This is a genomic window from uncultured Campylobacter sp., from assembly GCF_937997535.1.
Lineage (GTDB): Bacteria > Campylobacterota > Campylobacteria > Campylobacterales > Campylobacteraceae > Campylobacter_B.
In genome coordinates this window covers 1-57,671 of record NZ_CALKTT010000093.1, presented here as the reverse complement: position 1 = coordinate 57,671, position 57,671 = coordinate 1, and the positions used below count along the sequence as shown (strand labels likewise).

Sequence of the window (57,671 nt, the reverse complement as noted above, 5' to 3'; positions counted from 1 at the left end):
ATTCCGTGCTTTAGCGCATCCGCTTGAGCCGAATATCCGCCGCCCAAAGTCTGCGCGGTGATATCCATCGAGGTCTCTTGTTTAGTCGCCAAAAGCGGCTGAACGACCCTTAGCTTGATCGCTTCGTGACCGCCTAGCCAGGTGTTTAGATCCATGCCGTTTACTACGATCTTGCCGCTTCCCGGTTTTACCCAAACCTTAGCTACGGCAGTTTTTCTCTTTCCGGTTGCATAAATTGTCGCCATGATTATTTTCCTTTTTTAGTTGTTTGCGCAGTATGAGGGTGCTCGCCGCCTTCATATACAAATAGCTTTTTGATCATCGCCTTGCCGAGCTTCGTCTTAGGAAGCATGCCGCGAACCGCAAGTCTGTAGAGCTTTGCGGGATTGTTTTTGAGTAGGTCTTGGAATTTCACGCTCTTTACGCTTCCGAAATAGCCCGAGTAGCTGTGATAAAGTTTGTCGTCGCCCTTGTTGTTACCGGTAAATACAGCCTTTGAAGCGTTGATGATAACGACGTAGTCTCCGCAATCCACGTTTGGAGTGTAGCTTGGTTTGTGTTTGCCGCGTAGCAATACCGCAACTTCGGTAAGCATTCTACCGAATCTTTTGTCGGTCGCGTCGATAACGACCCAGTCGCGCTTAACTTCGCTAGGCTTTGTAATTTCTGTCATGGTTTCCGCCTTATTAAAATTTGAGCTGTGATTATATAGAAATATCCTTACGTATAGCTTAATTTAAGCTATCTTTAATCTATCTGCGCTCAAATTTTATTTAAATTTTAAAATTTTATCCCTCCTCATTTACTTCAATCAACCTAGCGCCCGCAGCTTCGAGAACCAGCACGAAGGCACGCACTCGCACATGCGGATAAAACTCGCGGATTACGCTTTTATACCGCGCCACTTGAGCCTTATTTTGCGCGAGGTATTTTTCGGAGCTTTTGTAATCAAAAAGCAAAATTTCATCCTGCCCAAAGCACGCCAGATCCACGCGCAAAAGATCACCCTCCGCGCTTTTAATCGGCATCTCTTTATAAGCTTGAGCGCCTCTTATCAGAGCTAAAAATTCCTCGTTTTTGCTTAGTCCTAGCGCCCGCGCCGCGATATTTTCAAAATCCGCATCGTTTAAAAATTTATCGTATTGAGCTCTAGCAAGGCTTACTCCTCGCAAAATTTCATCCGCCGCAAATCCTTCGCTCATCTCCAGAGCATAGTGCAGCGCCTCTCCGAAATATATCGCGCTTAGTGCCTCCGTTTCGCCGCTGGCTGCTTTTTCTTGCACGCTTTGAGGCTCGCCCGCTACGAGCGCGATCTTTTTGCGCGGCGGCTGCTCTTCTGATTTTACGGAGCTTGGGATTACGTAGCCGTATTGAAAATCCGGGATATCCAGCCACTCCACGACGCCCGCGCCCTTGGTCTTTTTGGCGTAAGGCGAAAAAAAGCTATAATTGTATTGATCTATTTTTGTCTCGGAGCGTTTTACGATGATGAGCGAGCGTTCGGCACGTGTAAATGCCACATAGAGCTTATTTATATCCTCTTCATGCGCAGAGCGATCGTTTTCATCCATTAGCGCCGCAAATTCCGCATCCAGGCTCTTTCTGCTCGCAAATTTATAAAAAATTCTCCACTTATGCGTGGCGAAATCATAGTCCGTCGCGAGCTTTGAGCTCTCGCCCCGGTCTTTTCCTCCGATGCGGTCGCAGACGATTACGTGCGGGAACTGAAGCCCCTTAGACTTATGCACGGTCATAATTTTAATGCCGCTTTGTTCCTTGGCAAATACCTCCGTTTCGTCGTTTGCAAACAGATACTCGCTAAAACTATTAAATTTTGCCAGCGTCTCAAAAAACAGCAACAGATCCGGATCGACAAAATTTAGCTTCAGCGAGCTAGCGATAAATTCCGCCGTTTTTTGCGCGTTTTTATGCAGATCGACCGCTATCTTTTTAAGCCGCCTCCCTAAAATCGCTTCGGCGTTTCGCAGATAAATTTCATCGCCACCTACGCAGAATTTCGCGTATTGAATTACGGCATTTACCTGCTCACTGCAACGCAAAGCCTTATTTGAGCCGCTACACACCTCGCAAAATTCCGATAGCATCTCTTTTAGCGCGCTTACATGCTCGTTTTTCCAGCATAAAATCGCTATATCATCAGCTCTCACGCCGCACTCCTCAATAAGCCTGCGCGCTTGCTCCGCAGCCCCCTTTAGCACATCGTCGTATGAAAACGCCGCTACGTAGCCGTAATCGTCGCTTTGCACCTCAAATAGCGGCATTTGCGGATGGGAAAGCGGATAGTCCTTGATTTTTTGTAGCACCGAAGCGGGCAGATCGCTATCTAGCTTATTTGCTGCGATTTGATCTTCATAAGACGCAAATTTATCGCGCAAGATCTCATTTACAAATTTTACTATGAGTTTTAAGCTGCGATAATTGCACGGCAGGCTCTGCGTTTTGATTTGACTAAACTGCTCGCGCAAAATATCAAAAATTTTTCTCTCTGCGCCGCGAAATTTATAGATGCTCTGTTTTTTATCGCCTACGTAAAAAAAGCTGCCGTAGCGCTCTTCCGCCCCTTTGCCAGCAAGCGCCTCAGAGATTAGCGGCAGCATAATTTCATACTGGCAAATGTCGGTATCTTGGAATTCGTCAATTAAAATATGCGTGATTTTAGAATCGAGCCTGAAATACAAAAGCTCGCGGTTGCCCTGTAACGCCTCTGCGCTTGGATTTAGCAGCGAGTGCACGGCTGCAGTGACATCACCGAACGTGAGCTTGCCGCTTTTGCGCTGCACCGATTTAAGCGCTTCGGCATAAATTTTAATTAGTCCTGCCAGCTTAGCCGCATATGTCGCATCCATCCACGCTATTTCGCGAGCTATGGCGTCTTTTAGCCTTGCTAGCTCGCCGTCAAGATGCGAAATTTTTTTAAGCTGTGAGCGCGGATAATCGAAACTACCGTTGGCAAGAGCCGAAAGAATGAAACCAGAGGATAATTTTGACAAATCGCTAACAGGGCTTAGCCCATTTACGGCTCCAGCGCTTACGCCCGCATCTCTCGCCGCTTTTTGCAAGTGGGATAAAATTTCATTTATCTCTGCTAGCGCGGAGCTTGCAGGAAGCGTGGGCGGATTTATGCTTATATCGCCTCTCCAAATGCTTTGCAAGCTATTTAGAAACTCACCCTTTGTCATTCCTGAGTCGCTTACGTAGTCCACGACCTCTCTTAATAGCGCTTCGTTTTTACAAATAGCGCCTAAAAACGCTGCCTGCTGCACACCCAAAATCCCTTCATCGTTTTCAAAGCTTGGATCAATGCCGCTATTTAGCGCAAAGGAGCGCAGAGCCTTTGCAAAAAACGCATCGAAAGTAAAGACATTTAGGCTCTCGCTTAAAAATTTTGGGCTCAGCCGCTCTTGCGCTGCCAAAACCTCATCAGCGCTTAGCCCTAAATCAGCGCAAATCTGCTCCAGCTCGGCGCTAGGCTTTAACGAACCATCCTGCAAAAGCAGCAAATTTTGAAATTTCTCCACGATGCGCGTTTTCATCTCAGCAGCCGCTTTTTTAGTAAAGGTAAGCGCTAAAATTTCGTTGATCGGCTCGCCTTTTAGCACCAGCTCGATGAACCTGACCGCGAGATTGAAGGTCTTGCCGCTGCCTGCGCTTGCTTCAAGCGCCAGATAATTTTCAAATTTTGCCATCAATCTGCCCCTTGCAAATGATTTTATAATCGCAGTATTCGCAGCTTTGCACCGCTTCCGTGCGCGTAAAAGCGACCTCGCTTGCAAATTCCTTGCCGATAGAGCTTAGCGTCTCGCGTAGGTTTTCTAAGCTAGGCGTTTTGTCGCCAGGAGCCGCAAACGCGCAATCTTTTAGCGATAGATAGGCGCATTCGCACTCCTGAGCCAAAAGCGCGCGATAAAACGTAAGCTGGAATTTTTCCATATGTTTTTTAGCTGAACCACGTTTATAATCGATGATAAACTTCCGCCCTGCCTTATCTTCGTCGATGCGGTCGATACGCCCGCTCAGCCGCACTCCGTCAAGCTCGCCTTTTAGCGATACTTCACTACCGCTAAAGCTCCAAATTTGCTCATGCTCTTTCAAAAGCCCAGCTAGCTTTTCTACAGCTTTTAGCTCAAGCTCTGCATCAAAGCGCGTGATACCCGCTTCTCGCGCAAGCTGCGAATAAATAGGGCGAAATTTTTCCATGCTAAATTTCATCCCTGCTCGCTCATATAAACGCTGAAAACTCGTATGTAAAATTTTACCTAAAAGCGCATTGTCCTCACCGAATTTTAGCCCCTCCCTCAGTCCGAAAACGTAGCGGTAATAATACTTCCTCTTGCATTCTAAAAACGTATCCAGCCGCGAAAACGACAGCTCCTCGGCAAAAAAATCATGGCGAGTCACGGGATCTTCTTGTCCGCATAATACAGGCTTAAATTCCTCTCGCCCAAAAAGCCGCAAATAATCCTCCTGCGAAAATTCCGCGTCTTGTTGCACTTCAAAGCTTTTCAAAAACCGCGAAGGCAATTTCTCGACGCTTTGCAAATAGCAAATCGCGCTTTTTTTAGCGCCTCTTAGCAAGCCGTCGTAGTAAAATCTTTGTAAATTTTCGCGGTCTGCGTGGCTGATGAGCCCTGCTCTAGCGCGCAAAGCAGAGTTTAAAAACATCTCTCCGCTACTGCGCTTTGGCACCAGATCATCGTTAAAATCTGGGATTATCACGCCATCAAATTGTAGCCCACGGCTCTCCAAAAGCCCCATTACCGTGACCTTTCCGCCACGAACATCATCGAGCTTAATGCGCGAAATTTCCAGCAAAAAAAGATCGATTAGATTGCCCAAGCTTAGGTTTTCGTCCTTAAATTTTCGAAGCAAAATTTTAATTAGATATAGCGGCTCTTTTAGCTTTTCTTGCAGCAGCGCGTCGCTAATTTTAGGTAAACAGGCGAGCTTGACAATTAGCGCTTCGAAATGCTCAAAGCTTACTTGCTTTGTAAAATCGCGCGCAAACTCGCCAAAAAGCGCCTCATCCACGTCCACACTCGCAAAAAACAGATCAAGCTCCTGTGGGTTTGGACGCTGCGGATACTCATCTGCGTCCTCGCGCATTTTAGAGTGCCTAAAACGATCGCGCTGCTCAGGGCTTTTTGAATACCCATCTTCTTCCTCAAGCTCTATATGCTTCCGCTGCATAGAGTCTCGTAGGCTCCCTTGCTGCTTCCTTGAAGGCTCCTGCCGTTTTGCACTAACCGAATAATCGCGCTGCTGCGCACACTCCAAGGGCTCTTGAAACTCTACAAACTCTACCGAAAAGCTTTCCTCCTCCGCACTATCCGCGCGTTCCGCCGAAATTTCGTGCAGAATTTCAAAATTTTCCGTATTTTCAAGCTCTCGCGCAGACATAAAATTTAAATCCGCTTTAGAATTTGAAAAAATTTCGCAATCAAACGGGGAATTTTGCTGTGCGAAATTTTGCGAAATAGAATTCTCCGAAGCGAAATTCCCTAGCGCTAAATTTTGCTGTGCCGCGGAATCCTCCGTATCCAAAAATTCTCCATCCGGACTTTTGAATGCGCGGTAATCTACGCCAAATTTCGGCGTGCGCGCTTCTTTTAAGCATTGCGAAATTTTCTCTAGCGTTACGTAAAATAGGCTATCTTTAAGCTTCTCACCCATCGCGAAATTTAGCATGCGGTGCGAGCCACGAGCCCTTGCGATGCGCTCGTCGTAAATTCGCAGCGTGCCGGCAAAGCTCTCGTCGGGCAAAATCACCGCGATACGCTCCGGCGCAATGCCCGCGCGCACAAAGGATGAAATTTTTTCAAAAACGTAGCTAGCCTGCAAGCTTCGCAGCTCAAAGCCTCTACATACAACCGCTCCGCCCACGCTTAGCGGCTCTCGGCTTAGAATTTCACCCGTACTAAGATTTAGGCGGTAGGCAAAACCTAGCTCTAGACTTATGCCGCAAAGCTCCTCCACCGCGCGCACGGGCTTGGAATTTAAAGTCGTGGCTCTAAAGCTCAACGCAACCTCGCTAAGCTCCGCAGCGCGCTTAAAAACCTCGAACTCAAATGCGCTAGGATTGCCGTCGATGTTGATTTCTATCCGCTCAAATCCGCGCAGATAGGATTCGTTTAGCTCATAAAGCGCGGGCAGCGTGATCTCGTCGTAAAATCCATGCTCGCGCAGAATCCTTGCATACGCCCCCGCTAGCTCTCGCAGAATTTCAAAATGCTCGGCGTACCACGCATAGGTGTCGCTAAGATCGAGCGCATCGATACTTACGCGCTCCGTCGCAAGCTCCTTGAAAAAGCCGAAAAGATACTCGCGGTTGCGCATAAACTCGTAAAGCTCGCTAGGGAATTTAAGCCTCTCGCCTGCGCGCTTGCTCTCGTTTACCGCTTGTTTCATAAAAAGCGCGCGGTCTATCTCACCGCAAGCGACAAGATCCGGCACAAAAAGCGCCTTTTCGTAGAATTCCGCCAACGTAATCCTAGGCGCCAGCACGCCGCCGCTCTCGCTTTGCAGCGCCGCGCGTAGCGCACGCGAGCTAGTGTAGACAAAGAGATTTTTAGAGGGAAAATTTTTCAAAACAAATCCTTTAGAGTGATTCGCAGAACGCGGAATTTTGCGATATTTTAGCAAGAAATTTTTAGTTTGGGCTTTTAAGCAAAGAAGTTTTTGAAAAGCTTGAGAGGCTAAATTTTATCAAGTCAAATTTAGTAAGTTGGATGAGCGTAAAATTTAATCTGTGGCGCTTTGAGCGCAAAATTCTACCTCGCTCCGCATTAATCGCGGCATATTTCGACGCAAAATTTTACGAGTGGATTCCGTAAATTACAAAGCGGCAAAAACGCGATCAAATTTAAGCGGGCTCAAGCTCGATCTTGTATCCCAGGCTCGGGACGTTTTTTATGATTTCACCACCCACTTTATCGCGGATGCGCTTGACGAAGGTGCGAAGCGCCGTATCACTCACGGCTCCTTCGGTCCAAACATAACGCTTGATCTCCTCGTAAAGTACCAGCTCGCCCACGCGACTGGCTAGCAGCGAAACAAAAGAAAGCTCCTTTTTAGTAAGCACGATCTGCTCGCCATCCTTCAGTAAAATACGACGAAGCCCGTCAAATACGTAGCCTGCGCCCATATTTACGACTCGTACCGAGTCCAGCTTAGACTTCATCAGTGCACTTATCTCTAGCACAAATGCGGCGATATCTACCGGCTTAAAGTAATACCGCTCGACGCCAATCTCCATAACGCCTTTTAGCTGCTCCTCCCTACTGAAGCCACTAAGCACCACGATTGGGGCATGCGGAAAGATCTGCTTAATCTGACGTATCATCGCTAGCCCATCCTCGATCGGCATTAGAATGTCGGTAATGACGAGATTGGGACTAAATTTTTTGAATTTTTTCACACCTTCAAGCCCGTTTTGGGCATTGTAAACGTTGTTAAAAATACCCTCAAACGCCTTATGCAGCGAGGCTAGTAATTTAGTATCATCCTCGACTAGCAAGACGTCCAGCTCTTTTAAAGCGCAGCTCATAGCAGACCCCTCAAGGCGAAATTTCAAACGAAATTCTTTCAAATTTTCTCTTTTATTGAGCTTAAAATAATGTTAAGTTAAAAATTTAATTTCATAAAGTAACACAACTCTTATTTTAGGTGCAAATATGGGCGGAATTAAAAAAGAAGCATGGATAAAAATCGCGGCCTAGGAATGGGGCAAAAATTTAAAGTAACGCGAGCTAAATCTTATCAGTGCGAAAAAGATTTAAGAGCGGCTGAAAGTAAAATTCCAAAGCTGGCGCAGGTAAAATTTCACTACGCGGCGGAGCGGAATTTTATTTTAGGCAAATATTTTAGAGGGAAATGAAACAGCGCTGATAAGGTTTTAGTAGGTAAACGGCGTTAGATAAAATTTTACGGACGGCAAGGCAGCTTGCTAGCGTAACTTTTAACGGCAACAAAATGGTTCGTCAAATTTAAAGGGCTTGAAGTCATGCTAAATATACCGCAGGATCTGTTTTGAAAGGGCAAAGCGCTCTAAGCCTGATCTTTAAAGTGCATGGAATTTAGCCGCGCACACTTAGAAGCTTACGTGAACGCATAATCGAACGAATAAAAAGCATGCGGCGCGCAGCCAGTTTAAATTTAAAATTGCGACTAGCACAGATCGCTTCATCCAAAAACCGCTTAATTCAAAATCGCCGCGACAATCCTAAGTCCGTAAAAGCGTGCTTTGTGTACCGCTCCAGCCTGCAATTATCCAGGCTGCGACGAGCTTTAAATTTACGACGCAAAGACCACATTAAAATTTAAAGCTTGCCGTAAATTTAAAATTTTACCGCAGGGCCGCGGTAAAATTTCATGCGGGCAAAATTTCAAAAATCATAAAATTTCAAGAAATTCTTTGAAGATATACTTGCTCTCTGTTGGCCCCGCGCTGGCTTCGGGGTGGTGCTGCACCGAAAATACGGGATAGTCTTTGTAGCGCACGCCCTCGATCGTGCCGTCGAAAAGATTGCGGTGCGTGATCTCGCAGATCTGCGCTATCGTTTCTGGGACGTTGTAGTTGTGGTTTTGCGCGGTGATCTCGATCGATTTGGTGCGCAGGTTTTGCACGGGGTGGTTTGCGCCGTGCTGGCCGAATTTCAGCTTGTAGGTCTCATATCCCATCGCGTTGCTTAACAGCTGATGACCTAGACAAATTCCAAAAATCGGCACGCGCGCTTCGACCATCTTTTTGATCTGCGCGATCTCCTCTTTAAGCATGCGAGGCTCGCCCGGGCCGTTTGATAAAAACACGCCATCGATCTGCCCCTCTTTAAATTTAGCGATCAAGCTCTCCGCTTTAACGTCATGCGGAAAAACCTCGACGCCGAGCCCCAGATCGCAAAGCTCGTTTAGGATATTTCGCTTGACGCCGTAATCGATCACGGCTATCTTTTTGCCGCAGCTTGCGGGCTGAGCGTAGCTTCCGCGCGCGGCGTCCCAGCGACCGGAGGTGTGCTTATATGGCGCCTTCGTGCTTACGATGCTTACGTAGTTGATCTCCTCTATGCGCGCAGACTCGCTAAGCGCCTTTTTAAGAGCCGCCTTATCGCTGATCTCGGTAGAGACGAAGGCGCGCAGACTGCCCTCGTCGCGCAGCATTTTGGTTAAAAATCTAGTGTCGATGTCGTAAACGCCGAATTTTCCGTTTTGCAGAAAATAATCCTCCAAGCTCATCTGCGAGCGGAAATTTGAAGGCTCGTTGTTAAAATTTCTTACGAAAATTCCGCTGGCATGGATTTTGGAGCTTTCCTTGTCGTTTTCGTTGATGCCTACGATGCCGATTTCGGGCATCGTAAAGATGATGAACTGCCCCGCGTAGCTAGGATCTGAGATGATCTCTTCGTAGCCGGTGGCGGAGGTGTTAAACACGAGCTCGCCGAATGCGCTGCCGCCCTTGCCGAACGCCTTGGCTTGCAGATAGATGCCGTTTTCTATGTAGATATACGCATTCATTACAGCATGCCCCGTTTTCTTAGTTCCTCTTCGTAGAGCTTTTCAAACACAAGCTCGTATTCTTCGGTCCCAGGGATCAGTTTTTGTTTGTAGCCCTCGATCTTTTCATAGACCTCGTCCTCGATCTTTTGGTAGCTTTTCAAATACTCCTCGATCGCGTTATAAATTATCGTCTTTAGCCTGTTTTCCGAGACTTTGTAATCGATCAAATTTTTCTTCCAAACGGTTTCTAAAATTTTATGCGATATGGTGCCGTAGCGATCCTCAAAATTTAGCTCGAAATTCTCGTCGTTTGCGATGTGGCGCTTGATGAGCCAAAACATATCTTTTTTATTCACGCTCATCTCATCTAGCTCGCTTATGCGCTCATCTATCAGCTCATTCGCGCGCTCGTCTATCGCTCTTTCTTTTTGCAGATCGGCCCTTATGATCTCGTCCGCTTCCTTTGCGACGGGCTCTATGCCCGCGCTCAGCGTAACGCAGCCCGAGTTTAGCAGATCCAGCGCTATTTTATGCGCGATATATGGCACGTGTGGTAGTCGTATTCGCATGATCGTTCCTTTAAATTCAGTTCTATGAGCGGTCTCGCCGCCCGCAACGGGTGAAATTTTAAAATTTCACCGGGTTTATAAAATTATCGTGTCGCTTCTTTCGGGACTGGTAGAGATAAAGCCCACCTTCGCGCCGCTTAGCTCCTCTATTTTGCGGATATAATTTTGCGCGTTTTGCGGCAGATCCTCAAATTTTGAAATTCCCTTGACGCTGTCCCAGCCCGGCATCTGCTCATAAACCGGCTCGGCAGCTTCCAAATCGATCGGAAAATAATCGATCTCCTCGCCCTTGTAGCGATACGCGCGGCAAATTTTAATGCTCTCAAAGCCGTCTAGGACGTCAAGCTTCATAAGCGCGAGCTTGTCGATGCCGCTAAGGCGCACGGCGTATTTCGTAGCTACTCCGTCGAACCAGCCGCAGCGGCGCGCCCGTCCCGTCGTGGTGCCGTACTCTTTGCCGATCTCGCGCATCGCCTCGCCTTGCGGGCCCTTATCCTCGGTAGGAAACGCGCCGTTGCCCACGCGAGTGGTGTAGGCTTTTAAAATTCCCATTACCGTGCCGATATCTTTCGGAGCGAGCCCGAGCCCGCTGCAAGCTCCGCCCGCGATAGTCGTCGAGCTAGTGACATAAGGATAAGTGCCGTGATCGATATCAAGCAGGCTTCCTTGCGCACCCTCTACGAGCACGCGCTTGTCGTAATCAAGCGCCTTCCACAACATGTGCGTGGTATCGGCGATGTATGGCTCGAGCGCGCTTTTATAGCGCTTTAGCTCATCGTAAATTTCAAGCTTGCTAGGAATTTTAACCCCAGCTTTTTCAAAAACGCTCTCATGCGAAGCAAAATCGCGCGATAGCGCCTCGGCAAGCCTTTCAGGCTCTAAAAGCTCCACTACGCGGTGTCCCGTGCGCGCGATCTTATCAGCATACGCAGGTCCTATGCCCTTGCCGGTGGTGCCGATCGCAAGCTCGCCCTTGCTCTTTTCGCGAGCCTGATCGATCAGCGAGTGGTACTGTAAATTTAAAAACGCCTTCTCGCTTATGAAAAATCTGCCCTTTAAATTTTCAAACTGCGCCATCTCGGTAATCAGCACGTCGGGGTTGATCACGACGCCGTTTCCGATGATGTTGATGATATTTTTATGAAGCACGCCGCTAGGCACCAGATGCAGCGCAAATTTCTCGCCGTTTATGACGATGGTGTGGCCTGCGTTATGCCCGCCGCTGCTGCGACATACGAAATCGTAATTCGCGCTTATCATATCTACGATCTTGCCCTTGCCCTCATCGCCCCACTGGGCGCCAATGACTACGTCAACTTTACTCATTTCTCATCCTTTTGCATAATTTTTTCTATCAAAGCATCCACTAGCAGCGCAAAGCCGCTGGATTTTAGCCCGTCTATTTCGTAATTTCCGCCGTTACAATACACCGCGCCCGCGTCTAAAAATCTAAAAAATAGCGCATCGTAATAGCGCATTTTAGAGTAATACAGCAGCGAAACACGTATATTGTCGTAATCTACGCCTAAATTTAAAATTTCATCCAAACACGGCTTTAGCTCTTCAGGCACCTGCGCGCGCAGATCCTGCACGTCCTTTAGCGACGTGGCGCGAGCCGTAGCGTCCAGCCAAGGCAAATTTTGCTCAAGCAGCGTCTCAATCTTGCCCTTTTCAAAAATTTCAAGCGGCAGGTTTAAAATTTCGCAAATTTTTTTGGGAATCTCGATATTGCTTAGCTGAAGCGCGGGCATAAGATCAAATTCTTTAAAAAATTCCTGCGCGATTTTGATCGCAAGCGGCAGGTTTTTCTCCCCGATTAGCTCCGCGCCGATCTGATAAAACTCGTCGCTTGGGTATTTGAAGGTCGGCTGGACGTAAAATAACCTCCTTAGCTTATCGTCTTTCAGCCGCTTGCGCACGATACGCACGACGTCCACGGTGCTGTCTGCGCGAAGCGCGAGCTCGTGGTTCGTGGGATCGGAGAGCTTGAGAAGCTTCTGCGGCGCGACGCTTAGGTGCTGATGATATGAAAAATATGGCGTTAAAATTTCGCTAAAACCGTTTTTTACGAGGATTTCGCTCGCTTTATTTTCCAGCTCGCGCTTAAGCTGCGCGCTCTTTCCGAAATAAAGCCTCGAGCCGTTGGGTATCTCGTGATCAAAATCGGCGCTAACGCTATCTATCATGCTGCCTCCAAATCGCTTATGAACTGATTCAGCCGCGTTTTAAAGCTCTGAATGAAGCTTGCCAAAACGCGGTAATCAAGCGAAAGAATATCTAAAATTTGCTTACGTATTTCTGTATTTAGCGCAAATTTTTCGCCGCCCGCGCTTTGAGTTTTGTTTAAAATTTCGCCGAATTTTGCTCTAAAGCCTTCAAACTCTCCGGGGCTCAGATCGCCTGCATCAGCGCGCAAAACGAAGCTTAAAGCAAGCTCTTTGTAATCAAGCGCGTTTAAAAAACTGATAAACTCATCTTTGTCGATAGCTGCGAGTTTGGGCGTATCTTTAAAGCGCGCGATGAAAGCGTCTATCTCTCTACGATCAAGCGCTTTTGCGATAAAATTTCCCTGCAGATAGTTAAATTTCAAATTGTTTAAAAGCCGCAGCGATAGCGCATTTTCGACGCCTTGAGCACCTACTGCGAATCCAAACTCCCGCTTTAGTTTGCCCGTAATCTCCACCATCGTTCGGATAGCATTTTTTTTCTTGCCTATGTCAAGGCAGAGCTCGCGGTCGATTTTAACGACATCGAAAGGCTGGGCATTCAGGAATGGGATATTGCTTTTATTTGCACTATTAAGGGCAAATTTAACCCCAAGATCTGCATAACGCCCACGCGCAGGGGCGAATTCCTTAAAATTTTGCTCGCTAAAATCGGTTATCTCAAACATCAACTCGCCTTTTGCATTAGCTCTGTCTCGCAAGCTGTGAGCTACAAAATCGTAAAATTCGTCGTTTGTAAGCACGGCTAAACTTACGTTTATAGAGCAGTTTGCGCCCGTTTGAGCGTTAAATTCCACCATCTTTGAAAACGCAAATTTTGAGATCGGCAACTCAAATCGCGGCTCGCTTAATATCTGCGCAAAATCCTGTGGGGCAAGAATTCCGCGCTTTCCGCGATCCCAGCGTAAAAGCAGCTCATATCCGTAAATCTGCGCTCCGCTAATGATCGGCTGATAGAGCACAAAAAACTCCCCCTCTTTGATCGCCGCAGCAATCCCTTCCTCGCTAGATTCATCTGCTTCGGCGCGCTCAAAGATGCAGTAGCGGTTTTTGCCGCTCGTTTTAGCGCGATACATCGCCCTGTCTGCGCGCGATAAAAGTCCTGGAAAATCGATCTTTTCGCTGCCGTCGTAAAACGCTGCGCCAACGCTGATGCTTGCGCTAATTTCGTTGCCTTTGAGGTTAAATTTTATCTTTGAAATTCCAAGCAGACGATCTAATAGCACATGCGCGGCATCCTTACTTTGCAGATCGCCAATGATAGCGCCAAACTCATCGCCGCCTAGGCGCGCTAAGATATCGCCTTTGCGCAGTAGCCCGCTCATCGCCTTTGAGATCGCTTGTAAAAACATATCGCCGACCTCGTGCCCGTAGGTGTCGTTGATCGCCTTAAAGCCGTCAAAATCGATGAAAAGCACCGCCATAAGCTTGGAATTTTCGCCCGAGTTTGCCGTAAATCTCTGCGCAGCCTTCATAAAATACACTCTGTTCGGAAGCCCGGTAAGCGCGTCGTGATGGGCGATCTTGGCTAGCTCGCTCTCTTTTTGCTTGATCTGCGAAATTTCGGTAAACATCAAAATGAAATTTGAGGTAAGCGAAAAATCATCCTTTATCGCGATCGCCGTAAATAACGCAGGAAAGGTGCCACCGTCCTTTTTCAGCCCGTAAATTTCATCTTTATAGGAGGTCTGTTTGCCAACGAGATTTTTTCTAATCCTCTCCATCACGTCTGCCCCGCCCTCTGTAGGAGCGAAGAAATTTGGAATTTTGCCGATAGTTTGGCTTTCGCTATAGCCGGTAATTTCGTAAAAAGCGTTATTAGCGCGCAGCACGCGACCGCTCTCATCTGTGATTAAGATCGCCTCTAGCGAGCGCGAAAATACGTTGGCGTTTAAATTTAACTCCAGCTCCGTCTGCTTGCGCGAGCTAATATCTTCGAGCGTAGTTTTTACAAGGCGAGAGCGAGAGCCGTGCTTTTCGGTGACGTAGCCTTGCATACTGATCCAAGTATAGGCATTAGCGGCATTTCGCAGGCGGAATTCGCAGCTAAAATCGCTCCTAAGCCCGGCGGTGCATTCGCGGATCATTTTATTGAAATTCTCTAAATCCGCGAAGTAAATTTCATAACTAAACTCCCCAAAGCTCATCGCAGTATTTAGCCTTTTGCCGCGATATTTTAAAATTTTAAAGTAATTTTTATCAAACGACAGCGTCTGCGCATCAAGATCGATTAAGCAGGTGCAAAAATTCCTAGTCTCGATTACCGTGCGATAAAAGTCCAAATCCTCCTGCAAGCCGCGGATCGCCTTAACATCGTCATCGATATTTTGAAAATAAAACGCAGCCCTGGCGGCGGACTTTTTGACATAGATGCTCACTTCGTAGCTATAGCGGATATTGTCATTATGGCGAATTTTATAGCTTTGAGAAAAGCTTAGCTCTTCTGAAGGCATATCGGCTAAGCGGTTTAAAATTTCATTTTTAGCCTCATTCGCATCCTTTTCATCCAGCAAATCCCATAGCCTTATCTCGCCGCTTAAAAACTGCGCCGCTTCGTAACCCCAAAGCTCTTTTATATTTTTACTAGCATCTACGATCTTGCCTGAAGTGTAGTCAAACACGAGCGTAACGATAGGCGCGTGATTTAAATACTCATATTTTTGCTTAGTTTCATCGTAAAATCTGCGATATTTTGACGCATCCAGCACCACAAAAAGGGTTGAAATTTTACTTCCGTCGCGGATATAAGATTTTTTTACATAAAGGTCTTTGACGCCATTTTTGGTCTCTTGGCGGGTTACGACATAGTTTTCTTTGACATAGTTTGCGCGCTGGGTTTGATAGGCGTGATCGTAAAATGAGCCTGCTTGCAGCGCGAATATATTCCGTCCTACGACGTCATCGCCGTAAAGCTCGCGTGCGCCGTTGCTAGCGCTTTCGATCGTGCCTGCTACATTATCGATGCTAAGCACCGAAAGGGAGCTATATTTTAGCGCATCTTTAAAGCTGAGACTAAAATCTCCGTGGCGCAAATTAGACTTCAAAACCTCGTCTATGGATTTAGAAATTTCTAAGACGGAGCTTAGCGGATTTAGCGCTTCTATATCGCGAATTTTGGAGTGATAATCCCCTTGGCGCAGAGCGTTTTGAACTGCTGCAAGCGGGATGAAAACGCACTTTTTTAAAAACGTAAAATTTGAAATTAGAAGGATTAAATAAGCTAAAATAGCCGCCGCTAGCGCTACGACGATAAAATCGTCCGCGCCCAAAAAATAGCCGGCTCGTTCGCGAGCCATTACGAAATTATCTCCAAATTTCGCAAGATAAGCAAAACTTAACCCCGATTCGTCTTCGAAGCTTACCACTTCGCCTAGGCGCGAAAAATCAAAATCCTGCCCTAATATATCGGTTACGCTGCCAGGAGCGTTAAAGAATTTGCCTTCGGCGTTAAAGACCAAAATATCGCCCAGCGAAGAGAGCCTGGCAATCGGCCTAGCGGTGTTGGCAAAACCTAGTAGATACGAATCAGCGTTTACGCGCTTGATTAAAAAATACCGCCATGCCCCATCCATCATCATATAGCGCGATACCCATTCATCCTTTTTTAGCTCGCTTGCGATATCCGCAAGCCGTATCTCGCCAAGATCCGAAATATGCGCATCCGATGAAAAATGCGCCAAGCTCTCCTGCTCCGCGCCGCGGGCGCGCAGATAAAAAATAGCGTCAAATCTATGAGAAGATTTTACGACATTGCGGATCAAATCCGCGTAAAGCTCGCTTTGCGCAGCCTCATGCCTTGCGTCTAAAGAAAGGATAGTTTCTTTTAGAATTTCAAGCTCGCTAAAAAGCGACTCGTCGGTATTTTTAAGTAAAGTAATCGCCGTGCGCGTCCGCAAATCAAGCTGCGTAGCGATCCTAGTGCGCAAAAAGCTAATCTCGCAAACTACTACAAGCGTAAGTAGCGCAGCACCTAGAATCAAGGCGGCGTTAAATCTTTCGGTAACGAAGTCTTTTTTGTTTTTCATGCCAAATTCCAAATTTTGCGGGATTTTAGCAAATTTCGTTTTAAAGCCTATTTAAGCTTTGATTTTCGCTCCGCGCGCACCCAAAAAATGCATCATTAAAAGTACCGCGAAGCTAAAAATAAGCATCAGCGCCGAATACGCGTGAGCCTGCGCGAAATCGAGCGTTTCGGTCGCTTCATAAATCGCGATGGAGGCGACCTTGGTCTGCTCGCTCACGCTGCCGCCGATCATCAGCACGACGCCGAACTCGCCCATCGTGTGCGCGAAGCAGATCACCAAGGCGCTAAGCAGGGAGTGGCGTATCGCGGGTAACGCGACGCGAAAAAGCTTGGAAAAATAGCCCTTGCCGAGCGAATCGCACGCCCAAAAAAGCGAGCGCGGAAGCGAACGAAAGCCCGAAACCAGCGGCGAAAACATAAACGGCAGCGAGTAGATACAGCTCGCGATCACAAGCCCGCTGAAATTAAATACGAGTCTAAGCCCGAAGTGTTTGTCGAAAAACTCCCCCAGCACCGAATACGGCGATAGAAAAACGAGTAGGTAAAACCCTAGCACCGAAGGCGGCAGCACGAGCGGAAGCGAGATGATCGATTCGATCACGCTTTTGCCGCGGAAATTTTTTTTCGCTATAAAAAATGCAAGCGGCACGCAGATGATAAACAACGCAAATGTCGTTAAGCTCGCAAGCTTTAATGAAACGAGAAACGGCGTGTAATCGAGCCCCTTTAGAATTTCAAACATTTATCCTCCGAGCCGAGCCACTGGGCCCAAACTATAAAATCTTAAAAGCCTAGCCCTACTTTAAAATTTAGAGGCAAAGCTAGATAGAATTTGCGCAAACCTCATAGTCATAAGGCTTTGCAAAATGAAATTTTGAAAATTTCGTGCAAGCTAAAGCGAGCGGAATTTATAAAAGTGCTTGGCTAATAAATTCCTTCAAGCGTGCAAATCCTGCCGAATCTTTAAGCTCTCTACCAAGCTGGCAAATTTTTAAGGCCACGAATTTTGCTGAGCTAAATTTCAAAAAGCTTCACTAGGCTTTAAAACTTAAGCGGGCAGGATTTATCTGAGCGCAAATTTCACGCAAGATAGGCTAAACGACACCTTCCGAACGACCTAGTGAAATTTGATTGAGCCCGACAAGACGAAATTAAAATTTCGCATAAATGTAAAAAACCGGGTTAATGAAATCCTGCCACAGCTCTTATGAAGCGAGTTTAGCACGCAAGCTTCAAGCCGTTAGAGCTTTTAAAATTTCAAAGCCACAAAATCCAGGCAAAATTCCAAATCTAAAAATTTAAGTTTTTGCGAAGCTTTACATTAAATTTTTACCAAGATCGCATGATAGAATTCGCGCAACTCCTGCCAAAAAAGTAAGCTAAAAGCCGCCAAATTTAAAAATAAACCCACCACGCCAATTAATAAATTCAAAGAAGGAATTTAACGGCGCCTGTCTGCGCAAAATCTAAAATTTAAGCTTAATTTTCCCACGCTATCTAGTCTTGCATTGCGGTTTTACTCTAGCCTGCGTTTAAATTTTGTGTTTCATGAAAATCTAAGCGCGATGCGAATGAAATTTTAAAATCTCACCGTATTTTGCGGGCAAATCTAGCTAAAATTTCGCAAAATCCCTCGTCTAAATTCCATAAAAGCCTGTATTTAAATCTCTAATCTAGTTGAAGTTTCCTACTTAGGCGCACCTAAAAGCTTGTCTGCAAGTTTAAATTTTACGCAGAGTGATATTAAAGGCTTTGGCACCCGCTTTGACCTCATCGCCTACTTGCAAGCCATCGGCTTCTGCATTGCTTAGCACCACTTCGCACAGCTGGCTACCGATCGCTACGACAGCCACTTTGATCCCGTCGCGTGCTTGCAAATCGACAACCTTGCCCGCGAAAGAAAACTTCTGCGAGCCGCTAGTTTTAAGAAAAATTTCCTCCGGCGTACCGGTGCGGACGATCCTGCCATCCTTCATCTCATAAACTCGCTTGCAAAGCCTATAAATCTCGCTTATGTCGTGGCTTACCAAAATCACGGTCTGATGAAACTGCTCGTGGATCTTTAGCAAATACTCTTGGATTTTTTCGCGCATCGTAAAATCAAGCGCCGAAAGCGGCTCGTCAAGTAGCAAAATTTCAGGCTCTTGCATCAGCGCGCGAGCAAGTGCTACGCGCTGCTTCTGTCCGCCGCTAAGACCCTCGACACCGGATTTTGCAAACTCGCTAAGCTCTAAAATTTCAAGCAGCATTGCGGCTTTTTGCGGATCGTTTCTGGCAAAAAGTAGATTGCCCGTCACGCTCATATTCTCAAAAAGTGCGTAGTCTTGAAATAAAAAGCCGATCCTGCGCTTGCCCGCACTTAAGAATTCATTACCTTCTTGCAGCACACGATCGCCGTCTTTTATGCTACCACTATCTGCGCGCAAGAATCCAGCCAAAATGCGCAGCAGTGTAGTCTTACCGCTGCCGCTGCGCCCATATAGGCACACAAACGAGCCTTTGTTAATCTCTAAGCGAGCATCAATCGAGAAATCATCACTGATTTTTTTCTTACAATCAATCGTTATCATATTTTTCTATATATATCGCAGTGGCGCTAATGTATGCGAAAACCTCGTCGCCCTCGCGTAAAGCAAGCTCCTGCGCAGAATGCGCGCTAATGAGCACATCAAAGCTTATCTTGCCTTCAAATCTAAGCGTGCATAGAATTTCGCCCAAACTTAGGCTCGTAATCTTGCCGTGAATTTCATTTTCGCTAGATACACCACTTAGGGCTTCGCGAGATAAAAGCACATCAGTGCTTTTAAAGCCCACGTAAACTTCGCTGCCCGCCTTAAGCTCGCTACTTAGCTGCAGAAATACACCACGTAGCTTGATACCGCCCGCGATAAATCCTACTGAATGGATGCCGTCTTTTTGTAAAATTTCGTTGATTCTCGCTCTAATCATTAAAACTCGTATCCGTATTTAGCAAAGATCGCCCTGCCCTTATCGCTTAGGATAAAATCATAAAACGCCTTGGCTTCAGCATTGTCTTTGGCGCGGTTTAGCACGACCATGCCTTGAGCTATCGGCTCGTAGAGTTTGGTGTCAACCAAGACGAAATTTTCGCCCTCTTTGCAAGGCTTGCCGTTGCAGCCGTCCTTTGCCATCTTAGGCGCATACATCGCGCTAGCTGCGATAAAACCAACGTCGGACGCTTTAAGCGCTTGTGAAAGAGCCTCGCCAATCGATTTTGCTTCTACGATTTTGCCTTTGATCTCATCGTAAACTCCCGCTTTTTGGAAGGCCTGTACGCTTGCGGTGCCGTAAGGAGCGGTCTTTGGATTTGCTATGGAAATCGTTTTAACGCTAGGGTCTTTTAAAATTTCAAGCCCCTTGCTAAGATCTACGCCGCGCACGCTAAACATCGCCACTTTGCCTTTGGCGTAAGTTTTGGCAGGCGCCGTCGCAAAGCCCTCTTTATACATATCGTCTGCAAATTTCATATCAGCCGCCATAAAAACATCAAACGAAGCGCCGTTTTTGATCTGCGTGCTAAGCGCACCGCTCGCACCCAAGCTCACATTTAGCGTAGTTTGCGGATGCAGCTTGACAAATTCCGCCTTGATCTCGTCAAACGCATACGTCGTGTTCGCAGCGGCTGCGACGCTGACCTCTCCGGCGCTTAGCGCGCCTGCGGTTAAAATTCCTAAAAGCACTGCTTTCAACTTCATTTTATGCCTTTCGTTTCGGCTCTCACAGAGAATTGAATTGTATCTAAAATTTTAAATTTACGCCTTAAATTTTAAAATTTTACGCACCCAATTTCACCCTATTACGCGCCAATAATGATCTCGCTAGGCTTGATGATCGCCGTTACCTCATCTCCTACTCCCAGAGCCATCGCGGTGGCAGATTCTCGCGTGATGATCGCGGTGATGTTTTGATGCGAGCTCGTGCCTAGACAGATCTCTGCGTTTACTGCCCCGATTTTGACCTCGCTAATCGTGCCTTTGATTTGATTCGTCGTGCTAAGTTTTAGCTTCTCCGAGCTTCCTTTAGCGATGATGACGCTTGGAGCTTTGAATAAAAACAGCACATCCTTGCCCGCCTTTAGCCCTAAATTTTTTTCGCTCTCTACGGTTACCGTCGCGCATAAAATTTCGCCACCTGCGAGTTTAGCTGTGATTTGAGAATTTACAGCGCCTGTTTGAATATCCGTAATCTCAACACTTAGCTGATTGCGTGCAGAAAGTTTCATACCGATCTTCTCCAGGCTTAAAAGACTTTCTTCGGTGATCTCGTCAAGCTTTAAAATTTCACTCAAAAATGTCTCACCCGCGTGGCTGATAGCATCATAAGCGCGAATCAGCTTGTGAGCGTATGGAGTGAGCTCCGAGCCGCTATTTTTCTTAGTGCCTTGAGTGCGAACGATGAGCGGCTTTTTGCTCGCGTTGTTGATTAAATTTAGTGCGTCCCAGCCGTTTTTATACGACACTCCTACGATCTCTGCGGCCTTTGTAATACTTTTAGTCTCATCTACGGCCTTAAGCAGCTTAATGTGCTTGGCTAAAAGCGATGCTTTGTTGCCAAGCAGGAATTCCAAAGCAAATTTTGCATCCATTTTCATCCTTTCTTATTTACTTTCACGTGATTTTATAATATATCCTCTGATATATTTCTTAAAGAGCTGCAGGCTTTATTCTGCGATATAAAGAGGGAAATTCTATATGAAATTTTACCTTTATTGACAAAATTTCTTTAAACTTGTAAAATCGCCACTTTGATTTATAAAGAAGGGTCACATTTGAAATTTATAAAAATTATATTCTTAGCTGCGGCATTGGCACTCTGCGGTTGCTCGCAAAAGCAAGACGTAGCGCCTAGCGATACGGATGGTTTTGACGAGGAGTTCGCACAACGTGAGGTTTTCGATCCGCTTAGCGGCTATAACCGCGTTATGACGAGCTTCAACGACGTATTTTACTCATATATACTAACCCCCGTAGCCAGCGGCTACGATTACGTAATGCCCGATCCGATCCAGGGCGCGTTTTCAAATTTTTTCTATAATATTTTATATCCGATGAGGCTCGTAAACAACCTATTGCAGGGTAAATTTGAAAATTCTTGGGACGAGACGAAGCGATTTTTGATCAATTCGACCGTCGGCTTCGGCGGGCTTAATGATATGGCAGGCAAATACTACGGAATTCCGCGCCACGACGAGGATTTCGGGCAAACGCTCGGATATTGGGGCGTTCCGGCAGGTCCGCATATCGTCTGGCCGATTTTGGGACAGAGCAATCTGCGCGATACAGCGGGGCTTGTCGGAGATTATTTTTCAAATCCGATAAACTATATTAAAGATGGCACCGTTCGAAACTCCGTCAATGGATTTAGAATATTTAACGATTACTCGCGCGATCCGAAATTTTATGAAAAAATGACCAAAGATGCAGTGGATCTATATCCATTTTTACGCGATGCTTACGAGCAAAATCGCGAGAAATTAATAAAGGAATGAAAATGAAAATTTTAAAAGTTCTAGCGCTTTGCGGAGCGCTTTTGATTTCGGCGCACGCTATTAGCGATGCGGATATTGAGCCTGTGATGAGCCAAAAGGTCGCCGAGGCCGTAAGCATCATGCGAAGCAGCACCCCAAAAGACGCAAAGCCCGCAAAAATTTTTGCGCTTTTTGACGGCTATTTTGATTATAAAATGATGGCGAAGCTCTCCCTTGCTAAACATTATGCGAGCCTTAGCCCTGCGCAAATCGCGGAATTTAATAAAGCCTTCGAGGCGCATCTAAAGCGCTCCTTTATCGAAAAGCTTTCGCTTTATACCGATCAGGATATGAAGGTACTAAGTAAACAAAGCCCGAGCGATAAACGCCGCGTGCTAAAAACGCAGGTCATCGGCGAGCAGAAAAATTACGACATCGATTTTAAATTTTATCCTAACGGCTCTGATTGGCGCATCTACGATGTCGATATCGTGGGCGTTAGTTTAATTCAGACCTACCGCTCGCAGCTAGGCGATGTAACGCAAAGCTTGGGTTTTGACGAGCTCATAAAGCGGCTAAATTCCACCGTCATCAATAGCGGCGAATAGCGGCAAGCCTAAAAGAGCGGTATTTGAAAAAAATTTTTCGCCTAATCGTCGCGTTTCCGAAAATCACGCTCGCGCTGTTTACGGCGCTTGCGCTGTTTTTCGGATATTACTCCACAAAGCTAGAGATCGACGCTTCGAGCCAGACACTTCTGCTAGATAATGACAAAGACCTTCAAATTTGGCGCGAAGTATCTAAGCGCTACGAAACGCCGAATTTCTTGGTGCTTGCATACACTCCCGCGGGCGATCTTTTAGCGCCCGAGACGATCCGCAAGATAGCGCAGATGGATGCCGCTTTTTCTAAGCTGGATTTCGTCGCCAGCGTCACGGACATCACGAACGTACCGCTTTTACTAAACAAAGGTGGCGGCATGAGCGAGCTGCTTAAGCACATACCCACTCTTACCGACGCGGACGTAAATTTAACCGCGGCTAGGCGCGAGTTTGCCACAAGCCCCTTTTATGCGTCAAATTTAGTAAGCGCCGATCTTCGCACTACCGCAATTTTAATAAATTTAAAACCGCAGACCCGCTACGAGGAGCTTTTGCGCCTAAGAGACGGAGCCAAAAGCGCTCTAAAGCAAGCGGAGCACGAGGGCAACCGCTCGGGGGCTCAAATTTCACAGCTTAAAGACGCGCTTAAAGTTGCAGAGCAAAATTTTAAATCCTACCGCGACGAGCTGCGCGAAAAGGATCACCGAGATATTATGGCTTTGCGTGCGCTGATCGCGGGCTTTGAGAAGGAATTTGCGGGCGATCGGCTATTTTTGGGCGGATTAAATATGATCGCCGACGATATGGTAGGCTACGTCCGCTCGGATCTGGCGACCTACGGACTCGGCGCCTTGGTGCTTCTGCTAGCTTGCTTTTGGCTCTTTTTTAGACAGGCAAAATTTATCCTGCTGCCGCTTATCATCTGCGCGTATTCGGTCGTGCTCGCAGTGGGATTATTCGGATTTTTGAGCTTTGAGGTCACGGTCATTAGCTCAAATTTCATAGCGCTTCAGCTCATCATCACGGTTTCGGTCTGTATCCACCTAATCGTCGCCTACCGCGAGTTTAGCGCGCGCTTTCACGCATTTTCGCAGCGCCAGCTCGTTTACGCGGTGCTACGCGAGCGCGCAAGACCCTGCTTTTTCGCAATCTTTACGACCGTTATCGGCTTTATGTCGCTAATTTTTTGCGATATAAAGCCCGTAATTTCTCTGGGAATTATGATGAGCGTAGGCATCAGCATCTCGCTAGTTACGGCGTTTGGAGTATTCGGCGCGGTTATGTCGCTTCTGCCACGCACGCACAATAATCGCAGCTTCGAGCAGCACTTTAAATTTACCATTTGGTGCGCCGAAACGGCGCTGCGTAGCAGAGGCGTGGTCTACGGAGTGTGCGCTGCAGCGGTGATCTTTGGGCTGTACGGCATCTCACAGCTGCGCGTCGAAAACAGCTTCATCGGCTACTTTAAAAAAAGCACCGACATCCGCGCGGGTATGGAGGTTATCGATACCAATCTGGGCGGAACGATCCCGCTTGATATCGTCGTTAAATTTAAAAGTGCAGGCGGCGCAGATACTGCTAGCGGGAGTGAAAATTCCGTAAACGGCAGCGCAAATTTTAAGAGCGGTGGAAATTCCAATCCCGCTGGGCGAAATTTTGCGGCAAATTCTACTCGGCAAAATTCTATCGTGCAAAATTCCGCTACTCAGAATTCTACCGCCACGGCGCAAAATTTAAATGATAAAAATTTGTCCGAGCAAGGCCCCGCTGCGGCAACACAACCAAGCGACGCCGCAAATTCGGATCAAATCCACGCCGCAAATTTAGAGCAAAATTCCACCGTGAGCGACGATTTTGGCGATTTCGAAGCCGAGTACGCCGCCAACGAAAACAAGCCGCAGTATTGGTTCACCTCCGAAAAGATGCGTATCATCAGCAAAATAGATGATTTTTTGAAGGACAAAAACGTCGCCGGGCACGAGTTTATCGGCAACGTAAGCTCGCTCGCATCGCTTTTAAAGCTCGGCAAGCAGATTAATCAGGGGCGCGATCTGGACGATCTGAGCCTTGCTCTAATCTACTCTGAAATGCCGGCAAACTACCGCGAATTAGTGCTTTCGCCCTTTGTTAATATTGAAGCGAACGAGGCACACTTTAGCATCCGCACTATAGATAGCGATCCGAATCTCCGCAGGGCGCAATTCCTAGCCGATCTTAAGCGCGATCTGGACTCTCTACTCGCTAAGGATAACGTCACGGTGCAGATCAGCGGCATAATGGTGCTTTATAACAATATGCTTCAAAGCCTGATGAGCTCGCAGATAGGCACTCTGGGTATTACCGTGCTCGTGCTTTTCGTGCTTTTCGTGATCATCTTTCGCTCGTTTTCATACGCACTTATCGCGATCGTCGTAAATTTAATTCCGCTTTGCGCCTGCTTCGGCATTATGGGGGTTGCGAGCATTCCACTAGATATCATGAGTATCACGATAGCGGCGATTAGCATCGGTATCGGCGTTGACGACGTCATCCACTATATCTATCGCTACAAGCGGGAGTTTGCGCGCCTGGGCGACGAGGCCGCGGCAATCCGCGCGAGCCACGCAAGTATCGGATACGCGATGTATTATACGTCGTTTGCGATCATTTTGGGATTCAGCGTGATGATGATGAGCAATTTCTGGCCTACGATCTACTTTGGGATGTTAATATGTCTGGTGATGAGCCTGCTTCTTTTGGGTGCGCTCATAATCCTACCGTCGCTAATAATGAGCCGAAAGGGCTTAAAATTTAGCCTCTTTAAAGCTAAATAAATTTTATCTCGCTATAATTCCCGCATTTGGAGAGGATGGCGACCTGGTGGCGTCTGCGGACTTCAAATCCGATAGGAGGGCGGTTGACCGTTTTCCGGGGGGTTCGATTCCCTCCCTCTCTCGCCGAATTCTTTTAAAATTCTATCTTTAAATTTTATCTTTCACGCTTTTAGCCACGTACTTCGCGAATTTATATCAAATTTCGGCTCTAAATTTATCCGTTTTTAAGCAGGGGGGGGGGTAGCATTATTTTCTAGAAAATTTACCTCAAGGAGTTAAAGATGAAATATGCACTAGGTGTCGCGCTTGCGACGTTGATTTCAACAGGATGCGGCGCAGATGAGATACAGCTCGTGAAAGACTACACTTTGCCTGATTTCAAGTCGATGAGTATTGGCACGGCGATCGAGGGCTCGAAACTCTGCAAAAATATTACTTGGAGCAAAGAGGAAAACGGTGGATTAAAGACGGTTAAGATGGTTTGCGACGTGGATATGGAGAAAGTAAAGGTTGATGTAGATGCCTTTAACAAAAAATATAAAGAGGCTATGCTAAACACGTCTTTAAGAGGTGCCGTGCTTTTCTATAAAGATAAATCTGATGATAAACAACAGCGTTTACTTAAATTGGCAAATGAACATTGCAAAATAAATGAGACGAAATTTCAAGAGGAGCTCAAAGACAGAGGCAAAATAGATTACTCATTTCAAAAAAAGCCAGTTGATTGCGACGATAAATTAAAAGATGAAATACTAAAGGATGGTGAACCAAAAACTTCTGCGATTTATATGAGTAATATTATTGATTCATTAGAAGACGTCGCTTATTATTCGCAGCTAACGCCTAGCCAAATAAGGCTACAGCTTGGAAGGGCAGCAGAGCTGCCGCCACAGGCTGAGATCGAATTAAATTTTATCGTGAATGCTGATAAGAGCGTAAGTTTATCGGATAAATTTATAGTGACTAAAGATATAATTGATGATGTTATTAAGATAAGATCGGCATTTAATAATAGAAAAACGGCGGAAGACGCCCTTGCAACTTTCTACGAAAGACAATAAAATTTTATCTGAATTTTTAAAAGACGTTTCGGCTCGGAAGCGTTTCCGCAAAAGACGATAGCATTATTTTGCGGCTCAATTTGACGAAATTTTAAATTTGAGCCGCCTTGCGTCAAAATTTCATTATTTCATTCAAATTTGACGCGGGCTTTTAAATTTAAAAAGCGCGACGGAAGCAGTTTCGCCCGCCGCGCCGTGAAATTTTACGCCGAATACAAGCTTATTTATCGTGTCCTTGCAGATACGCAATCGCGCTAAGTGCGGCAACCGCACCGTCACCCGCCGCGCAAACGACCTGTTTAGGCGCATCCTGTCTCATATCGCCCGCCGCAAATAGCCCGTGCACGCTTGTTTGCATCTTTAAATTTACCGCGACCTGCCCGCCCGGCGTGATGTCGCAAATGAACTTACCATCATCGCCCTTTAGCACCTCGTTTCGCACGTCAAGCCCCACGAATACGAAGATCCCAGGTAGCTGCAGCTCACGCGCGGCGCCGCTGGTTTTATCCTTCACGACGACGCCCGTTACGCCGCTTGCATCGCCCTTGATCTGCTCTACGAGCGCATTTGTGATGAGCTCGATATTCTCACTTTCGCGCACCTTTTGCACGGTCGAAGGCGCGGCGCGAAACTCATCGCGACGGTGAATCAGATAGACTTTAGAGCAAATTTTAGCCAGATACAGCGCCTCCTCTAGCGCCGTATCGCCGCCGCCGAGGACGGCAACCTCTTTTCCCTTGTAAAAAAACCCGTCGCAGGTCGCGCAGGTACTGACGCCGCGACCAAAAAACTCATCCTCGCCCTCAATCCCCGCGCGGCGCGGAGTAGAGCCTGTAGCTACGATAACGGCACGCGCGCGTCGTGTTTGATCGCCCTCGAGATAGATCGTAAAATTTCCATCGCCGTCTTTTAAAACGCGCAGCACGCGCACCATCTCATGCTTTAAGCCAAAGCGGAAGCACTGCTCCTGCCAAGGCGCCATAAAGCTCATCCCGTCGGTCACCGCAGCGACGCCCGGGTAGTTTTCCATCTCGGAGCTTGAGGTGATCTGCCCCCCGGGCATCCCCATCTCAAACATCACGACATCCTTTAAACCGCCTCTTGTAGCATAAAGCCCCGCCGCTAACCCCGCAGGGCCGCCGCCGATAATTGCTAAATCTAACATTTTTTCTCCTTAATTATTTTATTAAGTAAAGCCGCGGGCGCTAAATTTACGAATTTAATTAATATAACGATGAGTGGGAGAAAAAAGGGCGAAAGCCGCCCTTTTAAAATTTACAGAAGCGAGTTTAGTTTGTCGGCTATAATCTGCTTAGATTGCGCGCCGATGAGTTGGGCTTTTAGCTCGCCGTCTTTGAAAAATAGTATCGTTGGGATCGAGCGAACGCCGAACTGCACCGCAAGATCCTGCGCTTCGTCGGTATTTACTTTGCAAATTTTAGCCTTGCCCTCGTAATCGTTCGCAAGCTCCTCGATGATCGGGGCGATCATACGGCACGGCCCGCACCAAGGCGCCCAAAAATCGACTAGCGCGACACCCTCTTTAGTAACGTCGAAATTCTCCGAAGTAAGCTCTATATACTTTCCCATAATGTTCTCCTTGTATTAAAATTCTGCGGATTATAGTTAACTATCTTAAATAAATAATAAAAATTCTAATTTAAAAAGATATGTTGGCGATAAATTTTATCTGCTTTGGATAAACTTCCACCACGTCGATCTGCCACGACTCGTCCGTATCGCAGCTCATCAGATAAAATTCAACCGCCTTTAAAATTTTAGCCATCTTGGCATCTGTCACGCGCTCCGCAGCGTCATAATCGCCGCTAGTGGCCTTCACCTCGACGAAGTGCAAAATGCCGTCTTTGCGCGCGACAATATCAATCTCGCCGAAGCGGCAGCGGAAATTTCGCTTTAAAATTTTAAACCCTTCGCCGCGTAAAAATTCCGCCGCACGGTCTTCGCAGGCAAAACCAAAAAGATATTCTTTTAAGCTCAATTTAGCTTTCGATCCTGATCATAAAAGGCTTTTGCGTAATGAAATTTTCACCGCTAATTACGCTTATTGCGCGTTTGATATCCTTCTCGCAGCACGTATGCGTCGTGAAAAACAGCGTCACCTCCTCATCCGTTTTGAGCTTAGGCTTTTGCAAAAAGCTGTCGATCGAAAGATCGTTTAAGCTCATAATGTTCGTAAGCTTCGCAAGTACGCCCTTCTCGTCGCGCACACGCAGCCTGAAATAATACTTCGTACGGATCTGCTCGCTAGGCAAAATTTGCATAAAATTTTCGCTCGGCAAAATTTTATAGCCGAGCATCGGATTTTTATTATCGCGCGCAATGTCGATGAGATCGCTTATAACCGCACTTGCCGTAGCGCTTCCGCCGGCGCCAGGTCCGTAATACATACTCTCGTCGACGCAGTCTCCGTAGATGCTCACGCCGTTCATTACGCCGTCTACTTTTGAGAGCATTTGATCCTTTGAAATGAGCGCTGGATGGACGCGCAGCTCGACTTTATTATCGCACGCGCGCTTGGCTACCGCAAGCAGCTTGATTATGAAGTCGAATTCGCGCGCAAAATAGATATCCTCCTGCGTGATCTCTTCGATCCCCTCGATTAGGATATCTTCGGGATCGCCGTGCACGCCGTATGCGATGCTAGCTAAGATCAAAAGCTTATGCGCCGCATCGAACCCACCGATGTCAAAGCTTGGATCGGCTTCGGCATATCCGAGCTCTTGAGCTCGCTTTAGCGCGTCTTCAAATTTCTCGTTTTTTTGCATCATATTCGTAAGGATGAAGTTGCTCGTGCCGTTTACGATGCCGATGATCTTTTCGATACGGTTGGCGCTTAGCCCTTCGCGCAGGGTTTTTATGATCGGAATTCCGCCCGCTACGCTCGCTTCAAAGCCAAAAGGCGTGTCGCCCGCCAAAGCCTGAAGTTTATAGCGATGATAAGCCAAAAGCGCCTTATTTGCGGTAACGACCGCCTTTTTACGCTTTAAAATTTCGCTTACGATCTCGTAGGGCTTTTCTACCCCGCCCATAAGCTCTACAAAAACGTCGATGTCATCGCGCTCGATGATACTCCCAGCGTCGCTGCTAAGCGGAATTTTTACGTCACGTTTTTTGCTCGTATCGCGCACGAGCCCGATTACGGGCTCTATGCTAACGCCTGCGCGCGCAAGAATGATATCTTTGTTTTTGATCAAAATATTTGCAACTTCGCTACCTACGGTGCCGACGCCTAAAATCGCTACCCTCATCAGATCTCTTTCAAATATTTTTTTATATTTCTAGCAGCCTGGCGGGTCCTGTTTTCGTTTTCGATAAAAGCGATCCGCACGTAATCGTCTCCCGCCGCGCCAAAGCCAACGCCCGGGCTTACGGCAACGCACGCTTTGGTAAGAAGCTGTTTGGAAAACTCCATACTCCTTAGATGAGCCGCCGCGGGCGGCAATTTCGCCCACGCAAACATCGACGCGCTAGGTTTTGCGATCTGCCAGCCCGCATCCGCAAAAGCGTCAATCAAAAAATTCCTACGCTTCTCATAGCTCGCGCGGATCTGCTCTACGCACTCCTGCGGTCCGTCCAGCGCGATCGTTGCGGCTACTTGTATCGGCGTAAACATGCCGTAATCAAACCACGATTTTATCTTTTTAAGCGCGGCGACTAGCTTTTTGTTGCCACTAACAAAACCTACGCGCCAACCCGCCATATTGTAAGTTTTAGAAAGCGTGTACGCCTCGACTGCGACGTCCTTTGCGCCCTGAACCTCAAAGATTGACGGCGTTTTGTAATCATCGAAAGCGATCTCTGCATAAGCGATGTCGCTGATGATATAAAACCGCTCCTGCCGCGCCATCGCCACAAGCCGCTCGTAGAAGCTCTTTTGTACGACGACGGTGGTAGGGTTGTGCGGGAAATTTACGACGACGTATTTTGGACGCGGAATGCTCTCGTCGAAAGTTTTTTGCAGATCGATGAAAAATTTATTCTCATTAAAATTTAAATTCTCATCATAGGCAAGCGGGATTTTAACGACGTTGCCGCCCGCGATGATGAAAGCTTGAGTATGTATCGGATACGCGGGATCGGGCACCACCGCGACATCGCCCGGATTTACGATCGCGCTTGTTAAATGCACGAAGCCCTCCTTGGAGCCCATCACCGCGACGATCTCGCTTTCCGGATCCAAGATCACGCCGTATTTGCGCTTGTACCAATTCGCGCACGCAAGTCGCAGCTTATAGATGCCCTGACTTACGGAGTAGCCGTGCGTCTTGTCCTTTTGCGCGCTTTCGCAAAGCTTGTCGATTATATGCTGCGGCGTCCTGCCGTCGGGATTGCCCATCGAAAAATCGATTATGTCCTCGCCGGCTCTGCGCGCCGCCATTTTTATGGCATTGACCTCAGCAAAAACGTAATTGGGCAAACGCTCGATTTTTGAAAAACGGATTTCGTCAAACATCTCAAACCTCTTATCTTAAAGTAATTTTCAAATCCTATTTGAAATTCCGCGCCTTAAACGCGCGATCTGCTCGTGCCGCACGGAGGCAAAATTTCAAGCCTTAGCGGCGATGCGGCGGCGCTTTTTATATTGCTCGGGCAATTTAAACTTTTACCTCGCTAAAATTTCAAAACCGCGGGGACGCAGAGGCGTTGATCGTTTAAATTTAGCGCGTTGCGACCCTTTGCGGCGACATTTAAATTTACATCCGATCGAAACGACCGAGACCTCCGTTTTGCAGGGCACCATGGACGGCGTCTCTTAAATTTAGCGCGCTACCGCAAGCGCCCGCATCGTTTGAAATTTTATCCGCACCGTTAAATTTTATCTACGCCACTTGGAATTTTATCCAAGGCAACACGATTCAAACTTTTTAAATTTACAGCCGCAAGGTTAAATTTAAACCGAGCGCCGTAGCAAGCCGAAATTTTACTCTCAGCGGCGGCAAAAGCCCTAAGAGCGAAGAGCCACGCACGAGAGCGAGGATTTTACCACTTTTTGCCCTTGTTTAGGCGCAGAAACTCATCGGCTGAAATTTTAGTGATATTGCCATCTTTAACGTGAAATTTTTGAGTGTTTCTTTCGCTGAAAGTTACGTTGCCATCGGCTTTGCCGAGCTCAAACATCCCGTGACCGGTAGAGATTAGCAGCTCCTCATCTCCTTGCGAAGCGACGACATAAGGGGTATTTATGACCATCTCACGCTTCTTGCCGCTTTTTAGATCGATGATACCGATCCACATTTTGCCGCGTGGATTAAGCACGATATCTTTGCTCGGCGCGGGTTTGCTTTGCGTGGCGTTTTCGTCGGTGGAATTTTCCTCAGTCTTAATGCTCGCGCGCTCGATCCTGATAGAGCGGTCCAGCGCGTTTAGCGAGCTTAAATTTTCATCCACAGCAGCGGCTGCATTGGCATCTGACTTTAGTGCGAATTTTTCATCTGTAGCGTTGTGCGAAACGACGTCGATACCGATGTTTTCAAGCTTTTTTTGAGTATTATTTACAATCGGAGCGTCAGAATAGGTGGTTTTGTTTTGCTCCCATAAAAGCGAGCCCAAAAATTCGCCAAAACTTTTATAAAGTCCAAAATAAAAGATCGCACCTATAATTAACACCATCACAAGCAGCCATAAAAGCCAACCGCCGCCGCTTTTGTTAGGGCTGACCCTTTGACCATAGACCTGCTCGACTTTAGCCTTTTTAACGGGCGCAAAGCTCTCCTTCGCGACCTCAAACTCGCTAAGCCAGTCCGATAGATCCAGCCCAAACTCGCGCTCTAAAATTTTAATGTAGCCCTTCACGTTAAAATTTGCTAGTTTCTCGAAGTCTTTATTTATGATGTATTCTAAATTTTGCGCATCAATGCGCGTCGTGCGCGCTATCTCTATCAGATCCATAGATTTTAATTTATCTAGATCGCTGCTTTTTGGTTGCTGCGTTTGCTCCGGCTTCTCGGTTTGTTCCGCCTGCTCGTCCGTATTATTTAACTTCTCTTTTATTTCTTCCATTTAAAATTCCATCGCATAGTATCGCAAATGCCGCGCTTACGTTAAGCGAGTCCCAGCCTTCGCGCATCTTTATCGATACCGCGCGGTCGCATTTTTTAAGCGCTCTAGCAGGTATCCCCTCTTCTTCGTTTCCCATTACGAGTGCATTTTTCGCGCCGAGCTCTAACTCCTTAAAGCTCGTCCCGTCCGCACTCGCGGCGTAAATTTCAAAGCCGCTTTGTTTAAGCTCGTTTATCACGCTAAGCCCGTCTGTAGCCTTAACGACGTTTAGCTCATACGCCGCGCCCGAGCTTGCGCGCACTACGCCCGCCATATTTAGATTATTTGCGACGACGATCACGCTGTCCGCGCCCAAAGCATAGGCGCTACGCATTATCGCGCCGATGTTTCCGACATCGGTAAGCCCGTAAAGGATCGGCACAAATTTATCGTCTTTGGCGCTAGCAAGATCGCCGAAGCTAAACTCCTCCACCTCGGCCAAGAAGCCTTGATGGTTGCCGCCGCGAGCGAGGGCTTGAGCTTTTTTCGCATCGGCGCGCTCGATCTTTACGCCAGTCGCGGCGATCTTTTTAAAAATTTCTTTCTCGCACTCCTTTGCAAGGATGATGCGGATAAATTTCTGCGGATGCCAGTTTAAAAGGTGCAAAAACAGCTGCTTGCCGTAAATAATCATTTTGGGATTTTAGCGAAAAACGGTTAAAATATGACTTAGCGTATCAAATTTTTATATATTTCTTTGGCGGGTTCGCCGTTTATTTTTGAGAGCAGTTTCGCTTTTATTTTCGGCGCGATCTCAAGCGAGAGAATATCTTCCTGCGTGATTTTTTCAAAGCTTTTCTCGCCTGCGCCGTCAATCACGACGCACCATTCGCCGTTTAAATTTGCGCCGTTTAGGCTGGATAGAACCTCTGCGGCGCTACCGAAAAATTTTGTTTCAAATTTTTTCGTGGCTTCCTTAATCGCAAAAATTTTGCGCTGCGCATCGATCCCAGCGATCTGCTCTATTAGCTTTACCACGCGCTTGGGAGATTCGTAGAGTACGCACGGATAGGGGCTTTGCATTAAATTTAGAATCTGGGCTTTGCGCTGCGTGCCGTCATTATTCAAAAAGCCTAAAAAGCTAAATTCTTTCTCCACTAGTCCGCTTGCGGCGGCTGCGAGCAGCAGAGCGTTTGCGCCGCTAAGCACCTCGTAAGGCACGCCGTTTTGTTGCGCAAATTTTACGAGCGCAATTCCCGGATCGCTGATGCAGGGCATGCCGGCGTCGCTTACGTATGCGCAAGCTTTTTCGCGCAAAAGCGCCGCATCAAAACCCGCGAAAAACTCCGCTTCATTGTGCGTGTGCAGCGAGTAGAACTGTGAAATTTTAAATGAAATTTGAAATTTATCGGATAATAAGTTTAGAAGTTTTTTTGAAACCCTCGTATCCTCGCAGATTAGGATTTCGCAGCTTTGCAATACCTCAAGCGCGCGGCTCGAGATATCGCTTACATTTCCTATCGGCGTAGGAATGAGATATAGCAACTATTTCATTCCGTATTTTTGCTTAAATTTCTCGACGCGGCCCGCGCTATCTACGATCTTCTCGCTGCCTGTGAAAAACGGATGGCAGTTGGAGCAGATATCGACGCGGATCTCAGGCTTGTTCGAGCGCGTTTTAAAAGTGTTGCCGCAAGCGCAGGTAACGGTCGTTTCGACAAAGTTCGGATGGATATCTTTTTTCATTTTTGATCCTTTTTGATGATTTTAAAAGGTTGCGATTATACAACTTTTTTATCTAAAAAGCAAATTTAAAGGGTTTTAAAAATCTCGCGGCGGAGCGGCAATTTTTTCTCGATCATGCTTTTTAAGCGCGAAGAATTTTAAAATTTAGCCCGCTTGCGAGTAAAATTTTATTTCACCGCGGCGTGCAAAATACAAGCGCGCGAAGATATGCCGCAGCAAATACGCGCCGCGCGTTAAGCCGCTAATAAACATAACAGGTCGCGCAGGCAAAATTTTAAATTCCAAAATTTAAAGCACGCGGCTTTAAATTTTAAAATTTGCCGAGCGTTTAAAACATCAGCTTCGCGCAAGTTGCAATCAGCGCTGTGTTTGAGCGCAAAATATAAGGGCTATTAAGCGCATAGGCGTTTTTAAATTTCTCCCTTTCACGCGGCGAAAATCCGCCCTCCGGGCCAACGAACGCGATCTCGTCGCCGCCGAAAATGTCGATGTTCTTGCCGCCAAAATTGATCAGGCTTACGTTTTCATATCTTTGCGCGAGCTCGTCCGAGCCGCTCAAAACCTCGATCTGCATGATGGAATTTCGCCCGCACTGCTGCGACGAGTTGATCAAAATCCGCTCCATCCTCTGCGGATCGAGCCGCACGTTTTTCTGCGACAGATCGGCATAGACCAAAACAACCCGCCCGACGCCCATCTCGTTTAGCGCGGGCAGGCTCTTTTCGATCACAGCGCTCTCGACGACCGCCCAAGCGACGCAAAAATCGTGGCTCGGCGTAAAAACAGAGCTTTTAAAAACCAAATTTAGAACCGCACCCTTGCGCGAAATTTCAGCGATCTCATATAGATAACTCGCCCCGTCCTTTAGATTTCGCACGTCTATGCGCTCGCCCGCCCTTGCTCGTCTGGCTTTTAGGTGCAAAAACTGATCATTCTGCAAAATCAGGCTCTGTTCGCCTGCAAACTTATCGTAAAAATATACCATCAAATAACGCTCGCTATCAAAATTATCGCTAAGCTTAGCCCCAAAATCACCCGCATTTTGCGCTGATACGGCGCAAAGTTTTGACTTAGATACGCGATTTTCAGCCGCTTGTACGATACCGCGCTAAGTATAATCATCGCTAGCGCTGCGGCTGCCATGAAGTAAATTCTAAAGCTCAGATCAAAGCGCAGCACCGGCAGCATCACACTTCCGCTGATTATCAGGGCTGCGAGAGTCGCATAATATATTGGCAAAAACAGCCTGATGCGCCTAAGAAATCTAAGCCCAGATCTGCTCTTTTGCTTTAAACTTTCAGCTTGCGGCGCGGAGGCGGCGGAATTTAAAGCCTTGCCGCGAGGGTGAAATTCCGCCGCCGCATCGATCTTAAGCTGGGTAAAGATCAGATAAATTATCGTTAAAATCGCCGCAGCTAGCGCGAAAAATTTATGAAAACCCAGGGCGCTTTGATACAGATAATCCATCACTTCCGCCGAGGGGTTAAATCTGCAGGATAAAATTTTGCGCGGCTAGAGCTGAAATGATCAAATTTCAACGCAAACTTTTTCGGCGCGAGATAAAGCAGACCTGCTCCGCGCCTTTGAAATTTTAAAAACCATTCAAAGCGGCTGCGGCTATTTATTGCGTTAAAATTTATCGTGCCACCTTCTAATCGCGGTTTTACGCAGTATATCTCACACCAAGAATGAAATTTTGCAGATAAAGCTTTATAAAATTTAAAATTTCTCTGCGCAGATCGCACGGACAAGAAGAACGCTAAAATCGCGCCTACGCGCCGCATACGAACTACGCAAATTTTAAAAATTTTCAAATTTAGCCGCCGATTTTTCAACGCTCCGTCCTATTCGGTCACCGGAAGCGGCGGCATATCGGCGTTTATATCGACTTTAGGCTCGCTAGGCGCGATGGGTACGTCCTTCGGCACCTCGCTATCTACCGGTGGCTTTTGCAAGGTGTCCTTTTTCTCATCGTCGCAGCCGCCCAAAGCAAGCGCGCAGACAAAGATCGCGCACGCGGCAAAAACGCGAACGAGCCCCGAGCCAAATTTAAAGAAATTTCTCATCAGCAATCCTTTGGATAGATGATTTTTTCGCCGCGCAGAAGCTTTTGCCAAAGTTCCGGCTGCCTCCACTCCTCGCGCACGGCCGGCGAGAATTCTATCTCTTCCAGCGAGATCACGCCCATCTGCGCGTTGTAGGCATCCTCGCGGAAGCACTGCGCGTAGCCGGTGGTCGTTTCATGCACGATGACGCTGTGAAGTTTTACTTCGCGCTCGCCGTTTTGCATCTGAGTTAAGCTCAAAAGTCGGTCCACAAGGACGAAAAAAATTCTACAAAACTGCTCCGCGCTCGGATTTAGCGGTATCTGTACCCAGCGCGCGCTGTGTTTTTTCAGATCCACGATATAGCTCGCATCATCGCGCGCGTAGATCGTCGTAGCGTGGTCGAAACTATCGATAAGCTCGCGGATACCGAGCTTCATGTAGCCGAAGTCATAAACCATCCCCGCTTCATCCAAAAAATTTGAGCTAAGCAAAATTTCGCATCTGTAGGAGTGTCCGTGGATGCTCGTTCGACACCGCTTCGAGCCGCATAGGCGCACGATGTGAGCGTTTTCGAATTCGTATAATTTCCTGATTATCATACCCCGTCCTTCTCGCCCCAAATTCTAATGTGCAGGCGATCGGAGTAATTATAGCCGTTTTTTAGGCAAAAATCCACGCAAAATTGCGCGCCGCTTTCCAGCTCGCGACGATCCGCGCCGCGCGGCATACAATAAACCTCGCTCTCGCACGCCGCTAAAATTTCGGCAATTTCGGGCTGCGCGTCAAACTCGGGCGAGATGACGAACTTATAAAAGCTATCCTTTGCGTTTTGTTTTAAGCTTCGCAGCGCGGCGAAGCTCAGCCTGCATTCGCGCGGCTCGGCGGAGTTTGAGAGCTTAGGCGAAATCGCAAAAACGCAGCTTTTGTAAGCGGGGAATTTTTCAAAATCCACTAAAATCGTGCCGTTGGTTTCGAAGTGCACTTCGTATCCGCGCGCTAGCAGCTCGCAGACGAACTCGTAAAATAGCGCCTCTTTATGGTGCAGTAGCGGCTCGCCGCCGGTGATAACGACGATAGGCTTTTGATAAAGCTTAGTGCTCTGCGGTGATGCGGAGCTTTGCGGATTTAAATTTAAAGAATTCTGCGCCGCGAAATTTAAAGAATTTTCGCTCGTTAAATTTAAAGAATTTTCTGCGCTCTTGCCTGGACGGAGAAGCTTTTGCGCGGCGGCGGAATTTAACGTATCGCTTTCAGAAAAAGACTCGGCGGCGCAAAAACCCGGCGTAGAGCGTGCGGGCGTGAAACAGGACGAACCTGATAAATTTGGAATTTTATTCAAAAGCTGGGCTAAATTTAAAATTTCTTCGTGCTCAAAGTGGCTCGTAAAAACCGCGCGGATCGTATCGCAGCCGCGCAAGATCTCGCCGGTCTTTGGCGAAATGCGCTCGCCGCCGAAGCCCTCGCAGCGCAGATTACAGCCCGCAAAGCGAAAGAAAAACGCGAGCCTGCCCGCGTATTTGCCCTCGCCTTGGATACTTAAAAAGCTCTCTACGAGCCTCATCCGCCCGTCTCGTAAAATGCGCGGCTTGAAATTTCATTCGAAGCGTCAGTTTGCCAGCGATTTTTTTCGGGCTTATTCGCTAAAATTTTAGCCAAAATTTCGGCGGCTGCGGCGATGTCGCCCTCTTTGACCGCCTTTTTGATACTTAGCGCGTCCTCGAAGTAAAGGCACGGGATCAAAAGCCCCTCTGCGCTTAGTCTGATACGGTTACAACTCTCGCAAAAATCGTGCTTGTGCGGATCGATGATACCGAAGGTGTAGCCGTCCCCAAGCGCGTAAAGCGACGCGGGCGAGCTCTGCGATTTCGGCAGAGCGGTAAAGATAAATTTACGCCTTAAAATATCTAAAATTTCACTCGATTTTAATCCCGCAAGATCGCTGGCATGAGTGTTTTCCATAAATTCTATGAAGCGGATCTGACAATCCTTTTCGCGGGCAAATTCCAGCAAATAAATAAGCTCGTCGTCGTTGATCCCTTTTAGCGCGACGGTGTTTAGCTTGACCTTTAACCCCGCTTCAAGCGCAGCGTCAAGGCCCTCTAGGACGTTATAAAGCACGCCGCGCTGAGCTATAAATTTAGCTCGCTCCGGGCGCAACGAGTCGAGCGACATATTGATGCGCTTTAGCCCCGCGTCTTTCAGGGCGCGCGCGTAGTTTTTGAGATAATATCCGTTGGTAGTAAGCGCAAGATCGATACCCGGGGCGTAATCCGCGATCATCTTTATAAAATCCTCGATCCCCTTTCGCACCAGCGGTTCGCCGCCGGTGATACGGATCTTTTTTACGCCGCCGTCGATCGCAACTTTGACGAATAAAAACATCTCCTCAAAGCTTAAAATATTCTCTCGCGGCACCCAATTAAACGGCGTACTCGGCATGCAATATCTGCATCTGAAATTGCACCGCTGCGTAACCGAAATGCGCAAATAATCGATCGTTCGTCCAAATTTATCAATTAGCATATTTTGCCTTAATATCAATTTGCGGCGATTATATAAAAAACAAAGCGATTTTGCAAAATTTTATTTTTATATTGCTCAGGCTATTTTCTTACCGAGCCGATGAGCTCTTTAAGCTGATCTAGTAGCGGTCTGATCTGCTTTTCTACCCGCTCGTCTATCATCGTAGGCACTACATCTAGCCTCTGCTCTATCGTCTCGTCGATCACGTCGGCAATCGCGTTTATATCGATATTGGGGGCGACTTTGCCGTCCGAATCGATCATCTCTTTTAGCTCCTCGACCTTCTTTTTAAGCAGATAGTTTTCCTGCATAGCGTCAGTCAATACCTGATCGAAGCGCTCGAATTTTTTATCCGCTTGCTTATCTTTAAAATATATGACGAAAAACATCAAAAATATAACGACGCAAAGTCCTAAAATGATGATAGTGTTAAGATCCATAGGGGTTCCTTAAAATAAATTTACAAAAACAAAAGCAAAAAAGGCGATGCCCAAGTAGCCGTTGAGCGTGAAAAACGCGCGATCAATCTTGTTAAAATCTTTCTGCACGATCCTATGCTCGAAGTACAGGATCGTCGCGCACGCAGCCACGCCCAGATAGGCAAAAAAGCCTAAATTTGCCGCCGCGCAAAACAGTAGCCAAAAAAGCACCGCCACGGCGTGAAAAATTTTGGAGATAAACATCGAGGCTTCCTTGCCGTAAAGCGCAGGAATGCTGTAAAGCCCAGCCGTGCGGTCAAATTCCATATCTTGAAGCGAATACAACACGTCAAAGCCGCCTACCCAAAATACTACTCCAAAGCACAGCAGTACCGACCATAGCGGAATTACGCCACTAACGGCGATCGCTCCCGCAATCGGCGCAAGCCCTAAGCAAAAGCCGAGCATTAAATGCGCGGTCTCGCTAAAGCGTTTAAAATATGAATACCCGCCCAATGCCGCTAAAATCGGCACCGAAAGCTTAAGCGCCAAAGGATTTATAAGCGCCGAAACCGCTATGAAAACCACTGCGTTTGCGATGATGAAAAGCAGTAAATTCCTGCGCCCGATCCGTCCGTCCACGCTAGGGCGCGAAGCGCAGCGCGGATTGGCACGGTCGATATCCTCGTCCAAGTAACGATTTAGCGCCATCGCGAAGCTTCTAGCGCTTACCGCGCATAAAATCCCTAAAAAAAGCAACTTCCAGCCGAACCATATCGAGCCGTTTTGCAGCTTGCTCGCAGTAATCATCGCCGTAAAGATAAACGGCAGCGCGAAAACCGAATGTTTAAAAACTATTAATTCGTTGATATCGGATAAAATTTCTTTAAATTTAGCCATTTCGCCCCTTATTTTGGGCACCATTGTATCAAAAAAAAGTAAGAATAGCTCTAAATTTGATATAATTTGAACGAAAAATTTACGAAAGGAAACGCCTTGAGCCAAAATCAAAACTCGCATGCAAGCCCGCAGATCGCGATCATCGGCACCACCGCAAGCGGCAAAAGCGATCTTGCGCTAAGTATCGCGCGCGAAATCGGCGCCGTGATTTTGAGCCTCGATTCGCTCTGCATTTACCGGCAGATCGACATCACAAGCGCCAAGCCAAGCAAGGAGCAGCTGCGCGAGATCAGGCACTTCGGCGTAAATTTAATCTATCCAAACGAGTACTTCAGCGTCGGCGAGTTTATCAAAGAATACGCAGCTGCGCGGGCTTTCGCGGAGCTTAGCGGCGCGCCTTTGATAATCACGGGCGGCAGCGGGTTTTATCTCAAAGCGATGCTAAGCGGGCTGGCGCCGAAGGTTCCCGATTTTAAAAGCGAAATTTCAAACGATGAAATTTACACTCTAGCGCTGCGGATCGATCCGGAATTTGCCGCAAAGCTTAGCGCAGCAGACAGTTTTCGTTTAAAAAAATGGCTAAGTATCTATAAATTTTGCGGCGAGGCGCCGAGTAAATTTCTGCGCGAGAACACCGCTCCGCCAGTAATTTCGGATATTAAAATTTTTGAGATCGAGGCGCCCAAGCAATGGCTTGCAGGACGTATCGAGGTGCGCACGAAGGCGATGTTTGAGCGCGGGCTTTTGGAGGAAGCGGAGTTTTTATTCGCTCGCTACGGCTCAGAGTGTAGGGCGCTAGGCTGCATCGGGCTAAAGGAGTGCGGGCAGCTTTTGCGCGGGCAGATCTCGCGGGCGCAGTGCGAGCAGCTCGTAAGCCTGCACACGGTACAGCTTGCAAAGCGCCAGCGCACCTTCAATCGCTCGCAGTTCGCGGATAAAATTTCAGCGCCGCTCGAAAGCTTATATTCTGAAATTTTAAAAACTTTAACTTGACATTTGGCTCTACTTAAAATTCTTTGATTTTTAAAACACTATGCAATTTATTTATTGATTAGCTCCGCTATTTTTTCGAACCACCCTTTTATTTCATCAAAAGCATCAAGCTCTTCAAGCATTTCTTTTGTAAGTTGCTTTGAAAGCTCAGTAGCTATGTATTTTTTTGATGTTCTAGGACTGGATATAGGTTCTATATCTTTATTTGTCTTATCTACATTTTGATTAATAAAATTTGATAAATCAAGACTATTCCATTCTTCTAACCAACCGTCACTTTTATTGTGAAAACAAGTTTCTATTAAATAAACGCTTTTAATTAAATCTGGATGTATGTAGTTTTCTATTTCAGCCTTCCTTGTAAGATAGCCTATGTTGCCAGAATTTATAACTTTATCTAAATACTTTTGGTACTGATAATGTTTAGCTGTGTCTTTTTGATTATAATCGCTATCATATATATGAATCTGCGGGATATTCAATTTTACTAAATAATTATAGTTTACATAATGTTGAATAGAGGCACCGCCTAAAAAAATCATCAATATAGCTTCATTTTCTAAGTCAACTATATTTTTAAAATCTATAATGTTTTTATTAATATTTTTAAGAAATTCAATATCCGTATAACCTTCAACACATACGACTACTTTTAATTTTTGAATTTTTTCAGGATGAATACTTGGCAAAATTCCTAATGTATCGGCTATTAAATCAAGCTTATTACCTCCATTATTAATAATAGCAACATCGTTCACTTTACTAACTAATATCAAATTTTCTTCATCAACCATTTTTGCTATTTCTGGAGTATGAGTTGTGAGTACAAGTTGGTAGTTATCTTTACAAGATAGCTCTTTTAATGCTTCTATAAGCATTTTTTGATGATTTGGATGCTGTGCGGTTTCCGGTTCTTCTATGGCATAAATTATATCCTTATCCTTGTTTTCATCACTATCTAGCTTTCTTTCAGCCTCGGCTCTGAAATAATTTAATAGCACCATTCTTCTAAAACCGCTTCCTCTTTTATTTAAGGCAATCCCATTGTCGCTTTCCAAACTAAATGAAAATAAAGTATCTAGGCTTTTATTACTAATTTGGGGTTTTAAAGAATTTGTATTTTCTAGCCCCATTTCCCTCATTTTATCTATTGTCTCGTTGCCTATTCTTGTTAGTTCCTCTTCTAATTGACTTTTTATCATATTAAATTGTTCTTCAAATTTAGCTACGGCTATTTTTGTTGCACTTTTTAAGGGATTCTGTATATCGGCATCGCTATCTTTATTTGCTCTATCGCTCTGAAATAAAAAATATAAAGGCAACCATTTTTTTAACTGCTCCCATATGGCTTTGGCATCTTCTTTCGTTATATCAATTTTTATTTCTTCGAATTCATTGCTCGCCTTGCCATATAACGCCTTTCTTATTTCAGCATTAGTTCGTTTATCTATATCTTTAACCTCTTCTTCATTAAATTTCTCATTTAGTTTCTTTTTTAAGTCAGTAATTTTCATGTTAATTAGAGGCTCATTGGAGTATTCCTTCGGATACTGCGCTTTTATAAATACTTTTTCCTTTTGTAATTTTTCATTTTTGATTTCAAATTCTTTTACTATCTCTAAAGAGTTATCGTTATTCAAAAGATGTTCATCTCTCAATTTTGTTTTATTAGAGGCATCTATTAAAATTTCCTTTTCACCATCAACCATAAATTCTGCACCTATAATAATTGTACCACCTTCAGAATTCTTACTAAAATCGGTCATATCTATTTTTATTGTACCGCCTTCAAGAAAAATATCCAAAGCTTCTAATATAGTAGATTTTCCTACATCATTTTGCCCAATGATAACATTCATACTTTTATCAAAAAGTATTTTTACATCTTTATACGACCTAAAATTTTTCAATATCAAACTTTTTAGTTTCATTTAATTTCTTTTAATAATAAATTTATATGGCGCTATAGCGCAACTCTATGTAACACTAAAACTCTAATACCCGCTTAAAAAGACGAAATTATTTACCGCGCCGGTTAGAAATTTTACCAAAAACGGCGCCAGCACGCATGCCACGCTAGCTAGCACGACGGCAAATTTTATCTGCACCGAGACCGCGCTCAGCGGGCCGTCAAGCTCCGCGTCCTTTTGCGGCTCGTGCAAAAACATACGTACGATGAGGCGCAGGTAGTAATACAGCGCGAGCGCGCTATTTACCGCCATGATTACGGCGAGGGCAAAGTAGCCCGAATTGACCGCCGCGCTTAGCAGATACATCTTGCCCCAAAACACGCTAAACGGCGGAATGCCCGCAAGCGAGAGCATAAAAATCGCTGCGCATAGCGCAAAGAGCGGATGGGTGCGGATCAGCCCGTCAAATTTCTCAAACGGATGCTCGAAGCGAGCTGTAAATTTAGAGCTTTGCGCGGAAATTTCGGCGCCGGGCTCGCAAGTTTTAGTGCCGAAAAGGCTCGCTTCCGCGCAGAGCTCGATCGCTTTCAAATTTGGCTCGCTCGCTTTAACGCTCCACTCGGCGCAGGCTGAATCTTGCCAGCTCGCGCCTAAATTTAACTCGCCGGTAGCGCCTAGCTCGTTATTTTGCGAAAAAGAAAGCTTTGCGTTTGAGATAAAATTCCTCTCATCCTCGCCGTTTGCATTTAAATTTAAAACGGGGCTTTGGGTTTTAAATTTTAAATTTAACGAGCGGGCGCGCCTTTGCCGCACGCACCAAATGAACGCAAACGCGCCGAGGTTCGCCGCGGCGTATAGGATCCAGTAGGTGAAAAGTGCGGCGTTTGCCTGCGTCGAGCCGATCACGATCGCGCAGAGCACGAAGCCTGCGTGCGAAACGGAGCTGAAAGCCAGCATCCGTTTGACGTCGCGCTGCACGAGCGCCATGAGGTTTGATAGGCTCATCGTAAGCACCGCTACGGCGTAGAGCACGATGTTTAGCCACTGCACGCCGATGCTTTGCAGCGCTTCAAACAGCCTGATCGCCACGACAAAGCCCGCGATCTTGGGCACTACGGACAAAAAGCCCGCCATAGCGGAGCTCGCGCCCTCGTAAACGTCGGGCGTCCAGGTGTGAAACGGGATCAGCGAGAGCTTAAATCCTATAGAGACGATCATAAATGAGCAGGCGGCGAAAAGCAGGACGCTGGTTTGTAAATTTGAACTCTTGGCGATCTGCGCGATATTTGAAATTTCCATAGAGCCCGTAGATAGAAAAAACATCGCCGCGCCGAATGCGAAAAAGCCCGATCCCAGCGCGCCCATTATGAAGTATTTTAGCGCCGCTTCGACCGATCTGGCGCGGTTGTGAAGCGCGATTAGCGTATAAAGCGCCAGCGAGCCTGTCTCAAGCCCAACGAGGATCATCATTAAGCTTTCGCTCGCGACCATAAACTCATAGCCCACGAGCACGAATAAAAACAGCACGAAAAACTCCGCCGTGTGGTACTCGTGCGCGCTTCTTGCACCCAAAGACAGAAAGATGAAAAATATCGAGCCCGCGAGCATGATAAGCATCGATAGCGTCGCGATTCCGTCCACCAGCATCACGTCAAAAAGCCCGCGTATGCCGCTGTTGTATCCAAAAACGAGTCCGAAGCCCAGAGCTAGCGCCAGTATCGTGATGACGGCGTAAAATTTATACGATAGCGTGCGCGCAAAAAGCGAAACCGCGAGCATCAGCAGGGCAAATCCTCCAAGTATCGCCATAGGCGCGATCGAGGCTAAATTTAAAAGATTATTTTGCATCGCTTCTTACCTTAAAATTTGCTTTTTCCATATAGGCGCGAGTCGCGGTTTGAGAGGCTTTGTTAAACATCAACTCAAGGCTTTGCGTCACGCTGGGCTCGATGCTTTTTAGCATCAGATTCGGCGCGACGCCCAGCGCTACCACCAGCACGCAGATAGGGATGATAGAGCAAAGCTCGGTTCTGTTTAGATCGCTTAGCTTTTTATTTTCCTCATGCACGAGCGCGCCGAAGAAGGTCTTTTTATAAAGATTCATCGAATAGATCGCGCCCATTATGATGCCGAGTCCACCCAAAAGCGCATAGCTAAAGCTTATTTTAAAAATCCCAACAAGGCCTAAGAATTCTCCCACGAAACCGATCGTAAGAGGAAGGCCTATCGAGCCCAGCAGCACGACGCAAAAGCAAAACGCATAAAGCGGCATCACCCGCGCAAGCCCGCCGAATTCGCTAAAAAGCTTCGTATGCCTGCGGTCGTATAAAAAGCCTACAAGCATAAAAAGCCCGCCGCTTACGATACCGTGGCTTATCATCAAAAATACCGCGCCGCTCATTCCTTCGCGGCTCATTGAAAAAATTCCTAGCATTATGACGCCCATATGCGCGATCGAGCTATACGCGATAACCTGCTTGATGTCCTTTTGCGCAAAGGCGATGAAGCTCGCGTAGATGATCATAACGATCGCTACGGCGCACATCATCCCGCTAAAATAGACGCTCGCATCCGGAAACAGCGGCAGCGAAAATCGCACGAAGCCGTAGGTGCCCATCTTAAGAAGCACCGCGGCAAGCAGAACCGAGCCTATCGTAGGGGCCTGCCCGTGCGCATACGGCAGCCAGGTATGAAAAGGAAAGCAAGGGGTCTTGATCGCAAAGGCGATCGAAAATGCCAAAAACAGAGGAATTTGCGTGCTAAGCGGCAGCGATAGGCTCTGCCAGTCTAGGATATTAAAGCTGTACTCGCCCGTAGCCTCGTGATAGAAATAGCTCATCGCCACGAGTCCTACAAGTAGAAACATCGAACCCAGGAAAGTGTAGATGAAAAATTTCACGGCAGCGTAAATTCTCTTGCCGCTGCCCCACGCGCCGATGATATAGAGCATAGGAATGAGCGAAAGCTCCCAAAAGATGTAAAACAAAATCGCATCCAGCGCCACAAAAACGCCCACCATCGTCATTTCTAAAAATAGAATGCAGATGATTAAATTTTTGGCGCGCTCTTTAATACTTAGACTAAGCAGCGCTAAAAAGGTAACCAGCGTGCTTAGGATCACTAAAAACAGCGAAATTCCGTCCACGCCGATGAAGTAGTTGATGCCGTATTCGCTTATGAAAGGGTGCAGCACGCTAAACGCGATGCCGTCCACCGGCTCATAGAGTATCCACAAAACTAGCGAAAGCACGAACTCTATAAAGCTCATCGTAACGGCGTAGGTCTTGATGCTCGCTTCGTCGATCAAAAAGCCTAAAACCGCAGCTACCGCCGGAAAAAATATAACCAAACTTAAAAAGTATTCCATGCCCACCTCACAGCGCAAACGCCAAAATCAGCAAAATGAAAGATCCCAAAACCATCCACCTTAAATTTGCGCTCAAATCTCCGCTATTGCTCGCACGATCCGCACCTTCGCCGCTTTTTACCGCCACGCGAGCGATCAGATCGACGCTGGCGTCTATGATCGCGCCGTCGCATTTAGCACAGATCTCGCTAAGCTTGGCGTATCCGCGCACGATCACGCGCTCATAAATTTGCGGGATAAAATACTGAGCGATCAAAATTTTATAAAATTTGCAGTTCTTTAAATTTTGGCTAAATTTACCCTTGCCGTATATCCAAATCGTGCCGATCGCCACCGCGCTTATCATCGCTAGCGTTAGGGCGATCAAAATTACCTCTACGCCGTGCGGGATCGAAGCTTTAAAGCCCGGCAGTATGCTAAGCACGAACTCAGCAAAATCGTGCTCGAAAAAGCCTGCGATCACCGCAGGCACGGCTAATACGCCCATCGCGATGAGGGCAAAGCCTTTCGCCTCGTGCGGATGGTGCGAGTATTTTGCCTTACCAAAAAACACAAGCATTATTAGACGCACGCTGTAAAACGTCGTCATCGCAGCGCCTGCAAACAGCAGCGCCCAGATAAAATACGCGTCCGCGCTCCACGCCGCTTCTAAAATTTTATCTTTTGAGAAAAAGCCTGCGAACGGATAAAATCCGCAAAGCGCGAGCGAGCCTATGCACATTAAAATTGCCGTCGGCCGCATAAACTTATATAATCCGCCCATATTTTGGATGTTTAGATCATCTTTCATCGCGTGCATTACGTTGCCCGCACCCAAAAATAGAAGTGCCTTGAAAAACGCATGCGTCGCCAGATGAAATAGCGCGATCCAATACGCCCCGAGCCCCGCAGCTACGAACATATAGCCAAGCTGCGAGAGCGTGGAGTAGGCGATGATTTTTTTAAGATCGTTATGAACCAGCGCCATCGACGCCGCAAAGACCGCCACGAAAGCGCCCAAGCAGACGATAAAACCGCTTACTTCGGGAGCGAGCGCGAAAATAGAGTTTGCGCGGATTACCAGATAAACGCCCGCCGTAACCATCGTCGCTGCGTGAATAAGCGCGGATACGGGCGTCGGACCCGCCATCGCGTCGGCCAGCCAGGTATGAAACGGAAACTGCGCGCTTTTGCCCATCGCGCCGATAAATAAAAGTGCGGCGATCAGGGTTAAAATTTCAGGCTCCAAGCTCGCTGCGTTCGCAAACACCACCTCGTAGCGCAACGAACCGAAATTTAAATAGATCAAAAAAATTCCAAGCAACATCCCAAGGTCTGCGATACGGTTCATTATGAAAGCCTCGTTGGCGCACCAGCTGTAATTGCTCCTGTTGTACCAAAAGCCGATCAGCAGCCACGAGCAGAGTCCGACCCCCTCCCAGCCGATGAAAAGCCCTAAAAAATTATCGCTCGTTACCAAAACCAGCATCGAAAATACAAAAAGCCCCAGGAAGCTAAAAAATTTAGCGAAGTTTTCATCATCCCACATATAGTAGATTGAATACACGTGCACGACGCTGGATACGATACCTACGACCACCATCATCACCGCACTTACACTATCTATGAGAAAGCTAAATTTTGCATCCAAAAATCCCGTGCTTATGAAATCGGCTAAGCTTACGCTGATTAGGCGGTTGTCAGAGACGAGCTCCATCAAAGCAAGCGACGCGATAGTGCTTAAAATCACCAGCGCCGAGCAGACTACGCCAATAAACATCTTATCTTTGGCGCGAATGAAAACGCCTGCGAAGATCGCCGAGGCAAGCGGTGCAAAAAGGGCGATTAAGAGCCATACAAAAACGGTATCAAGCATCCGGCCCGTCCTTAGAAGGATTTTTAAAATTTACGAAGCTGTCAAGTTCGATGCTGCCCGTCTTCTTATACCACAAGATGAGTAGCCCTAACCCCACGGCCATCTCGCTCGCGGCGATCGCTACGATGAAAAGCGCAAAAATTTCGCCGTTTATGTTGTCGTAAAATTTCGCCACGGCGACGAGGGCCAAATTTGCGGCGTTTAATAAAATTTCGCTCGAAAAAAAGAGCATTATTAAATTCCGTCGCTTCATCATACCCGCAAGCCCGAGCCCAAACATCATCGCAGCGACGATCAAATAGTGATTTAGACCCATTTTACCCCTCGCTCTCTTCGTAGCTCAGGCTCGCGTCCATCTGCTTATGCGCAAGCACGATAGCGCAGATCATCGCCACGAGCAACATCACGGCTGCAAGCTCGAAAATCGCCAGATATTTCGTAAAGATAATCATCCCAAGCGCCTCGGTATCGTCGGTGTTTAAAATTTTAAGCGTCTCTACGTTGTTCGCAACTACCGCGCCGAGCGCGATAATTACGAGCAAAAACGCTATCACGCCGCTAAGCGCGAAAAATAGCCTTGCCCCCTTTTTCGGCTCGCTTACGTTTTTATCCGCGCCCAAAAACATCAGCGCGAAGCCGTAAAGCACGATCACGGCACCAGTGTAGACTATGATCTGCACTACGCCCAAAAACTCCGCATCTAGCAAGAAGAAAAATCCGCTCATAAAGACCATGCCGCCAGCCAGCGCGCTAAGGGCGTAAAGGACGTTTTTGCTAAAAACGCTGATGCCGAAAAGTGCCAGGCAAACCGCGCTGAAAAAATAAAATGCAAGCGTTTGTATCATTGCTCCTCCCCCTGCGCTGAGGAATCTTCTGCGCTTTGAGAGGCGGAATTTTCTTTGGAATTCCGCGCCGAATCAAGCGTAGAATTTTCAGCGTCCGCGGCGGAATTCTTTTTGGAATTTGCCTTAGATTTTTTACCTCGCGCGGCGGAACTCCCCGCGTCTTGCATGGCAGAATTTTCTTTAGAATTTTCCCCAGAATCGCCGTCCGTAGCAAGACCGCCTGTGGAATTCTCGACGTGCGGCGCAATCGAATTCTCTTTAAAATTTTTACTTTGAGCGGCGGAATCGTTGGCGCTTTGCGAGGCGGAGCTTTCTTTGGAATTTCGCTGCGAATCGGGCGCAGAATTTTCAGCGCCCACAATAGAATTCTCTTTAGAATTTTCAGCGTCTGCGGCGGAGCTTTCCTTTAAGCTCGCCCGTTCGGTATTTTGCCGCTCGGATAAAATTTCGCCGCTTAAGCCCGCGCCGCCCGAAAATAGAATTTTATCGCTAGCGGTACCCTCTTTTTTGGAGCTTTCCGCGGCGCTGCTTTTTAAATTTGAATCCGCGCTCTTTGAGCTTAGCTCATCGCTTGCGGCGTCGCTTTTTATATAAGCGTTCGGCGTCACCTTGATCCGCGCGCCTGCGTTTTCATCCAGGCTGCCATAGCCTGCAAACTCCTGCGCCGCGCCGTTTAAACATAAATTTTCGCCGCGAATCAAAAGATCCTCTTTGAAGCCGTAGTAGGCTCGCTGTTCGCTAGCAAGCTCATATTCGCAGCCGTGTACGATAGCGATCTCGGGGCAGACGTCCGCGCAAAGCCCGCAATAGACGCAGCGCCCTAAATTTATCGAGTAGTTATCTACCTTTTTGCGGCCGTCGGCGCCGAGGCTGGTCTCCATCGCGATGCAGTTCGCCACGCAGATCTTCTCGCACAAGCCACATCCGATGCAGCGCTCGCTGCCGCTTTCAAGCAGGCGCATTAGCTTATGCACGCCGCGGTATCTAGGCGGCATAACAAATTTTTCCATAGGATACCGAAGCGTGTGCGAGCCGCCGCGCTTAAACATATTTTTTAGCACCACCCACAGCCCCACGAAAAGCTCACCGTTAAAGGTGCGGGCTAAGAATCTGCGAAACTTATCGCCGCCGGATTTAATAGGGGCTCGTTTATCGATCTGGGCGTATCTTGCCATCGCGCCCTCCTTAAACGATCGCTAGCGCGGTAATTAGCACGCAAGCAAGAGCTAACGGCATGCAGACTTTCCAGCAAAGCCCCATCAGCTGATCGGGGCGCAGATGCGGCCACGCCGCGCGCGCCCATAGAAAGCAGAAAAACACGAGGCTTGATTTTAATACCATCATAATGCCGCCGGGGATAAACCAAAACGCGTTGAATCCGCCCAAAAACAGCAGCGTCGTAACGACGGAGTAGGTTATGATATTGGCGTATTCACCGATAAAAAACATACCCCAGCGCATGCCAGAATACGCCGTCCCCGCACCCGCTACGATCTCGGTTTCGTTTTCGGTAAGACACAGAGGCGTGCGGTTGCACTCGACGAAAGCAGCGATGAGAAAGAGCGCAAAGCAGACGGGCTCTTTCCAGATAAACCACTTGTCGATGCCGCCGCTTTGCGCGCTTACGATGTCTATAAGCGAGAGCGAGCCCGTGATCATCACGATAGGGATCAGGCTAAGCCCGTTTATCACCTCAAAGCAGGTGATCTGCAAAAACGCACGAAACGCGCCTATCGTGCCCCATTTATTGTAGCTCGCAAGCCCTCCGATCAGCAGACCGTAAACGCAGGTACCGCTAGCTCCGAGCAAAAATAAAATTCCCACATTTATATCGCTTAAAATCGGCTGTATCGTCCGCCCGCCGATCGTAAACTCCGGCAGCAGCGGCACTACCGAAAGCGCCACGAAAGCGCCCGTAGCCGATATTATCGGCGCGATTTTAAAAAGAAACTTATTCGCCCGCGCAGGGATCGCATCCTCTTTGGTAAAAAGCTTTATCATATCCGCGCCCACCTGCAAAAGCCCCGCAGGCCCGACCATAGAGGGGCCGATCCTACGCTGCATAAAGGCAAGCACCTTGCGCTCGGCGTAGGTCGCAAGCCCCGAGAGCAGCGCGATGACGGCTAAAATCACGAGCGTCTTTAAGACGGTAGCTACGAAATAAAATGCACTATCGCTCATCTGCCCTCTCCTTTGAAATTTTCTCGATTTTTACGCTTGCATAGCGTGAGGTTTTGAAAAATATCTCGCTGTGCAGTTTCTCATCAAAATACGGCAGATACGCCCCGCTAAAGCCCGGATCGATCTTTACGCTAGCGACGATTTCGCGGTTTAAGCTTACGAACTCAGTCGCGCCGCTTTCGCTATTTTCATTACCGGCACCGCTTTTATCATTAGCGGCACTCGTTTTGCCCGCGTCGCTAGTTTTTTCATTATACCCCGCGCCGTCCGCTTGGTAAATTTTAACGATGTCGCCTGCGCTCACGCCCAGAGCTTCGGCGATGTCGGGGCTTAGATACAGCGCGCCCGCTTCGCCCAGCCCGCTGCTTGCGCCGCTAAATTTATTGAATTGATGCAGCGGATTTGCCTCATAGATTAAAATTTCGCCCTCGCCCGCGCTAATCGGCGCTGAAAGCGAAATTTCAAACTCCTCCTCGCTAGCGGAGAGCTCCTCGTTTCGCAGCTCATATCCGCGGTGGTTTGCGCCGCCGTTGTCGTAAAAATTTTCTAAATCGTCAAATTTAATCGGCTCAAAATCCGCGCCCAAGCTAGGCGTATAGCCGATCGCATGCTTCGCGCAGACCCCAAGCGCACAGGCGATGTCGTTTAGCTCGTATCCGCCGTAATCAAGCGCTGCATTGGTAGGCACCACGCGCTTATCGTAGTTCGTAAACGTGCCCTCCTGCTGCACCAAGCTAGGCGCGTCCAGATCCGCTTCCAACACGCCGAAGCTTATATCGCCCGCTTCATTGTAGCCTAGCGTCTCGCCCGCGCTCATTTGCGCGCTAAGCTCACAGATGAGCGCGACGCCCAGGCTGTTCGTGCGCGGCGGCACCACTAGCACTTTTAGCGGCGTGTAGCGCTGCACCAAGCCCGCTAGACGCGCAAGCGTGGCGCTATTTGGCGTGCGGATAAAATCCTCGCCGATGATGAGCGAAAAATGCTCCTTTTTAGCCAAAATTTCATCTATTTTTTGCTCGTTCAGACCCAGCGCGCGAGCGAAATTTGAAATTTTACTTTCCGCGGGATTTTCGGAATTCTGCGCCGAATTTTTTATGGAATCTGCGCCGCTTGTGCCTGCGGAATTTTCAGAATTTTGGGTGCGCTCTAAATTTTGCGAATCTGCGGGTTTCTCGTCTAAATTTTCCTTCGCCGCGGCGCGCGAAATTTCAAATTCCGCCGCAAGTTTCGCATCCAGCCACTCAGGCAGATTGCGCCCGAACTTTTGCAAGACCCAAAGCAGGATCTGTGCCTTCAAGCCCGCGGCGTGCGGCTGATGGATAAAATTTTTGCCAAAGCCCTTAATGCCCTCGTCGCAAAACGGATGAAAATAGATCCCGCTTGCCTTATTTAGCCTGCAGGCGCTGTTTACCGCATAGCCCAGATTTGGTGCGTCGCTACGTAAAAACGTGCCGCAAACTACGATGAAATCGCTATTTTTAATCGTCTGTGAATCCGCATTATAAAATTTCGTGCCGCTAAGCTTAGAAAATTCGCGCAGGAATTTTTGATACGCAAGCGCTTCATCGTTAATCAGAGCGAGCTTAAATTTTTGCCGCAAAAGCTCTAAAATCCGCGCTTCTTCGTTGGTGATGAAGCTATTAAATTTAATATTTTTAATCTCGCCGTCCTCGATGCCGCGCACGATGCGGTTAAAAACCGCATCGTTTTTGCTCGCCCGCTCGTTTGAAAAATCCCAGCCGAAGCGCGCTCCTGCATGCAGGACGCTAAAATTTATGTCGCTGCTAACGCGATAAATTTTTTCACGCGGCTCGCCTATGCCGCGGCGCTTGATCTCGTAATAAAGCAGTTCGCAATCGCTGCTGTGCGGATTGGAAGCGGGGATTTGACGCAGCTCCCAGGCGTTTGAAACGTATTTAAACGCGCTCTCTACCAAAGCCCCCGTCGGGCAGACCGCCGCGCTCTCGCCGTAGTTTACGCAATCATCATTTTCATTTACCCGCGCGATTAGGCTTTTTTGCAACTTGTTCCACACGGCGTAGGCATCTTTTGGCATCGCGTCCTTTTGCTCCTTACTCGGCGCGTCTCCGCCGCGCGGAACGAGCTTAAACGCATCTACGCCCAGGCGGTCTTTCGCGGCGGTGATACAGCGCTCGCAAACGATGCAAAGGCTAGGATCGTAGCTCAAATAACCCCAATCCTGCACCTCGCGCGCCGTATCGCGGATAGCGTAGCTTTGGGTGTTTGTGCGCATCAGATGGGCTAAATTTTGAAGTTCGCACTCGCCGCTTTGATCGCAAACCCCGCACGCCATCGGATGGTTGATACAATAAACCTGCGTGATCGCTTCGCGCTCGGCGTCGATCTCGGGGCTGCGGCTGTAAACGACCATGCCGTCTTTGGCCTTGGCGTTGCAGCTATAGACGCGCTTGCCGTCCGCTTCGACCATACAAAGCCTGCATGCGAGCGTCGGCGTACCGCCGCTTAGATAACAAAGCGCAGGGATAAAAACGCCGCAGCGACGCGCGACCTGCAAGATGTACTCGCCCTCGTCGCACTCGCAAGCTTTACCGTCGATCGTGATCTTTGCCATTTTAAACCTTAGAAATTTCGGCTAGTTCGAAATTATAACCGCCAAAGCCCTGCCCGCCCGAGCCCAAAAGCGCAATCGTGCCCTTTAGCTCCTCATCCAAAATAAATTCTTTTTCCAAATTTAGGTGCGGCGTTTTGATGCGGACGCGATCGCCGCCCTTGATCTTTGCGACCATACAAAAATACCTTCCGCCGATGAGCCGCTCGTCCGCATCGTGTTTGAAAACCACGGCGCCGTCGAAATTCTCAGGCTCTTTAAGGGGGCTTAAATTTGCCCGCTCTTGCGCGCCTAAATCCGCTCGCTCACCGCGTAAGCTTAAAATTTTAACCCCGAACTTCGCCGCTATGAGAGATAGAAAGGCTTTGATATTTTCGGCATCGGGATGAGTTTTAATAAGCGCATCGTCGATCAAAATCGCGTCGCAGCCGCTTTGCAAAAACTCCGCGATCTGCTCGATCTCCTCCTCGCCCACGCTGCTTTCGCCGCTTAGATACTCCAGATCCAGATCCGCAAAATAGGGCTCGTCGCAAAAACTAGCGCAGACTAGCGCCAGCACGAAGCTTTGCGCGCCGATCTCGCATTTTATCAGCTCGCCCGGAAGATGCGGATCTTGCAGCGGCGATACGCTTAAAATTTCAGCGCTCTTAAAATCTTCTGCGAGCGCGGGATTTTGCAGGCTAAGCAGCGACGCAAAATTTAAAATTTTCATCCTCTCCCCTTTTTGGCGACGATCATCCAATCGACCTGATTGTATCTGATAGAATTTAATAGCGTGGAATTTAGCCCCTCCACCAGATCTGCGCTTTTTTGAACCGCGCTGAAATCGCCCATCTCAAACATAAAGATCATCGTCTCGCCGCGAGCGGAATTTTTTAAAATTTCGCCCATGCGGTTTAAAAATTTATCGCCCAGATGCCTCAAATCGTAGCGTTTCATCGATCTACCTCGCCTAAGATAATATTCGTGCTGCCGATGATCGCCGCTGCATCGGCAAGATACTGCCCGGGTAAAATTTCTTCATAGACCGCGCAGTGCCAAAAGCTCGGCGTGCGGATCTTAAGGCGGTACGGGCGGCTTTCGCCCATCGAGCGGATATAAAATCCAAGCTCGCCCTTAGGACTCTCGCTCGCGGCGTAAATTTCGCCCACGGGCGGGCGTAAGCCCTGCGTAACCAGCACAAAATGCTGCATCAGCGAGTAGTTTTGCGTCATAATCTGCTCTTTGCTAGGATTTACGTAAGCGGGATCGATCGCTAAAATTTGCGGATCGCTCAGCGGATAGTGCTTCGCGCACTGGCGCAAAATTTTAAGGCTCTCGCGCATCTCCGCCATATAGCACTTATATCGAGCATAACAGTCGCCCTCGCTCGCATACGGCACGTCGAAATCAAGCTCGTCGTAGATGAGATAGGGCTCTTCCTTGCGGATATCCCACGCATGCCCGCTAGCGCGCAAGCTCACTCCGCTACAGCCGCAGCTAAGGGCATCTTCGTGCGAGATCACGCCCACGCCCTCGGTTCGCATAAGCCAAATTCTATTCGTATCGAGCATATCTTCAAATTCTTTAATGTCGCTTGGAAATTCGTCGCAAAATTTCAACATCTCTTCTAACCAGCCGTTAGGCAGGTCCAAAAATACGCCGCCGATTTTGATATTATTGTGCGTAAGGCGCGCGCCGCAGTATTTCTCTATGAGATCAAGTATGTATTCGCGCGAGCGAAAGCAGTAGAGAAATACCGTCATCGCGCCGATATCAAGCGCGTGCGTGCCCAAAAACAGAAGGTGCGAGCTAATGCGATTAAGCTCCAGCAAGATCGTGCGGATGATCTGCGCGCGGCGCGGCACTTCAATGCCGCAAAGCTTCTCGACCGCGGCGCAAAAGCCGTAGTTGTTCGAGCCCGATGCGACATAATCGACGCGGTCTGTTACGGGGACGAATTCCGTGTAGATCATATTTTCTGCCATCTTTTCGATGCCTCGGTGCATATAGCCCACGCCCGGGCGCGCACGCACGATACGCTCGCCGTCAAGCTCCAGCACTAGCTTTAGCTGGCCGTGCGCGCTTGGGTGCTGCGGACCGAAATTTAAGATCATATTCGCGCCCTCGCGCTCGTACTCGATGTTTTCGAAAAACGGTCTTAGCTTGCTTGGATTTTGCATTATTTTCTCTTTGTAATGATCTTGTAAATTCCGCGTTTGGCGCGTTTTACGAAGCGCACGCCGCCCTCTTCTTGATATTCTTGTAAAATTTTCTCTTGCGGCCGCGGCTCGCCGTAACCGCTCTCGTGATAGAGCCGCGTAAAGTTAAAGGTATCTTTTTTATCCACGAATGCGGAATTTCGGTTTTCTTCGCCGATGCGTTCGCGTGCACCAACCCCAAAAATTTTATCCACCTCGTACCACCTGGCAAACTCATCTCCTTGCAGCGGATAGGACTTTAAAAGCGGGTGTCCGAACCAATCATCGGGCATTATTAGACGCGCCAAGTTCGGATGAGCCTCTATCCAAACGCCCATCATATCGTATAGCTCGCGCTCCGCCCAGTTCGCGCTTTTGTAGATGCCCGCAGCGCTTTGCAAAAAGCTCTCATTCGCCACAAAGCACTTTAGCCGCGCGCGGCGCGCCCTTTTGATGTCCAAAAGCTGATAAAAAACCTCGATACCGCCGCGAGCCTCGGTAAAATCCACGCCGCTTAGCTCGCATAAAATTTCATATCCCGCGCCCTTAAGCGCACGCAGCGCCGCTAAATTTTGCGCAGACTCCACATAGAGCACAAGGGTGTTAAATTCCACATATGAGTTTAAAATTTGAATGCCTTCAAGCGCGTCCAGATCATCTTTAAAATCGCTCGCGCTTGCGTCTAACTTCTGCGTTTCCTCGGGGATAAAAAATCTGTCTTTGTAGTAATTTTTTTTACTCTGATCGCCTTTGGGATTAAATTTTCTCATCAGATCAGCCTTTTTGCCTTTTGCGCGCGGCGCGGGGTTTGGGTGCGGATCTTTTTTTGCAGCACCATCATCGCAAACTGCAGCGTCTCGGGGCGCGGCGCGCATCCTGGCAGATAGATATCCACGGGCACTATGCGGTCGCAGCCCTGCACCGTAGCGTAGGTATTAAACATCCCTCCGGTATTGGCGCAGCTGCCCATACTGATAACCCATTTAGGCTCTGGCATCGCGTCGTATAGGCGGCGCGTAAACTCGGCGTGCTTTTTGCTAAGCGTGCCTGCGATTATCATCACATCCGATTGCTTAGCGCTTGCACGAAATATCGTGCCGAAGCGGTCGAAGTCAAATCTGCCCGCGCCCGCCGCCATCATCTCGATCGCGCAGCACGCAAGCCCGTACGTCATCGCCCACAAAGAGTTGCTCCTGCCCCACGCGATCAGTTTATCGACGGTGGTGAGAACTACGGGAAGCCCGTTTTCGCGCGCGTAGTTTATCTTATGCTCTGCCAATTTAGCGCTCCTTTTTTCCAGGCGTAGATGAAACCGATGCCTAATAATACGATGAAAAACGCCATCTCCACGAGCCCGAACACGCCTAAAATTTTAAAATTTACCGCCCACGGAAACATAAAGATAATCTCGACATCAAAAAGTATGAAAAGCACGGCTATCAAAAAAAAGTGGGAGTTCATTCGGTTAGGCTGCTTGACGGCCTCGGGGCCGCTTTCGTAAATTTCGCCCTTTAGCCGCTCGTCGCGCCTGTCTGCCAAACGCGAGCCTACCAAAGAGGATAGTTTAACGATGAGCGAAAAGACGCAAAAGGCTAGGATTAGCATTACGAATATTCCGAAATACGGGCTTTGCAGCGGAATTCTAGACATTTTTCGCCTCGGTTTTAAAATTTAATGTGGATTGTAACGAAGTATTGATTTAATAAAGCTTAGCGCGCGCCACTAAATTCGCTTTTAAAATTAAAATTTATATACCTCGCCCGTGCGATTTAGTGGGGATTAAGGCGCGTGTGGTAAAATTTCGCGGATTTTAAGGGAGAGC

51 protein-coding genes and 2 pseudogenes (1 of these 53 running past the window's edge) are annotated in these 57,671 nt (G+C 47.6%); 5 read left to right on the top strand and 48 right to left on the bottom strand.

From position 1 onward, the window contains the following. The 15 genes from rpsI to Q0117_RS08825 all read right to left on the bottom strand — a co-directional run. Positions 1–245: the 5' portion of a 30S ribosomal protein S9 gene (gene rpsI, locus Q0117_RS08895; RefSeq protein WP_005869670.1), read on the bottom strand. Its footprint begins 145 nt before the window's first position; 245 of the gene's 390 nt are visible here — the first part of the coding sequence; the start codon lies at positions 243–245; its stop codon lies off the left edge, out of view. 2 nt (positions 246–247) lie between these two features. Beyond that, positions 248–673, bottom strand: a complete 426-nt coding sequence (gene rplM / locus Q0117_RS08890) for a 50S ribosomal protein L13 (RefSeq protein ID WP_005869672.1) — start codon at positions 671–673, stop codon at positions 248–250. Between the two features lie 115 nt (positions 674–788). Next, positions 789–3,707, bottom strand: a complete 2,919-nt coding sequence (locus Q0117_RS08885) for a RecB-like helicase (protein ID WP_297924687.1) — start codon at positions 3,705–3,707, stop codon at positions 789–791. After that, a complete protein-coding gene (locus Q0117_RS08880; RefSeq protein ID WP_297924684.1) occupies positions 3,694–6,606 on the bottom strand; it encodes a PD-(D/E)XK nuclease family protein in 2,913 nt (970 codons plus the stop codon). The genes Q0117_RS08885 and Q0117_RS08880 overlap by 14 nt, the downstream gene beginning before the upstream one ends. Positions 6,607–6,880: 274 nt before the next feature. Further along, a complete protein-coding gene (locus Q0117_RS08875) occupies positions 6,881–7,606 on the bottom strand; it encodes a response regulator transcription factor (protein WP_297894445.1) in 726 nt (241 codons plus the stop codon). A gap of 803 nt (positions 7,607–8,409) precedes the next feature. Further along, the gene (gene carA, locus Q0117_RS08870; RefSeq protein ID WP_297924682.1) at positions 8,410–9,528 is read right to left on the bottom strand and encodes a glutamine-hydrolyzing carbamoyl-phosphate synthase small subunit; all 1,119 of its coding nucleotides are present in this window, start codon (positions 9,526–9,528) and stop codon (positions 8,410–8,412) included. Next, positions 9,528–10,079, bottom strand: coding sequence for a DUF507 family protein (locus tag Q0117_RS08865; RefSeq protein WP_297924680.1), 552 nt, complete (start codon positions 10,077–10,079; stop codon positions 9,528–9,530). The genes carA and Q0117_RS08865 overlap by 1 nt, the downstream gene beginning before the upstream one ends. A gap of 75 nt (positions 10,080–10,154) precedes the next feature. Continuing rightward, on the bottom strand, positions 10,155–11,405 hold the full coding sequence (locus tag Q0117_RS08860) for an adenylosuccinate synthase (RefSeq protein WP_297924678.1): 1,251 nt from the start codon (positions 11,403–11,405) through the stop codon (positions 10,155–10,157). After that, the gene (locus Q0117_RS08855; RefSeq protein WP_291938354.1) at positions 11,402–12,265 is read right to left on the bottom strand and encodes an ATP phosphoribosyltransferase regulatory subunit; all 864 of its coding nucleotides are present in this window, start codon (positions 12,263–12,265) and stop codon (positions 11,402–11,404) included. Before Q0117_RS08855 ends, Q0117_RS08860 begins: the two co-directional genes overlap by 4 nt. Next, positions 12,262–16,329 carry a diguanylate cyclase gene (locus tag Q0117_RS08850; RefSeq protein ID WP_297924673.1) on the bottom strand — a complete coding sequence of 1,356 codons (4,068 nt, stop codon included), beginning with the start codon at positions 16,327–16,329 and terminating at the stop codon, positions 12,262–12,264. Before Q0117_RS08850 ends, Q0117_RS08855 begins: the two co-directional genes overlap by 4 nt. A gap of 51 nt (positions 16,330–16,380) precedes the next feature. Then, positions 16,381–17,070, bottom strand: a complete 690-nt coding sequence (gene modB / locus Q0117_RS08845; RefSeq protein WP_297924671.1) for a molybdate ABC transporter permease subunit — start codon at positions 17,068–17,070, stop codon at positions 16,381–16,383. Between the two features lie 979 nt (positions 17,071–18,049). Further along, complete coding sequence (locus Q0117_RS08840) at positions 18,050–18,898, bottom strand: ATP-binding cassette domain-containing protein (protein WP_297924667.1); 849 nt, start codon at positions 18,896–18,898, stop codon at positions 18,050–18,052. After that, positions 18,885–19,277, bottom strand: a complete 393-nt coding sequence (locus Q0117_RS08835; RefSeq protein ID WP_297924665.1) for a hypothetical protein — start codon at positions 19,275–19,277, stop codon at positions 18,885–18,887. Before Q0117_RS08835 ends, Q0117_RS08840 begins: the two co-directional genes overlap by 14 nt. After that, positions 19,277–20,044, bottom strand: coding sequence for a molybdate ABC transporter substrate-binding protein (modA, locus tag Q0117_RS08830; protein WP_297924661.1), 768 nt, complete (start codon positions 20,042–20,044; stop codon positions 19,277–19,279). Before modA ends, Q0117_RS08835 begins: the two co-directional genes overlap by 1 nt. A 101-nt stretch (positions 20,045–20,145) precedes the next feature. After that, positions 20,146–20,934, bottom strand: a complete 789-nt coding sequence (locus Q0117_RS08825; RefSeq protein WP_297924658.1) for a TOBE domain-containing protein — start codon at positions 20,932–20,934, stop codon at positions 20,146–20,148. Between the two features lie 183 nt (positions 20,935–21,117). Here Q0117_RS08825 and Q0117_RS08820 point away from each other — a divergent pair, with 183 nt between their 5' ends. The 4 genes from Q0117_RS08820 to Q0117_RS08805 all read left to right on the top strand — a co-directional run bounded on the left by Q0117_RS08820 (position 21,118) and on the right by Q0117_RS08805 (position 26,292). Further along, a complete protein-coding gene (locus Q0117_RS08820; RefSeq protein WP_297924655.1) occupies positions 21,118–21,837 on the top strand; it encodes a VacJ family lipoprotein in 720 nt (239 codons plus the stop codon). A gap of 2 nt (positions 21,838–21,839) precedes the next feature. Next, on the top strand, positions 21,840–22,424 hold the full coding sequence (locus Q0117_RS08815) for an ABC transporter substrate-binding protein (RefSeq protein WP_297880726.1): 585 nt from the start codon (positions 21,840–21,842) through the stop codon (positions 22,422–22,424). A gap of 23 nt (positions 22,425–22,447) precedes the next feature. Beyond that, on the top strand, positions 22,448–25,231 hold the full coding sequence (locus Q0117_RS08810; protein WP_297924653.1) for an MMPL family transporter: 2,784 nt from the start codon (positions 22,448–22,450) through the stop codon (positions 25,229–25,231). Between the two features lie 281 nt (positions 25,232–25,512). Beyond that, positions 25,513–26,292 carry a hypothetical protein gene (locus Q0117_RS08805; RefSeq protein ID WP_297924651.1) on the top strand — a complete coding sequence of 260 codons (780 nt, stop codon included), beginning with the start codon at positions 25,513–25,515 and terminating at the stop codon, positions 26,290–26,292. 220 nt (positions 26,293–26,512) lie between these two features. Here the strand turns inward: Q0117_RS08805 and trxB are convergent, their stop codons facing one another. From trxB to mqnP, 18 genes and pseudogenes are all read right to left on the bottom strand, one after another. Further along, positions 26,513–27,457, bottom strand: coding sequence for a thioredoxin-disulfide reductase (trxB, locus tag Q0117_RS08800; RefSeq protein WP_297924649.1), 945 nt, complete (start codon positions 27,455–27,457; stop codon positions 26,513–26,515). A gap of 110 nt (positions 27,458–27,567) precedes the next feature. Further along, positions 27,568–27,882, bottom strand: a complete 315-nt coding sequence (gene trxA / locus Q0117_RS08795; RefSeq protein WP_295151069.1) for a thioredoxin — start codon at positions 27,880–27,882, stop codon at positions 27,568–27,570. 70 nt (positions 27,883–27,952) lie between these two features. Next, positions 27,953–28,291, bottom strand: a complete 339-nt coding sequence (locus tag Q0117_RS08790) for a YraN family protein (RefSeq protein ID WP_297924647.1) — start codon at positions 28,289–28,291, stop codon at positions 27,953–27,955. 1 nt (position 28,292) lies between these two features. Beyond that, positions 28,293–29,561, bottom strand: a complete 1,269-nt coding sequence (locus Q0117_RS08785; RefSeq protein WP_297924645.1) for a homoserine dehydrogenase — start codon at positions 29,559–29,561, stop codon at positions 28,293–28,295. Next, complete coding sequence (locus Q0117_RS08780) at positions 29,561–30,766, bottom strand: LL-diaminopimelate aminotransferase (RefSeq protein WP_297924643.1); 1,206 nt, start codon at positions 30,764–30,766, stop codon at positions 29,561–29,563. The genes Q0117_RS08785 and Q0117_RS08780 overlap by 1 nt, the downstream gene beginning before the upstream one ends. Positions 30,767–31,293: 527 nt before the next feature. Then, complete coding sequence (locus tag Q0117_RS08775) at positions 31,294–32,313, bottom strand: hypothetical protein (RefSeq protein WP_297924641.1); 1,020 nt, start codon at positions 32,311–32,313, stop codon at positions 31,294–31,296. Next, positions 32,285–32,986, bottom strand: coding sequence for a 23S rRNA (guanosine(2251)-2'-O)-methyltransferase RlmB (gene rlmB, locus Q0117_RS08770; protein WP_297924639.1), 702 nt, complete (start codon positions 32,984–32,986; stop codon positions 32,285–32,287). The genes Q0117_RS08775 and rlmB overlap by 29 nt, the downstream gene beginning before the upstream one ends. 35 nt (positions 32,987–33,021) lie before the next feature. Beyond that, positions 33,022–33,837: a 16S rRNA (cytidine(1402)-2'-O)-methyltransferase gene (gene rsmI / locus Q0117_RS08765; RefSeq protein WP_297924636.1), complete on the bottom strand. Its 816-nt coding sequence runs from the start codon at positions 33,835–33,837 to the stop codon at positions 33,022–33,024. Beyond that, entirely contained in the window at positions 33,838–34,038 is a 201-nt protein-coding gene (rpmE, locus tag Q0117_RS08760) for a 50S ribosomal protein L31 (RefSeq protein WP_177387662.1), read from the bottom strand. Between the two features lie 328 nt (positions 34,039–34,366). Then, the gene (locus tag Q0117_RS08755; RefSeq protein ID WP_297924813.1) at positions 34,367–35,023 is read right to left on the bottom strand and encodes a 16S rRNA (uracil(1498)-N(3))-methyltransferase; all 657 of its coding nucleotides are present in this window, start codon (positions 35,021–35,023) and stop codon (positions 34,367–34,369) included. After that, positions 35,023–35,505 carry a hypothetical protein gene (locus Q0117_RS08750; RefSeq protein ID WP_297924634.1) on the bottom strand — a complete coding sequence of 161 codons (483 nt, stop codon included), beginning with the start codon at positions 35,503–35,505 and terminating at the stop codon, positions 35,023–35,025. Before Q0117_RS08750 ends, Q0117_RS08755 begins: the two co-directional genes overlap by 1 nt. A 377-nt stretch (positions 35,506–35,882) precedes the next feature. Next, entirely contained in the window at positions 35,883–36,104 is a 222-nt protein-coding gene (locus tag Q0117_RS08745; RefSeq protein ID WP_297924632.1) for a hypothetical protein, read from the bottom strand. Next, positions 36,104–36,685 (bottom strand): 6-carboxytetrahydropterin synthase, encoded by a 582-nt coding sequence (locus Q0117_RS08740; RefSeq protein WP_297924630.1) that lies wholly within the window; start codon positions 36,683–36,685, stop codon positions 36,104–36,106. Before Q0117_RS08740 ends, Q0117_RS08745 begins: the two co-directional genes overlap by 1 nt. After that, complete coding sequence (locus Q0117_RS08735; protein WP_297924811.1) at positions 36,682–37,425, bottom strand: 4Fe-4S cluster-binding domain-containing protein; 744 nt, start codon at positions 37,423–37,425, stop codon at positions 36,682–36,684. The genes Q0117_RS08740 and Q0117_RS08735 overlap by 4 nt, the downstream gene beginning before the upstream one ends. Then, positions 37,405–37,647: pseudogene (locus tag Q0117_RS08730) on the bottom strand (7-carboxy-7-deazaguanine synthase QueE); the annotation flags it as partial. The pseudogene Q0117_RS08730 and the gene Q0117_RS08735, both read right to left, overlap by 21 nt. Further along, positions 37,644–38,609 carry a GTP 3',8-cyclase MoaA gene (moaA, locus tag Q0117_RS08725; protein ID WP_297924628.1) on the bottom strand — a complete coding sequence of 322 codons (966 nt, stop codon included), beginning with the start codon at positions 38,607–38,609 and terminating at the stop codon, positions 37,644–37,646. The pseudogene Q0117_RS08730 and the gene moaA, both read right to left, overlap by 4 nt. A gap of 80 nt (positions 38,610–38,689) precedes the next feature. After that, positions 38,690–39,049, bottom strand: a complete 360-nt coding sequence (locus Q0117_RS08720) for a hypothetical protein (RefSeq protein WP_297924626.1) — start codon at positions 39,047–39,049, stop codon at positions 38,690–38,692. A gap of 9 nt (positions 39,050–39,058) precedes the next feature. Continuing rightward, positions 39,059–39,928: a menaquinone biosynthesis prenyltransferase MqnP gene (mqnP, locus tag Q0117_RS08715; protein ID WP_297924624.1), complete on the bottom strand. Its 870-nt coding sequence runs from the start codon at positions 39,926–39,928 to the stop codon at positions 39,059–39,061. A gap of 96 nt (positions 39,929–40,024) precedes the next feature. On the opposite strand from mqnP, the gene miaA reads away from it, so the two are divergent. Then, complete coding sequence (miaA, locus tag Q0117_RS08710) at positions 40,025–40,921, top strand: tRNA (adenosine(37)-N6)-dimethylallyltransferase MiaA (RefSeq protein WP_297924623.1); 897 nt, start codon at positions 40,025–40,027, stop codon at positions 40,919–40,921. Positions 40,922–40,968: 47 nt separating this feature from the next. Here miaA and Q0117_RS08705 read toward each other — a convergent pair whose 3' ends face one another. From Q0117_RS08705 to Q0117_RS08635, 15 genes and pseudogenes are all read right to left on the bottom strand, one after another. Next, positions 40,969–42,852, bottom strand: coding sequence for an ATP-binding protein (locus tag Q0117_RS08705; RefSeq protein ID WP_297924621.1), 1,884 nt, complete (start codon positions 42,850–42,852; stop codon positions 40,969–40,971). A gap of 63 nt (positions 42,853–42,915) precedes the next feature. Then, entirely contained in the window at positions 42,916–44,679 is a 1,764-nt protein-coding gene (locus Q0117_RS08700) for an NADH-quinone oxidoreductase subunit N (RefSeq protein ID WP_297924619.1), read from the bottom strand. Beyond that, positions 44,669–46,198 carry an NADH-quinone oxidoreductase subunit M gene (locus Q0117_RS08695; RefSeq protein WP_297924617.1) on the bottom strand — a complete coding sequence of 510 codons (1,530 nt, stop codon included), beginning with the start codon at positions 46,196–46,198 and terminating at the stop codon, positions 44,669–44,671. Before Q0117_RS08695 ends, Q0117_RS08700 begins: the two co-directional genes overlap by 11 nt. Before the next feature lie 7 nt (positions 46,199–46,205). After that, on the bottom strand, positions 46,206–48,053 hold the full coding sequence (gene nuoL, locus Q0117_RS08690; RefSeq protein ID WP_297924615.1) for an NADH-quinone oxidoreductase subunit L: 1,848 nt from the start codon (positions 48,051–48,053) through the stop codon (positions 46,206–46,208). Further along, on the bottom strand, positions 48,046–48,369 hold the full coding sequence (gene nuoK, locus Q0117_RS08685; protein ID WP_005869753.1) for an NADH-quinone oxidoreductase subunit NuoK: 324 nt from the start codon (positions 48,367–48,369) through the stop codon (positions 48,046–48,048). The genes nuoL and nuoK overlap by 8 nt, the downstream gene beginning before the upstream one ends. A gap of 1 nt (position 48,370) precedes the next feature. Beyond that, positions 48,371–48,898 carry an NADH-quinone oxidoreductase subunit J gene (locus tag Q0117_RS08680; protein ID WP_297924613.1) on the bottom strand — a complete coding sequence of 176 codons (528 nt, stop codon included), beginning with the start codon at positions 48,896–48,898 and terminating at the stop codon, positions 48,371–48,373. 590 nt (positions 48,899–49,488) lie between these two features. Further along, positions 49,489–50,073: pseudogene (nuoI, locus tag Q0117_RS08675) on the bottom strand (NADH-quinone oxidoreductase subunit NuoI); the annotation flags it as partial. Between the two features lie 10 nt (positions 50,074–50,083). Further along, positions 50,084–51,079, bottom strand: coding sequence for an NADH-quinone oxidoreductase subunit NuoH (nuoH, locus tag Q0117_RS08670; RefSeq protein ID WP_297924611.1), 996 nt, complete (start codon positions 51,077–51,079; stop codon positions 50,084–50,086). Continuing rightward, complete coding sequence (locus Q0117_RS08665) at positions 51,069–53,672, bottom strand: NADH-quinone oxidoreductase subunit G (protein ID WP_297924609.1); 2,604 nt, start codon at positions 53,670–53,672, stop codon at positions 51,069–51,071. Before Q0117_RS08665 ends, nuoH begins: the two co-directional genes overlap by 11 nt. A 1-nt stretch (position 53,673) precedes the next feature. After that, positions 53,674–54,381, bottom strand: a complete 708-nt coding sequence (locus tag Q0117_RS08660; protein WP_297924607.1) for a hypothetical protein — start codon at positions 54,379–54,381, stop codon at positions 53,674–53,676. Next, entirely contained in the window at positions 54,378–54,608 is a 231-nt protein-coding gene (locus tag Q0117_RS08655) for an NADH-ubiquinone oxidoreductase subunit E family protein (protein WP_297924605.1), read from the bottom strand. The genes Q0117_RS08660 and Q0117_RS08655 overlap by 4 nt, the downstream gene beginning before the upstream one ends. After that, positions 54,605–55,831 carry an NADH dehydrogenase (quinone) subunit D gene (gene nuoD, locus Q0117_RS08650; RefSeq protein WP_297924603.1) on the bottom strand — a complete coding sequence of 409 codons (1,227 nt, stop codon included), beginning with the start codon at positions 55,829–55,831 and terminating at the stop codon, positions 54,605–54,607. The genes Q0117_RS08655 and nuoD overlap by 4 nt, the downstream gene beginning before the upstream one ends. Then, positions 55,831–56,619, bottom strand: coding sequence for an NADH-quinone oxidoreductase subunit C (locus Q0117_RS08645; protein ID WP_297924601.1), 789 nt, complete (start codon positions 56,617–56,619; stop codon positions 55,831–55,833). Before Q0117_RS08645 ends, nuoD begins: the two co-directional genes overlap by 1 nt. Continuing rightward, the gene (locus Q0117_RS08640; RefSeq protein WP_005869772.1) at positions 56,619–57,128 is read right to left on the bottom strand and encodes an NADH-quinone oxidoreductase subunit B family protein; all 510 of its coding nucleotides are present in this window, start codon (positions 57,126–57,128) and stop codon (positions 56,619–56,621) included. Before Q0117_RS08640 ends, Q0117_RS08645 begins: the two co-directional genes overlap by 1 nt. Continuing rightward, the gene (locus Q0117_RS08635) at positions 57,110–57,499 is read right to left on the bottom strand and encodes an NAD(P)H-quinone oxidoreductase subunit 3 (RefSeq protein ID WP_005869774.1); all 390 of its coding nucleotides are present in this window, start codon (positions 57,497–57,499) and stop codon (positions 57,110–57,112) included. The genes Q0117_RS08640 and Q0117_RS08635 overlap by 19 nt, the downstream gene beginning before the upstream one ends. Between the last annotated feature and the right edge of the window lie 172 nt (positions 57,500–57,671).

What these genes read in the sequence shown, in the direction of transcription:
- rplM (WP_005869672.1), bottom strand. Translation starts at nt 673, where the DNA reads ATGACAGAAATTACAAAGCCTAGCGAAGTTAAGCGCGACTGGGTCGTT.
- Q0117_RS08885 (WP_297924687.1), bottom strand. Translation starts at nt 3,707, where the DNA reads ATGGCAAAATTTGAAAATTATCTGGCGCTTGAAGCAAGCGCAGGCAGC.
- carA (WP_297924682.1), bottom strand. Translation starts at nt 9,528, where the DNA reads ATGAATGCGTATATCTACATAGAAAACGGCATCTATCTGCAAGCCAAG.
- Q0117_RS08865 (WP_297924680.1), bottom strand. Translation starts at nt 10,079, where the DNA reads ATGCGAATACGACTACCACACGTGCCATATATCGCGCATAAAATAGCG.
- Q0117_RS08860 (WP_297924678.1), bottom strand. Translation starts at nt 11,405, where the DNA reads ATGAGTAAAGTTGACGTAGTCATTGGCGCCCAGTGGGGCGATGAGGGC.
- Q0117_RS08855 (WP_291938354.1), bottom strand. Translation starts at nt 12,265, where the DNA reads ATGATAGATAGCGTTAGCGCCGATTTTGATCACGAGATACCCAACGGC.
- Q0117_RS08850 (WP_297924673.1), bottom strand. Translation starts at nt 16,329, where the DNA reads ATGAAAAACAAAAAAGACTTCGTTACCGAAAGATTTAACGCCGCCTTG.
- modB (WP_297924671.1), bottom strand. Translation starts at nt 17,070, where the DNA reads ATGTTTGAAATTCTAAAGGGGCTCGATTACACGCCGTTTCTCGTTTCA.
- Q0117_RS08840 (WP_297924667.1), bottom strand. Translation starts at nt 18,898, where the DNA reads ATGATAACGATTGATTGTAAGAAAAAAATCAGTGATGATTTCTCGATT.
- Q0117_RS08835 (WP_297924665.1), bottom strand. Translation starts at nt 19,277, where the DNA reads ATGATTAGAGCGAGAATCAACGAAATTTTACAAAAAGACGGCATCCAT.
- modA (WP_297924661.1), bottom strand. Translation starts at nt 20,044, where the DNA reads ATGAAGTTGAAAGCAGTGCTTTTAGGAATTTTAACCGCAGGCGCGCTA.
- Q0117_RS08825 (WP_297924658.1), bottom strand. Translation starts at nt 20,934, where the DNA reads ATGGATGCAAAATTTGCTTTGGAATTCCTGCTTGGCAACAAAGCATCG.
- Q0117_RS08815 (WP_297880726.1), top strand. Translation starts at nt 21,840, where the DNA reads ATGAAAATTTTAAAAGTTCTAGCGCTTTGCGGAGCGCTTTTGATTTCG.
- Q0117_RS08805 (WP_297924651.1), top strand. Translation starts at nt 25,513, where the DNA reads ATGAAATATGCACTAGGTGTCGCGCTTGCGACGTTGATTTCAACAGGA.
- trxB (WP_297924649.1), bottom strand. Translation starts at nt 27,457, where the DNA reads ATGTTAGATTTAGCAATTATCGGCGGCGGCCCTGCGGGGTTAGCGGCG.
- trxA (WP_295151069.1), bottom strand. Translation starts at nt 27,882, where the DNA reads ATGGGAAAGTATATAGAGCTTACTTCGGAGAATTTCGACGTTACTAAA.
- Q0117_RS08785 (WP_297924645.1), bottom strand. Translation starts at nt 29,561, where the DNA reads ATGAGGGTAGCGATTTTAGGCGTCGGCACCGTAGGTAGCGAAGTTGCA.
- Q0117_RS08780 (WP_297924643.1), bottom strand. Translation starts at nt 30,766, where the DNA reads ATGTTTGACGAAATCCGTTTTTCAAAAATCGAGCGTTTGCCCAATTAC.
- Q0117_RS08775 (WP_297924641.1), bottom strand. Translation starts at nt 32,313, where the DNA reads ATGGAAGAAATAAAAGAGAAGTTAAATAATACGGACGAGCAGGCGGAA.
- rlmB (WP_297924639.1), bottom strand. Translation starts at nt 32,986, where the DNA reads ATGATTATTTACGGCAAGCAGCTGTTTTTGCACCTTTTAAACTGGCAT.
- rpmE (WP_177387662.1), bottom strand. Translation starts at nt 34,038, where the DNA reads ATGAAAAAAGATATCCATCCGAACTTTGTCGAAACGACCGTTACCTGC.
- Q0117_RS08755 (WP_297924813.1), bottom strand. Translation starts at nt 35,023, where the DNA reads ATGGTATATTTTTACGATAAGTTTGCAGGCGAACAGAGCCTGATTTTG.
- Q0117_RS08750 (WP_297924634.1), bottom strand. Translation starts at nt 35,505, where the DNA reads ATGGATTATCTGTATCAAAGCGCCCTGGGTTTTCATAAATTTTTCGCG.
- Q0117_RS08745 (WP_297924632.1), bottom strand. Translation starts at nt 36,104, where the DNA reads ATGAGAAATTTCTTTAAATTTGGCTCGGGGCTCGTTCGCGTTTTTGCC.
- Q0117_RS08740 (WP_297924630.1), bottom strand. Translation starts at nt 36,685, where the DNA reads ATGATAATCAGGAAATTATACGAATTCGAAAACGCTCACATCGTGCGC.
- moaA (WP_297924628.1), bottom strand. Translation starts at nt 38,609, where the DNA reads ATGCTAATTGATAAATTTGGACGAACGATCGATTATTTGCGCATTTCG.
- Q0117_RS08720 (WP_297924626.1), bottom strand. Translation starts at nt 39,049, where the DNA reads ATGGATCTTAACACTATCATCATTTTAGGACTTTGCGTCGTTATATTT.
- mqnP (WP_297924624.1), bottom strand. Translation starts at nt 39,928, where the DNA reads ATGGCTAAATTTAAAGAAATTTTATCCGATATCAACGAATTAATAGTT.
- Q0117_RS08705 (WP_297924621.1), bottom strand. Translation starts at nt 42,852, where the DNA reads ATGAAACTAAAAAGTTTGATATTGAAAAATTTTAGGTCGTATAAAGAT.
- Q0117_RS08700 (WP_297924619.1), bottom strand. Translation starts at nt 44,679, where the DNA reads ATGCAAAATAATCTTTTAAATTTAGCCTCGATCGCGCCTATGGCGATA.
- Q0117_RS08695 (WP_297924617.1), bottom strand. Translation starts at nt 46,198, where the DNA reads ATGGAATACTTTTTAAGTTTGGTTATATTTTTTCCGGCGGTAGCTGCG.
- nuoL (WP_297924615.1), bottom strand. Translation starts at nt 48,053, where the DNA reads ATGCTTGATACCGTTTTTGTATGGCTCTTAATCGCCCTTTTTGCACCG.
- nuoK (WP_005869753.1), bottom strand. Translation starts at nt 48,369, where the DNA reads ATGGGTCTAAATCACTATTTGATCGTCGCTGCGATGATGTTTGGGCTC.
- Q0117_RS08680 (WP_297924613.1), bottom strand. Translation starts at nt 48,898, where the DNA reads ATGATACAAACGCTTGCATTTTATTTTTTCAGCGCGGTTTGCCTGGCA.
- nuoH (WP_297924611.1), bottom strand. Translation starts at nt 51,079, where the DNA reads ATGAGCGATAGTGCATTTTATTTCGTAGCTACCGTCTTAAAGACGCTC.
- Q0117_RS08665 (WP_297924609.1), bottom strand. Translation starts at nt 53,672, where the DNA reads ATGGCAAAGATCACGATCGACGGTAAAGCTTGCGAGTGCGACGAGGGC.
- Q0117_RS08660 (WP_297924607.1), bottom strand. Translation starts at nt 54,381, where the DNA reads ATGAAAATTTTAAATTTTGCGTCGCTGCTTAGCCTGCAAAATCCCGCG.
- Q0117_RS08655 (WP_297924605.1), bottom strand. Translation starts at nt 54,608, where the DNA reads ATGAAACGCTACGATTTGAGGCATCTGGGCGATAAATTTTTAAACCGC.
- nuoD (WP_297924603.1), bottom strand. Translation starts at nt 55,831, where the DNA reads ATGCAAAATCCAAGCAAGCTAAGACCGTTTTTCGAAAACATCGAGTAC.
- Q0117_RS08645 (WP_297924601.1), bottom strand. Translation starts at nt 56,619, where the DNA reads ATGAGAAAATTTAATCCCAAAGGCGATCAGAGTAAAAAAAATTACTAC.
- Q0117_RS08635 (WP_005869774.1), bottom strand. Translation starts at nt 57,499, where the DNA reads ATGTCTAGAATTCCGCTGCAAAGCCCGTATTTCGGAATATTCGTAATG.